General features: G+C 73.1%; 50 protein-coding genes (2 of these 50 running past the window's edge). 10 read left to right on the top strand and 40 right to left on the bottom strand.

What is annotated here, in order from left to right; all coding sequences use genetic code 11:
* The 5 genes in view from AC2H4J_RS16900 to hisD are tightly spaced (at most 5 nt apart) and all read right to left on the bottom strand, a layout consistent with a single transcriptional unit that may run on beyond the window.
* Positions 1–357, bottom strand: the 5' portion of a protein-coding gene (locus AC2H4J_RS16900) for a nucleotidyltransferase family protein (protein WP_487466045.1). The gene continues 231 nt to the left of window position 1, outside the view; the window shows 357 of its 588 coding nt (coding positions 1–357); it begins with the start codon at positions 355–357; its stop codon lies off the left edge, out of view.
* Between the two features lie 2 nt (positions 358–359).
* Complete coding sequence (locus AC2H4J_RS16895; RefSeq protein ID WP_487466044.1) at positions 360–536, bottom strand: hypothetical protein; 177 nt, start codon at positions 534–536, stop codon at positions 360–362.
* A gap of 5 nt (positions 537–541) precedes the next feature.
* Positions 542–1,138 carry an imidazoleglycerol-phosphate dehydratase HisB gene (gene hisB / locus AC2H4J_RS16890; RefSeq protein WP_487466043.1) on the bottom strand — a complete coding sequence of 199 codons (597 nt, stop codon included), beginning with the start codon at positions 1,136–1,138 and terminating at the stop codon, positions 542–544.
* The gene (locus AC2H4J_RS16885) at positions 1,135–2,256 is read right to left on the bottom strand and encodes a histidinol-phosphate transaminase (protein ID WP_487466042.1); all 1,122 of its coding nucleotides are present in this window, start codon (positions 2,254–2,256) and stop codon (positions 1,135–1,137) included. The genes hisB and AC2H4J_RS16885 overlap by 4 nt, the downstream gene beginning before the upstream one ends.
* Positions 2,256–3,557 (bottom strand): histidinol dehydrogenase, encoded by a 1,302-nt coding sequence (gene hisD, locus AC2H4J_RS16880; protein WP_487466041.1) that lies wholly within the window; start codon positions 3,555–3,557, stop codon positions 2,256–2,258. The genes AC2H4J_RS16885 and hisD overlap by 1 nt, the downstream gene beginning before the upstream one ends.
* A 96-nt stretch (positions 3,558–3,653) precedes the next feature.
* On the opposite strand from hisD, the gene AC2H4J_RS16875 reads away from it, so the two are divergent.
* Positions 3,654–4,475: an LON peptidase substrate-binding domain-containing protein gene (locus AC2H4J_RS16875; RefSeq protein ID WP_487466040.1), complete on the top strand. Its 822-nt coding sequence runs from the start codon at positions 3,654–3,656 to the stop codon at positions 4,473–4,475.
* Positions 4,476–4,487: 12 nt separating this feature from the next.
* On the opposite strand, the gene AC2H4J_RS16870 is transcribed toward AC2H4J_RS16875, so the two are convergent.
* The 13 genes from AC2H4J_RS16870 to AC2H4J_RS16810 form a co-directional block, all read right to left on the bottom strand.
* Positions 4,488–5,165: a DUF2567 domain-containing protein gene (locus AC2H4J_RS16870; protein ID WP_487466039.1), complete on the bottom strand. Its 678-nt coding sequence runs from the start codon at positions 5,163–5,165 to the stop codon at positions 4,488–4,490.
* Between the two features lie 62 nt (positions 5,166–5,227).
* Positions 5,228–8,785, bottom strand: coding sequence for a DNA polymerase III subunit alpha (gene dnaE, locus AC2H4J_RS16865; RefSeq protein WP_487466038.1), 3,558 nt, complete (start codon positions 8,783–8,785; stop codon positions 5,228–5,230).
* A 168-nt stretch (positions 8,786–8,953) separates the two neighbouring features.
* Positions 8,954–9,382: a GNAT family N-acetyltransferase gene (locus AC2H4J_RS16860; protein ID WP_487466037.1), complete on the bottom strand. Its 429-nt coding sequence runs from the start codon at positions 9,380–9,382 to the stop codon at positions 8,954–8,956.
* Positions 9,379–10,161: a CPBP family intramembrane glutamic endopeptidase gene (locus AC2H4J_RS16855; protein ID WP_487466036.1), complete on the bottom strand. Its 783-nt coding sequence runs from the start codon at positions 10,159–10,161 to the stop codon at positions 9,379–9,381. Before AC2H4J_RS16855 ends, AC2H4J_RS16860 begins: the two co-directional genes overlap by 4 nt.
* An 11-nt stretch (positions 10,162–10,172) precedes the next feature.
* Positions 10,173–11,108, bottom strand: a complete 936-nt coding sequence (locus AC2H4J_RS16850) for an RluA family pseudouridine synthase (protein ID WP_487466035.1) — start codon at positions 11,106–11,108, stop codon at positions 10,173–10,175.
* A gap of 38 nt (positions 11,109–11,146) precedes the next feature.
* On the bottom strand, positions 11,147–11,698 hold the full coding sequence (lspA, locus tag AC2H4J_RS16845) for a signal peptidase II (RefSeq protein ID WP_487466034.1): 552 nt from the start codon (positions 11,696–11,698) through the stop codon (positions 11,147–11,149).
* A gap of 86 nt (positions 11,699–11,784) precedes the next feature.
* Positions 11,785–13,383, bottom strand: a complete 1,599-nt coding sequence (locus AC2H4J_RS16840; RefSeq protein ID WP_487466033.1) for a glycoside hydrolase family 13 protein — start codon at positions 13,381–13,383, stop codon at positions 11,785–11,787.
* 53 nt (positions 13,384–13,436) lie between these two features.
* Positions 13,437–14,693, bottom strand: coding sequence for an ABC transporter ATP-binding protein (locus AC2H4J_RS16835; protein ID WP_487466032.1), 1,257 nt, complete (start codon positions 14,691–14,693; stop codon positions 13,437–13,439).
* 3 nt (positions 14,694–14,696) lie between these two features.
* Complete coding sequence (locus AC2H4J_RS16830) at positions 14,697–15,530, bottom strand: carbohydrate ABC transporter permease (RefSeq protein ID WP_487466031.1); 834 nt, start codon at positions 15,528–15,530, stop codon at positions 14,697–14,699.
* Positions 15,530–16,492, bottom strand: coding sequence for a carbohydrate ABC transporter permease (locus AC2H4J_RS16825; RefSeq protein ID WP_487466030.1), 963 nt, complete (start codon positions 16,490–16,492; stop codon positions 15,530–15,532). The genes AC2H4J_RS16830 and AC2H4J_RS16825 overlap by 1 nt, the downstream gene beginning before the upstream one ends.
* On the bottom strand, positions 16,489–17,739 hold the full coding sequence (locus AC2H4J_RS16820; RefSeq protein ID WP_487466029.1) for an extracellular solute-binding protein: 1,251 nt from the start codon (positions 17,737–17,739) through the stop codon (positions 16,489–16,491). Before AC2H4J_RS16820 ends, AC2H4J_RS16825 begins: the two co-directional genes overlap by 4 nt.
* A gap of 222 nt (positions 17,740–17,961) precedes the next feature.
* Positions 17,962–19,242, bottom strand: a complete 1,281-nt coding sequence (locus AC2H4J_RS16815) for a DUF4032 domain-containing protein (RefSeq protein ID WP_487466028.1) — start codon at positions 19,240–19,242, stop codon at positions 17,962–17,964.
* 28 nt (positions 19,243–19,270) lie between these two features.
* A complete protein-coding gene (locus AC2H4J_RS16810; protein WP_487466027.1) occupies positions 19,271–20,782 on the bottom strand; it encodes a potassium/proton antiporter in 1,512 nt (503 codons plus the stop codon).
* A gap of 91 nt (positions 20,783–20,873) precedes the next feature.
* Here AC2H4J_RS16810 and ileS point away from each other — a divergent pair, with 91 nt between their 5' ends.
* Positions 20,874–24,035, top strand: coding sequence for an isoleucine--tRNA ligase (gene ileS, locus AC2H4J_RS16805; RefSeq protein WP_487466026.1), 3,162 nt, complete (start codon positions 20,874–20,876; stop codon positions 24,033–24,035).
* Positions 24,036–24,041: 6 nt separating this feature from the next.
* Here ileS and AC2H4J_RS16800 read toward each other — a convergent pair whose 3' ends face one another.
* Entirely contained in the window at positions 24,042–24,584 is a 543-nt protein-coding gene (locus AC2H4J_RS16800) for a hypothetical protein (RefSeq protein ID WP_487466025.1), read from the bottom strand.
* 49 nt (positions 24,585–24,633) lie between these two features.
* On the bottom strand, positions 24,634–25,755 hold the full coding sequence (locus AC2H4J_RS16795; protein ID WP_487466024.1) for an ABC transporter ATP-binding protein: 1,122 nt from the start codon (positions 25,753–25,755) through the stop codon (positions 24,634–24,636).
* A 310-nt stretch (positions 25,756–26,065) separates the two neighbouring features.
* On the opposite strand from AC2H4J_RS16795, the gene AC2H4J_RS16790 reads away from it, so the two are divergent.
* The 3 genes from AC2H4J_RS16790 to AC2H4J_RS16780 all read left to right on the top strand — a co-directional run bounded on the left by AC2H4J_RS16790 (position 26,066) and on the right by AC2H4J_RS16780 (position 29,429).
* Positions 26,066–27,439 carry an ABC transporter substrate-binding protein gene (locus tag AC2H4J_RS16790; protein ID WP_487466023.1) on the top strand — a complete coding sequence of 458 codons (1,374 nt, stop codon included), beginning with the start codon at positions 26,066–26,068 and terminating at the stop codon, positions 27,437–27,439.
* An 83-nt stretch (positions 27,440–27,522) separates the two neighbouring features.
* The gene (locus tag AC2H4J_RS16785; protein ID WP_487466022.1) at positions 27,523–28,512 is read left to right on the top strand and encodes a carbohydrate ABC transporter permease; all 990 of its coding nucleotides are present in this window, start codon (positions 27,523–27,525) and stop codon (positions 28,510–28,512) included.
* Positions 28,509–29,429: a carbohydrate ABC transporter permease gene (locus tag AC2H4J_RS16780; RefSeq protein ID WP_487466021.1), complete on the top strand. Its 921-nt coding sequence runs from the start codon at positions 28,509–28,511 to the stop codon at positions 29,427–29,429. The genes AC2H4J_RS16785 and AC2H4J_RS16780 overlap by 4 nt, the downstream gene beginning before the upstream one ends.
* 63 nt (positions 29,430–29,492) lie before the next feature.
* Here AC2H4J_RS16780 and AC2H4J_RS16775 read toward each other — a convergent pair whose 3' ends face one another.
* The 18 genes from AC2H4J_RS16775 to mraZ all read right to left on the bottom strand — a co-directional run bounded on the left by AC2H4J_RS16775 (position 29,493) and on the right by mraZ (position 49,123).
* Positions 29,493–30,218, bottom strand: a complete 726-nt coding sequence (locus tag AC2H4J_RS16775) for a DivIVA domain-containing protein (RefSeq protein WP_487466020.1) — start codon at positions 30,216–30,218, stop codon at positions 29,493–29,495.
* Positions 30,219–30,313: 95 nt separating this feature from the next.
* Entirely contained in the window at positions 30,314–30,607 is a 294-nt protein-coding gene (locus AC2H4J_RS16770) for a YggT family protein (RefSeq protein ID WP_487466019.1), read from the bottom strand.
* A 52-nt stretch (positions 30,608–30,659) separates the two neighbouring features.
* A complete protein-coding gene (locus AC2H4J_RS16765) occupies positions 30,660–31,352 on the bottom strand; it encodes a cell division protein SepF (protein ID WP_487466018.1) in 693 nt (230 codons plus the stop codon).
* A 95-nt stretch (positions 31,353–31,447) separates the two neighbouring features.
* Entirely contained in the window at positions 31,448–32,155 is a 708-nt protein-coding gene (locus tag AC2H4J_RS16760) for a YggS family pyridoxal phosphate-dependent enzyme (RefSeq protein WP_487466017.1), read from the bottom strand.
* On the bottom strand, positions 32,152–32,886 hold the full coding sequence (gene pgeF / locus AC2H4J_RS16755) for a peptidoglycan editing factor PgeF (RefSeq protein WP_487466016.1): 735 nt from the start codon (positions 32,884–32,886) through the stop codon (positions 32,152–32,154). The genes AC2H4J_RS16760 and pgeF overlap by 4 nt, the downstream gene beginning before the upstream one ends.
* Before the next feature lie 21 nt (positions 32,887–32,907).
* A complete protein-coding gene (ftsZ, locus tag AC2H4J_RS16750) occupies positions 32,908–34,221 on the bottom strand; it encodes a cell division protein FtsZ (RefSeq protein WP_487466015.1) in 1,314 nt (437 codons plus the stop codon).
* A 342-nt stretch (positions 34,222–34,563) separates the two neighbouring features.
* The gene (locus AC2H4J_RS16745; protein ID WP_487466014.1) at positions 34,564–35,364 is read right to left on the bottom strand and encodes a cell division protein FtsQ/DivIB; all 801 of its coding nucleotides are present in this window, start codon (positions 35,362–35,364) and stop codon (positions 34,564–34,566) included.
* Positions 35,361–36,815, bottom strand: a complete 1,455-nt coding sequence (gene murC, locus AC2H4J_RS16740; RefSeq protein ID WP_487466013.1) for a UDP-N-acetylmuramate--L-alanine ligase — start codon at positions 36,813–36,815, stop codon at positions 35,361–35,363. The genes AC2H4J_RS16745 and murC overlap by 4 nt, the downstream gene beginning before the upstream one ends.
* Positions 36,812–37,933 (bottom strand): undecaprenyldiphospho-muramoylpentapeptide beta-N-acetylglucosaminyltransferase, encoded by a 1,122-nt coding sequence (gene murG / locus AC2H4J_RS16735; protein WP_487466012.1) that lies wholly within the window; start codon positions 37,931–37,933, stop codon positions 36,812–36,814. The genes murC and murG overlap by 4 nt, the downstream gene beginning before the upstream one ends.
* Positions 37,930–39,462: a putative lipid II flippase FtsW gene (ftsW, locus tag AC2H4J_RS16730; RefSeq protein WP_487466011.1), complete on the bottom strand. Its 1,533-nt coding sequence runs from the start codon at positions 39,460–39,462 to the stop codon at positions 37,930–37,932. The genes murG and ftsW overlap by 4 nt, the downstream gene beginning before the upstream one ends.
* On the bottom strand, positions 39,459–40,883 hold the full coding sequence (murD, locus tag AC2H4J_RS16725; protein WP_487466010.1) for a UDP-N-acetylmuramoyl-L-alanine--D-glutamate ligase: 1,425 nt from the start codon (positions 40,881–40,883) through the stop codon (positions 39,459–39,461). The genes ftsW and murD overlap by 4 nt, the downstream gene beginning before the upstream one ends.
* A gap of 2 nt (positions 40,884–40,885) precedes the next feature.
* The gene (gene mraY, locus AC2H4J_RS16720) at positions 40,886–41,965 is read right to left on the bottom strand and encodes a phospho-N-acetylmuramoyl-pentapeptide-transferase (RefSeq protein WP_487466009.1); all 1,080 of its coding nucleotides are present in this window, start codon (positions 41,963–41,965) and stop codon (positions 40,886–40,888) included.
* A complete protein-coding gene (locus AC2H4J_RS16715) occupies positions 41,962–43,398 on the bottom strand; it encodes a UDP-N-acetylmuramoyl-tripeptide--D-alanyl-D-alanine ligase (RefSeq protein WP_487466008.1) in 1,437 nt (478 codons plus the stop codon). Before AC2H4J_RS16715 ends, mraY begins: the two co-directional genes overlap by 4 nt.
* The gene (locus tag AC2H4J_RS16710) at positions 43,395–44,927 is read right to left on the bottom strand and encodes a UDP-N-acetylmuramoyl-L-alanyl-D-glutamate--2,6-diaminopimelate ligase (protein WP_487466007.1); all 1,533 of its coding nucleotides are present in this window, start codon (positions 44,925–44,927) and stop codon (positions 43,395–43,397) included. Before AC2H4J_RS16710 ends, AC2H4J_RS16715 begins: the two co-directional genes overlap by 4 nt.
* Positions 44,928–45,031: 104 nt before the next feature.
* Complete coding sequence (locus AC2H4J_RS16705) at positions 45,032–46,825, bottom strand: peptidoglycan D,D-transpeptidase FtsI family protein (RefSeq protein ID WP_487466006.1); 1,794 nt, start codon at positions 46,823–46,825, stop codon at positions 45,032–45,034.
* Positions 46,826–46,829: 4 nt separating this feature from the next.
* Complete coding sequence (gene ftsL / locus AC2H4J_RS16700) at positions 46,830–47,324, bottom strand: cell division protein FtsL (protein ID WP_487466005.1); 495 nt, start codon at positions 47,322–47,324, stop codon at positions 46,830–46,832.
* Positions 47,321–48,313 carry a 16S rRNA (cytosine(1402)-N(4))-methyltransferase RsmH gene (gene rsmH / locus AC2H4J_RS16695; RefSeq protein WP_487466004.1) on the bottom strand — a complete coding sequence of 331 codons (993 nt, stop codon included), beginning with the start codon at positions 48,311–48,313 and terminating at the stop codon, positions 47,321–47,323. Before rsmH ends, ftsL begins: the two co-directional genes overlap by 4 nt.
* Before the next feature lie 375 nt (positions 48,314–48,688).
* Positions 48,689–49,123 (bottom strand): division/cell wall cluster transcriptional repressor MraZ, encoded by a 435-nt coding sequence (mraZ, locus tag AC2H4J_RS16690; RefSeq protein WP_487466003.1) that lies wholly within the window; start codon positions 49,121–49,123, stop codon positions 48,689–48,691.
* Between the two features lie 246 nt (positions 49,124–49,369).
* Here mraZ and AC2H4J_RS16685 point away from each other — a divergent pair, with 246 nt between their 5' ends.
* From AC2H4J_RS16685 to AC2H4J_RS16675, 3 genes are read left to right on the top strand one after another with little or no spacing between them, the layout of a single operon-like run.
* Positions 49,370–50,353, top strand: coding sequence for an AAA family ATPase (locus tag AC2H4J_RS16685; protein WP_487466002.1), 984 nt, complete (start codon positions 49,370–49,372; stop codon positions 50,351–50,353).
* 5 nt (positions 50,354–50,358) lie between these two features.
* Positions 50,359–51,714 carry a DUF58 domain-containing protein gene (locus AC2H4J_RS16680; protein ID WP_487466001.1) on the top strand — a complete coding sequence of 452 codons (1,356 nt, stop codon included), beginning with the start codon at positions 50,359–50,361 and terminating at the stop codon, positions 51,712–51,714.
* Positions 51,711–54,074 carry a transglutaminase TgpA family protein gene (locus AC2H4J_RS16675; protein WP_487466000.1) on the top strand — a complete coding sequence of 788 codons (2,364 nt, stop codon included), beginning with the start codon at positions 51,711–51,713 and terminating at the stop codon, positions 54,072–54,074. Before AC2H4J_RS16680 ends, AC2H4J_RS16675 begins: the two co-directional genes overlap by 4 nt.
* A 92-nt stretch (positions 54,075–54,166) precedes the next feature.
* On the opposite strand, the gene AC2H4J_RS16670 is transcribed toward AC2H4J_RS16675, so the two are convergent.
* Both AC2H4J_RS16670 and dinB read right to left on the bottom strand, forming a co-directional pair.
* Positions 54,167–54,577 carry a DUF3040 domain-containing protein gene (locus tag AC2H4J_RS16670; RefSeq protein ID WP_487465999.1) on the bottom strand — a complete coding sequence of 137 codons (411 nt, stop codon included), beginning with the start codon at positions 54,575–54,577 and terminating at the stop codon, positions 54,167–54,169.
* 125 nt (positions 54,578–54,702) lie between these two features.
* Positions 54,703–55,962 (bottom strand): DNA polymerase IV, encoded by a 1,260-nt coding sequence (gene dinB / locus AC2H4J_RS16665; protein ID WP_487465998.1) that lies wholly within the window; start codon positions 55,960–55,962, stop codon positions 54,703–54,705.
* 186 nt (positions 55,963–56,148) lie between these two features.
* Between dinB and AC2H4J_RS16660 the strand changes: the two genes are divergently transcribed.
* Together AC2H4J_RS16660 and AC2H4J_RS16655 are read left to right on the top strand one after the other, a co-directional pair.
* Positions 56,149–56,424, top strand: a complete 276-nt coding sequence (locus AC2H4J_RS16660) for a hypothetical protein (protein ID WP_487465997.1) — start codon at positions 56,149–56,151, stop codon at positions 56,422–56,424.
* A gap of 299 nt (positions 56,425–56,723) precedes the next feature.
* On the top strand, positions 56,724–57,671 hold the 5' portion of the coding sequence (locus tag AC2H4J_RS16655) for a cupin domain-containing protein (protein ID WP_487465996.1). The gene runs 51 nt beyond the window's last position; the window shows 948 of its 999 coding nt (coding positions 1–948); it begins with the start codon at positions 56,724–56,726; the stop codon falls past the right edge of the window.

Here is a 57,671-nt window from a genome sequence, read left to right as displayed (position 1 = left end):
GCAGTCCCGGAACGGCGCGGCCGGCGTGCCGAACCGGCCGGCGTACCAGAGGTGCACCCGTGCCTCGTTGCGGATCTCGACCGGTATCGGGAGGTCGGCGAACAGCTCCGCTCCGGCGCGGATGACGACGTCCTCCGCCTCCCACGAGGTGTCAGGGTCGAAGTAGAAGAAGTCCGCGTCGCGGATGCCGGTGCCCGACGGTCGCCCGGTGACCGCGTTCCACACGGTCTGGAACAGCACCCCGGCGGTGAGCCACCAGTCGTCGAGACCGAGCGCCGGTCCCCGTTCGAGCACCGCCGCGACCGTCCGGTCGGCCAGGACGATGTCGAGGAACCGTCGCTCGTCCGAGACGGCCACCGTCAGACCAGGCGGAGGATGCCCGCCGCCGTGGCGAGCAGAGCCGAGAGCAGCAGGACGACCGCCATCGCCACCTGCGGGCCGGTGCGCCCCTTCGCGGGGTCGTCGGCACGCCAGACGCTCCACGCACCGCCGAGCAGGAAGCCGCCGAAGACGAGCAGGATCAGACCGAAGTTCACGCCGGTTACAGCGCGCCCTTGGTGGAGGGGACGTCGGTGACCCGCGGGTCGATCGCGACCGCCTGGCGCAGGGCCCGGGCCAGCGCCTTGAACTGGCCCTCGACGATGTGGTGGGCATCGCGGCCGGCGTAGAGCACCCGCACGTGCAGGCTGATGCGGGCGTTGAAGGCGAAGGACTCGAGCACGTGCGCGGTCAGCGACGTCGGGTAGTCCGGCCCGATCAGCGGCGTCATGTTCTCCGGCTCGGAGTGCACGAAGTACGGCCGGCCGGACAGGTCGACCGCCGCCTGGGCCAGCACCTCGTCCATCGGGATCGTCGCGTCGCCGTAGCGGGTGATGCCGCGCTTGTCGCCGAGCGCCTCGGCGAAGGCCTGGCCGAGCGCGATCGCGACGTCCTCGACGGTGTGGTGCGCGTCGATGTGCAGGTCACCGTCGGCCTGCACCGTCAGGTCGATGCCGCTGTGCTTCGACAGCGCCGTGAGCATGTGGTCGTAGAAGCCGACGCCGGTGCTGATGGAGCTGGTCCCGGTGCCGTCGAGGTCGAGTTCGACCACCAGCTTTGTCTCGCTGGTCGCCCGCTCGACGCGTGCAGTGCGGCTCATGCGGGTGATTCTCCCTCAGTGGTGGGCTGAACCCGCGCGACCTCACCCAGGGCGGTGAGGAACGCGTCGGTCTCCTCCGGGGTGCCGGCCGTGACGCGCAGCCAGCCGGGCAGGCCGACGTCGCGCACCAGCACGCCCCGGTCGAGCAGCGCCCGCCACGCCGCGGGCGCGTCGGCGAAGTGCCCGAACAGCACGAAGTTGGCGTCGCTGGGCACGCTTGTCAGCACCATCGCGGGCAGCGCGGCCACGATCCGGTCGCGCTGGGCCTTCACCGCGTCCACGGTCGCGAGCAGCGCGTCGGTGTGCGCCAGCGCGGTGCGGGCGGCCGCCTGCGTGAGCGAGCTCAGGTGGTAGGGCAGCCGCACGAGCTGCAGCGCGTCGACGACGGCGGGGTCGGCGGCGAGGTAGCCCAACCGCAGCCCGGCCATCCCGAACGCCTTGCTCATCGTCCGGCTGACGATCAGCCGCGGGCGGCCGGGCAGCAGGGTGAGCGCCGACGGCGTCCCGGCCCGCGCGAACTCCTCGTAGGCCTCGTCGACGACCAGCACGCCCTGCGTCGCGTCGTAGAGCTCGGTGATCGTCTCCAGCGCCACCGCGGTGCCCGTCGGGTTGTTCGGGCTGGTCACGAAGACGACGTCCGGGCGCAGCTCCCGGACCTGCTGCGCCGCGGCGGCCGCGTCGATCGTGAAGTCCGCGCGGCGGTGCCCGTCGACCCAGGAGGTGCCGGTGCCCGCGGAGATGATCGGGTGCATCGAGTAGGACGGCGTGAAGCCCAGCGCCGTCCGCCCGGCGCCGCCGAAGGCCTGCAGGATTTGCTGGAGCACCTCGTTCGAGCCGTTGGCGGCCCACACCTGCTCCGACGTGATGGTGACGTCGCCACCGCGGCTCAGGTAGGCGGCCAGGTCGGCGCGGAGCGCGACGGCGTCGCGGTCGGGATACCGGTTGAGCTCCAGAGCCGCATGCCCCAGCGCCGCGCCGAGGTCGGCGAGCAGCTCCGCCGGCAGGGGGTACGGGTTCTCGTTTGTGTTCAGCCGGTAGGCGGCCGGCACCTGCGGGGCGCCGTACGGGGTCCGCCCTTGCAGCTCCGGCCGCAGCGGCAGCTGGTCCAGTGCGGCCATCAGGGCTGGCGGATGCGCACGGCGGCGGCGTGCGCGGGGAGGTCCTCCGCGCCGGCGAGCGCGTCGATGTGCCCGGCCACCGCGGCGAGCGCCTGCTGGTCGTACTCCACGACGTGGATGCCGCGCAGGAACGACTGCACGGACAGGCCGCTGGAGAACCGCGCGCAGCCGCCGGTGGGCAGCACGTGGTTCGAGCCGGCGCAGTAGTCGCCCAGCGACACCGGCGACCAGGCGCCGACGAAGATCGCGCCCGCGTTGCGCACCCGCGCCGCGATCTCGCGCGGCTCGCGCGTCTGGATCTCCAGGTGCTCGGCGGCGTACGCGTCGACCACCCGCAGCCCCGCGTCGATGTCGTCGACCAGGACGACGCCGGACTGCGTGCCGTCCAGCGCCGTGGTGATCCGGTCCGAGTGCTTGGTGGCCGCGACCTGGCCGGGCACCAGGTCCAGGACGGCGTCGGCCAGCGCCTCGCTGTCGGTGACCAGGACCGCGCCGGCCAGCGGGTCGTGCTCGGCCTGGCTGATCAGGTCGGCCGCCACGTGGGCGGGGTCGGCGGTCTCGTCGGCCAGGATCGCCACCTCGGTGGGTCCGGCCTCGGAGTCGATGCCGATCCGGCCGCGCAGCAGCCGCTTGGCCGCAGTCACGTAGACGTTGCCCGGCCCGGTCACCATGTCGACGGGCTCGCAGGAGCCGGCGCCGTACCCGAACACGGCCACCGCCTGCGCCCCGCCGACCGCGTAGACCTCGGTGACCCCCAGCAGCGCGCAGGCGGCCAGGACGCCCGGGTCCGGCAGGCCGCCGTGGTCGCGCTGCGGCGGGGAGGCCACCGCGATCGACTCGACGCCGGCGATCTGCGCCGGGACGACGTTCATGACCACGCTCGACAGCAGCGGGGCCAGCCCGCCGGGCACGTAGAGCCCGACCCGGCGCACCGGCAGCCAGCGCTCGGTCACCGTGCCACCGGGCACGACGGACGTGGTGACGTCGGTGCGGCGCTGGTCGGCGTGCACCGTGCGGACGCGGGTGATCGCCTCCTCGAGGGCGGCGCGCAGCGCCGGGTCGCACTCGGCCAGCGCGCGGTCGAGGGCCTCCTGCGGAACGGCGAAGTCCTCGGCGTCGACGCCGTCGAGCCGGGCGGTGATCTCGCGGACCGCCTGGGCGCCGCGGATGCGGACGTCCTCGCACAGCGGGCGCACGGTGGCCATGACCGAGTCGATGTCGGTCGCGGCCCGGGGCAGGAGCCCGGCGAGCTCGCGAGCCGCCGGAAGCGCGGATCCACGCAGGTCGATGCGGGCGAGCACGGGGGCCTCCGAGGGGACAGCGCGGTACTGGCGACGGCAAGTCAAGGGTAGCCAGCGACCGGGCGACCGCCGGACGCCCCCCCGTACGCTCGCGGGATGGGTGAGCTGATCCCGCTGTTCCCGCTCGGGACTCCCCTGTTCCCCGGCGTCGTCCTGCCGCTGCAGATCTTCGAGCCGCGCTACCGGCGTCTGGTGCACGACCTGCTGGCCGTGCCCGAGGCCGGGGACCGGCGGTTCTTCGGCGTGGTCGCCATCCGCCAGGGCTGGGAGGTCGAGGCGGTCTCCCCGGCCGAGGCGCTCTACGACATCGGCTGCACGGCCCGCGTGCAGGCCGTGCGCCCCCAACCGGACGGCGGCTTCCGCGTGGTCACCGTCGGCGGTGAGCGGTTCCGGCTGCTCGACGTGGTCGTCGGTGAGGACCCGCCCTACCTGCAGGGCGAGGTCGAATGGCTCGACGAGGAGGAGATGGCCGAGGAGGCCGCCGGGGACTACGAGGGCATCGCCGAGCCGCCGGGCCTGGTCGTGCCGGTGATGCCCGACCGCGGGACCGACGACGTGGTCGCCGCCGTCGCACGCGACTCGATGCGGCTGCTGTCCCGCACCGTGCGCGACCTGTTCACCCGGTACGTGGCCGAGGTGGCCGACCTCGGTGCCGCCGGCGGCGGGCCGGCGCTCGACGCGGAGACCGCGGTGCTGCTGCACGCCGTGGGCGGCGACCCGACGGCCCTGTCCTATCTCGTCGCCTCGGCCGCGCTCCTGACCACCGAGGACCGGCAGGCGCTGCTCGCGGAGTCGGCGACGCGTCGCCGGCTGGCCGCCGAGTCCCGCGTGCTGCGCCGGGAACTGACGTTGCTGCAGACCCTCGGCGCTGTACCCGTACCGCTGCAGCAGTTCGCCACCCCGATGACGGTGAACTGACGGGCCGTCGCCTCAGTCGACCGGGTCGGGGTGTCCTGGGGGCACCGCGACCAACGGCAGCTCCCCGGGATCCCCGCCGGCGTCGCCGAGGTCCAGGTCAGGACCGGCGATCGCGGGGTCGGGCGTACGGCCGAGATCGTCCCGGTGCGAGGTGACCACCGGAACGAGGTAGGCCACCAGCGCACCGAAGGGCGCGAGGGCCAGCGCGGGGAGTGATCCGAGGGTCAAGGACGTGGTGACGACGCGGCCGACGTCGGACAGCTGCGCCTGGGTGGGGCCGGGCCCGAGGAGCTCGCCGAGCTGCCAGGCAACGGCCGCCATCGCCGTGCTGCCGAGGGCGAGCGCGAGCAGCGTGGCCACCCCGCGGCGCCGGCGCAGGAACCAGGCCGCGGCACCGGCCACCAGGCCGAACCCGGTCACGAGCAGCGCGAAGATCGAGTCGTCGGCGACGAGCAGCTCCTCGGACGGGTTGCCGATCGCCACGGGGCCGTCGGCGGTGATCCGGAAATCCGCCCGCGGTGCCAGCCACCACCACAGCAGCCCGGCGACCGCGCCGGCGACGGCGAGGACGAGCACCAGCCGCACCGCGCTGCGCAGGTCGGCCCGGATCTCGGGCCAGCCGCGCCAGTAGGCATGCGCGTGCGGGACGGCCCACCGGTCGGCGGTCGGGACGACGTCGGGGCTGTTCACCGCACCAGTGAACCTCGCACGCCTGGGAATCGTCAGGCGGCGGCGGGCGGCGGGGTCCTCGTTCAGAGGAGCGCCACGCTGGTCGGTCCGAGCAGCGCCTTGATGTCACCCATCAGCGCGGTGCTCGGGCGCACCCGCAGCCCCTGGTCGAGGCGCAGCACCGTCTCCCGGCTGCCGTTCACCAGCTTGAGCTGCACCTCGGTCGTCCCCGGGTGGCTGCCCAGCACCTCCCGCAGTCGCTCGACCACCGGTGGCGTGCAGCGTGCGGCCGGCATGGACACCAGGACCGGACCGCGCGGGCCCTCGGTGAGCTCGGGGACCGTCACCTCCGAGCCGAACAGCGAGGGCTGGTCGTCCCGCCGGCTGATCCGGCCCTTCACCACGACGATCTGGTCGCGGACGATCTTCTCCGAGACCTCGGCCCAGGTCTTGGGGAAGAACAGCACCTCGATGCCCGACTCGAGGTCCTCGAGCGTCGCGATCGCCCACGGCGCCCCCTGCTTGTTGGTTCGCGGGGAGACCGCGGTGAGGATGCCGGCGATGGTCACGTTCGCGCCGTCCTCGACGCCGCCGGCGTTGATCTCGGCGATGGGGGTGTCGGCGTGCGAGGTGAGCACGTGCTCGACCCCGTGCAGCGGGTGGTCGGAGACGTAGAGGCCGAGCATGTCGCGCTCGTAGACCAGCCGCTCGGACTTCGACCAGTCGGCGGTGGGGATGACGATGTCCAGGGCGCCGCTGAACGGGTCGTCGTCCGCCGGGCCGTCGCCGAAGCTGCCGAACAGATCGAACTGCCCCTCGGCCTCCTTGCGCTTGAGCGCCATGGCCGAGTCGACGGCCTGGGCATGGACCGCGGCGATGCCCTGCCGCGAGTGGCCCAGGGAGTCGAACGCCCCGGCCTTCGCCAGCGACTCGATCACCTTCTTGTTGCAGGCGACCGTGTCGATCTTGCGCATGAAGTCGGCGAAGTCCTTGAAGGGACCCTTCTCGGTGCGGGCCCGCACGATCGAGTCGACGACGTTGTGGCCCACGTTGCGCACCGAGGCCATGCCGAAGCGGATGTCCGTGCCGACGGCCGTGAAGTCCCAGGAGGACTCGTTGACGTCCGGCGGGAGCACCTTGATGCCCATCCGGCGGCACTCGGCGAGGTAGATCGGCCGGCGGTCCTTGTCGTCCTGGACGCTGGTCAGCAGACCGGCCATGTACTCGGCCGGGTAGTTGGCCTTGAGGAACGCGGTCCAGTAGGAGATCAGCCCGTAGGCCGCCGAGTGCGCCTTGTTGAACGCGTAGTCGGCGAACGGCACGAGGATGTCCCAGAGCGTCTTGACCGCCGCGGCCGAGAAGCCGTTCTCCTTCATGCCGGCCTCGAAGCCGACGTACTCGGCGTCGAGGACCGACTTCTTCTTCTTGCCCATCGCGCGGCGCAGCAGGTCGGCCTTGCCGAGGGAGTACCCGGCGACCTTCTGCGCGATCGCCATGACCTGCTCCTGGTAGACGATCAGGCCGTAGGTCTGCCCGAGGATCTCCTCCAGCGGCTCGGCCAGCTCGGGGTGGATCGGCGTGATCTCCTGCTGGCCGTTCTTGCGCAGCGCGTAGTTCGTGTGCGAGTTCGCACCCATGGGGCCGGGGCGGTAGAGGGCGCCGACGGCCGAGATGTCCTCGAAGTTGTCCGGCCGCATCAACCGCAGCAGCGAGCGCATCGGGCCGCCGTCGAACTGGAAGACGCCGAGGGTGTCACCCCGGGACAACAGCTCGTAGGTGGCCTTGTCCGTCAGGTCCTTGCTGATCTCGTCGAGGTCGACCGGTTCCTTGCCGTTGGCGACGATGTTGCGCAGCGCGTCGTCGAGGACGGTGAGGTTGCGCAGACCGAGGAAGTCCATCTTGAGCAGGCCGAGCGTCTCGCAGGTCGGGTAGTCGAACTGCGTGATCACCGCCCCGTCGGACTCGCGCCGCATGATCGGCACGCTGTCGATCAGCGGGTAACGACCGATGATCACGCCGGCCGCGTGCACGCCCCACTGCCGCTTGAGGCCCTCGAGCTTGCGCGCCTGGTCGACGACCTCGGCGGCACCGGGGTCGGACTCGTAGCGGGCGCGGAACTCCGCGGCCTCCTTGTACCGCTCGTGGCTCGGGTCGAAGATGCCCGACAGCGGGATGTCCTTGCCCATCACGCCCGGGGGCATGAGCTTGGTCAGCTCGTCGCCGACGGAGTAGGGCCGGTCGAGCACGCGGGCGGCGTCCTTGATCGCCGCCTTGGCCTTGATCGTCCCGTACGTGACGATCTGACTGACCCGCTCCTCCCCGTACTTCTCCGAGACGTAGCGGATGACCTCGCCGCGGCGGCGGTCGTCGAAGTCGATGTCGACGTCGGGCATCGAGACGCGCTCGGGGTTGAGGAACCGCTCGAAGATCAGGCCGTGGGCCAGCGGGTCGAGGTCGGTGATGCCCATCGCGTAGGCGGCCAGCGACCCGGCCGCCGAGCCGCGGCCGGGCCCGACCCGGATGCCCTGCTCCTTGGCCCAGTTGATGAAGTCGGCGACCACGAGGAAGTACCCCGGGAAGCCCATCTGCGTGATGATCCCGACCTCGTAGTCGGCCTGCTTGCGCACGTGGTCCGGGATGCCGTTCGGCCAGCGCTTGTGCAGCCCGCGCTCGACCTCCTTCACGAACCAGGAGGTCTCGTCCTCCCCCTCCGGCAGCGGGAAGCGCGGCATGAGGTCGGCGCCCTCGGTGAAGGTCACCTCGCACTGCTCGGCGACCAGCAGGGTGTTGTCGCACGCCTCGGGCATGTCGGCGAACAGCGCGCGCATCTCCGCGGAGCTCTTGAGGTAGTAGCCGTCGCCGTTGAACCGGAAGCGATTGGTCTCGTTGAGCCGGGACCCGGTCTGGATGCACAGGAGCGCGTCGTGCGCCTCGGCGTCCTCGCGGTGCGTGTAGTGCAGGTCGTTGGTGCCCAGCAGCGGGATGCCGAGGTCCTTGGCGATCGCCAGCAGCGCGGGCTTCGTCTTCTTCTCGATCGACAGGCCGTGGTCCATGACCTCGGCGTAGAAGTTCTCCTTGCCGAAGATGTCCTGGAAGTCCGCCGCCGCCTGGCGGGCCCGGTCCTCCTTGCCGGCGCGCAGCCACATGTTCACCTCACCGGACGGACACCCGGTCGTGGCGATCAGGCCCTTCCCGTAACGCTCCAGCAGGTCACGGTCGAACCGCGGCTTGCGGTACTGCCCCTCCAGGCTCGCCAGCGACGAGATCCGGAAGAGGTTGTGCATGCCCTCCGTGGTCCGGGCCAGCAGGGTCATGTGGGTGTAGGCGGCCTTGCCGCGGTTGGATCCGCCGTCACCCTCCTCGTCGATCAGGTTGTCGCCGAAGTCGAAGGGTGCGCGGTCGAAGCGGGAGCCGGGCGTGTAGTAGCCCTCCATGCCGATGATCGGCTTCACGCCGGCCTTCGTCGCCTGCTTGTAGAAGTCGTATGCGCCGAAGACGTTGCCGTGGTCGGTCATGGCGAGGGCAGGCATGCCCGCCGCGGCGGCGGCCGCCGTCACCTCGGGAAGCTTCGCCGCGCCGTCCAGCATCGAGTACTCGGTGTGCACATGCAGGTGGACGAACGAATCGGACGGGCTGCTCACGGGCGGTGGTACTCCTCAGTGGTCGTGCGTGCCCGACGGAAGGGAGCTCCCTCGGGCGACCGGCGGGGAAGACACGGTCCGGTGGGTCGATCCTCGCATTGCCGAAGGTGTACTCCGAGGGTCTGACAGGACGTGTCTTCTCACCCGGACTGATCCGTCACACCCGCCTCAGGGCAACCTGCGGCGCATCGTGACGTGGGTGATCCCCGCCTCCTCGTACTCCTCGCCGACGGCGGTGTAGCCGGCCCGCTCGTAGAAGCCGCGGGCGCTCACCTGGGCGTGGAGCTCGATCTCGGTGACGCCCCGCAACACGGCCTGGCGGTGCAGCTCGGCGAGCACGGCGGCGCCGTGGCCACGACCCCGCACCGACGCGTCGGCGGCCATCCGGCCGATGCCGGCGACGTTCCCCCGCACCAGCAGCCGCCCCGTAGCGACCAGGGCACCGGTCCGGTCACGGCTGAGCACGTGCACGGCCGTCGCGTCGGCGTCGTCCTGCTCGATCTCGGGCGGCACGCCCTGCTCGTCGACGAAGACGCGGGTCCGGAGGGCGACGATCTCCGGCCAGTCGGCCGCCGTCGCGACCGCGGCCGGGCTCACGCCGGCCGTCCCGTCGGCAGCGCCCGGGAGGGGACCAGCAGGAACCGCAGGTCGATGGCGGCGTGCAGCACGACCGGCAGGAGCAGCGACCCGGTCTGCAGGTAGAGCGCGGCCATCACGCCGCCGAGGAGACCGGTGGTGAGGACGCCGACCCGGCCCTGGTACGCGTGGGCCAATCCGAACGCCAGGGCCGCGATGACGACGAGCACCCCGGTCGGCAGACCTCCGGCGAGCGCCGCGACCACCGCGAGGAAGAACCCTCGGTAGAGCCACTCCTCGCAGACCCCGGCGGTCACACCGACGGCGGTGAACAACCGCCGCTCCCCCGCCGTCCTCGGGAGCAGGGCCAGCGTGGCGTGCCCCGGCGGCTCGGCGTGCCGGCCCTCGCCCGGGCGGCGGACCGGCTCGGCCGCCTCCAGCAGCGCGCCGCCGCGCAGCGCACGGGTGGAGACGACGACGAACGCCAGCACCAGCAGGACCACCAGTCCGGTGACCGGACCGGGCCACTGCTGCGGCCAGCGCAGCCCCACCTGCCCCGCGTCCACCCCGGGGGTCGCGAGCCACACCACCAGGGCCAGCAGTGCCAGCCCCCACTCGAGGATCAGCAGCCGCACGTAGAACGACCGCCGGGCATCCGGGTCGATGCGCAGCCGGCCCTCGAACCGGCGGTGCAGGACGTGGCCGGCGACCGGCTCACCGACGACCAGGTACGCCGCGACCACGACCGCTGCCAGGGCGGCCGGGCCGAAGTCGAGGAGCGAGCCCGGCAGTCCGTTCACGACGGGCGGGGTCAGGTCTCGGCGCGCAGCACGGCCAGCGCGCCGGCGAGGTCGGACGGGTACTCGCTGGTGAACTCGACGAACCGGCCGTCGGCCGGGTGCGGGAATCCGAGCCGGACGGCATGCAGCCACTGGCGTTCCACACCCAGTCGCGCCGCCAGGGTGGGATCCGCGCCGTAGGTCGAGTCGCCGACGCACGGGTGGCGCAGGGCGGAGAAGTGCACCCGGATCTGGTGCGTGCGGCCGGTCTCGAGCCGGATGTCGACCAGGCTGGCGGCCGGGAACGCCTCGATGACCTCGTAGTGCGTGACCGAGGGGCGGCCGCCGCTGACGACCGCGAACCGCCAGTCGTGCTTGGGGTGCCGGTCGATGGGGGCGTCGATCGTGCCGCGGGAGGGATCGGGGTGCCCCTGCACCAGGGCGTGGTAGCCCTTCTCGACCGTCCGTTCCTTGAACGCCGCCTTCAGCGCCGTGTAGGCGCGCTCGCTCTTCGCGACCACCATCACGCCGGTGGTGGCGGCGTCGAGCCGGTGGACGACGCCCTGCCGCTCGGCCGCCCCGGAGGTGGAGATGCGGTAGCCCGCCGCGGCCAGCCCGCCGATGACGGTCGGCCCGTCCCAGCCCGGGCTCGGGTGGGCCGCGACCCCCACCGGCTTGTCCACGACCACGAGGTCGTCGTCGTCGTGGAGGATCGTCATGCCCTCGACCGGGCGCGGCGCTGATGGCTTCCCCGGCGGCGGGGGCAGCTCCACCTCGAGCCAGCTCCCGGCGGAGAGCCGGTCGCCCTTGCCGCGGGCCCGGCCGTCCACCACGACGCCACCGCCGTCGGCCACCTCGGCTGCCGAGGTGCGCGACAGCCCGAAGAGGCGGGACAGGGCCTGGTCGACCCGCTGGCCCTCCAGCCCGTCGGGCACCGGGAGGGCCCGATGCAGGCCGGGCGAGCTCATCACGACTCCATTGTGACGTGCCTGCGCACGCGGGCGGTTCAGGCCGCGTCGGCCGGTGCCCGGTCCTTCGCCCGCGTGCCGTCGAACTCGATGCCGCGCAGGGCCAGCAGCGCACCGAGGATCCCGCCGCAGACGATGGCGGAGTCAGCCACGTTGAACACCGGGAATGCCCGGCCGTCGGGCGCGAAGACCGAGATGAAGTCGACCACTCCCCCGCGCAGGAACCCGGGGTCGCGGAAGATCCGGTCGATCAGGTTCCCGACGGCCCCGCCCAGGACCAGCCCCAGCACCACGGCCCAGCCGGTCGAGTACAGCCGCCGCGCCGTCCGCACGATGACGACGGCGACCACGATGGCGACCAGGCTGAACAGCAGGGTGGCGCCCTCGGCGAAGGAAAAGGCGGCGCCGACGTTGCGCCACTGGGTGAGGTAGACCAGCCCGCCGAGCACGCGGATGTCCTCGCCGGGGTCGATCGTGGCGACCACGACGAGCTTGGTGGCGACGTCCACGACCAGCACCGCCGCGGCGACGAGGAGCAGGAGACGGGTCCGCGGCCGGCGCCCCGCCACAGGGGTGGTGGCGCTCGGCACCGGTTCGGGCTGCTCGGACAGGACGTGCTCCTCGGTTCGGCCGGCCGGGAACGATCCGCCGGTGCCGTCGACGATAGCTCCCCCGATCAGCCGGGACCGGGGGCCGACAGCCAGGCGGCGGTGTCGGGCGGGAGGACGTCGGTGCACGGCCCGCTGGCCAGCAGCACCCGCCCGTCGAGCGGCAGGGGGGCGCCCGAGAGGTTGACCACGCAGGCGAACACGGGCCCGCGATCGAACGCGAGGACGCCGTCCCCCGACGGCCGCCAGTCCAACGGCGCGCGACGCAGTTCCGGCAGCGAGCGCCGCAGCCGGAGGGCCGATCGGTAGAGCGACAGCGTGGAGCCGGGATCGGCCAGTTGCGCGGCCACCGTCAGCCGCGACCACTGCGCGGGCTGCGGGAGCCACGGCGCGACGCCGTCCGCGGTGAACCCGAACGGCGGCCGGTCGCCGTCCCACGGCAGGGGCACCCGGCAGCCGTCGCGTCCCCGGTCGGTGTGCCCGGAGCGTTCCCAGGTCGGGTCCTGGAGCACGGCGTCGGGCAGGTCCTCCACCTCCGGCAGGCCGAGCTCCTCGCCCTGGTACAGATAGGCCGAGCCGGGCAGCGCCAGGGTGAGCAGCGCGGCGGCGCGCCCGCGACGCAGCCCGAGGCCGGGGTCGGCGGGTCCGGTCGGGACGCCGGCGGTGCCGAGGCCGGATCCGGTCCAGGCGCGTCCGAACCGCGTGACGTGGCGGGTCTCGTCATGACTGGACAGCACCCAGGTCGGCGGCGCCCCGACCGGCGCGAGCGCGGCGATGCTCTCGTCGATCACCTGGCGCAGGCGGGCGGCGTCCCACGGGGCCGTCAGGTAGTCGAAGTTGAAGCTGGTGTGCATCTCGTCGGGCCGGACGTACCGGCTGAGCCGCTCCGGATCGCGGACGACGGCCTCGGTGACGAACAGCCGGCCGCCCTCGTAGGAGTCCCCGAGCGCACGCCAGCGCCGGAGGATGTCGTGGACGCCGTCGACGTCCCAGTGCGGGTTGTCCACCCACGTCCGCGACTCGAACCGCGCTCCCGTCCCGTGTCCGGCGTCCGGCAGTCCCGACACCTTGGCCATCGCCGGCGCGGCGTCGACCCGGATGCCGTCGACGCCCCGGTCGAACCAGAACCGCAGGATCGCGTCGAAATCCTCGGCGACGGCCGGCTCCCCCCAGTCGAGGTCGGGCTGTTCGGGGGCGAACAGGTGCAGGTACCACTGGCCGGGCGAGCCGTCGGGCTCGCGTACCCGCGTCCACGCCCGGCCGCCGAACGCGCTGATCCAGTCGTTGGGAGGCTCCTTCCCGCCGTCCCGACCCTCGCGGAAGAAGTACCGGCGCCGCTCCGGCGAGCCCGGCCCGGCGGCGAGGGCGGCACGGAACCACGGGTGCTCGCAGGAGGTGTGGTTGGCCACCAGGTCGACGATCAGCCGCAGGCCCAGGGCGTGCGCGTCGGCCAGCAGGGCGTCGGCGTCGGCGAGCGTGCCGAACTGCGGGTCGATGTCGCAGTAGTCGCTGACGTCGTACCCGCCGTCGGCCATCGGCGACCGGTACCACGGCGCGATCCAGAGGGCGTCCACGCCCAGGTCGACCAGGTACGGCAGCTTTCCCCGCAGGCCGCCGATGTCACCGACACCGTCGCCGTCGGAGTCGGCGAAGCTGCGCAGGTACACCTCGTAGACGACGGCGCTGCGCCACCACTCGTCGGTGCCGGTGGCGGCCCCGTTCAGGCCGCTCCCACGGAGGCTCCCCGGCTCCGCGTCTCCTCCATCTGCTCGATCCGGTCCTGGCTGGCCAGGCGGGTCAGCTCGGCACCCGCCTCTGCGTCGCGGGTCAGGTTGTCGCCGGTGGCCGGGTCGAAGACGTGGATCTTGCGGGCGTCGAGCCAGAACTCGGCCTCCCGGCCCTCGCGGATCCGGCTGGTCGAGTCGATCGAGACGACCGCCTGGGTGCGCAGCTCCTCGGAGTCCAGTTCCCTCGACAGTTCGCGCAGCTGAGCGGTGATCGCCTCGGGCGCTTCGTACGGGATGTAGGCGTACTGCGAGTCGCCGAGCCACTCGGTGACGTCGACCTGCGCCTTGAACGTCGAACCCAGCGGCTTCTTGTGCTCCTCGACCATGGAGGCGTCGTCGAAGTACTCCGGCCGGATGCCGACCAGCAGGAGGTCGTGCCCGGCGACGGCCTTGGCGCGCTTCTCGTCGAGCTCGATCTGGCCGAACGGCATCTCGAGCCGGTTGCCCCGCAGCGTGGCCGGCAGGAAGTTCATCGGCGGCGAGCCGATGAACCCGGCGACGAACAGGTTGACCGGCTGCTCGTACAGCTCCCGCGGCGAGGCCACCTGCTGGATCTTGCCCTTGCGCAGCACGCAGACCCGGTCGCCGAGGGTCATGGCCTCGGTCTGGTCGTGGGTGACGTAGACGGTCGTGATGGCCAGCCGCCGCTGCAGCCGGGAGATCTCCGTCCGCATCTGCCCGCGCAGCTTGGCGTCGAGGTTGGACAGCGGCTCGTCGAAGAGGAACGCCTCGGCCTGCCGCACGATGGCGCGCCCCATCGCCACCCGCTGCCGCTGGCCGCCGGACAGGTTCGCCGGCTTGCGCTGCAGGTGCTCCTTGAGCTCCAGGACGTCGGATGCCTCGTTGACGCGGCGGGTCACCTCGTCGTCCGGCGTCTTGGACAGCCGCAGCGGGAAGGCGATGTTCTCGAACACCGTCATGTGCGGATAGAGCGCGTAGTTCTGGAAGACCATCGACAGGTTGCGGTCCCGCGGGGCGAGGTCGTTGACCCGCTTGCCCCCGATGATCATGTCGCCGCTGGTGATGTCCTCCAGCCCGACGATCATCCGCAGCAGCGTCGACTTCCCGCAGCCCGAGGGGCCGACCAGGATCATCAGCTCGCCGTCGGCGATGTCCAGGCTGACGTCGTTCACTGCCGGATAGCCGTCGCCGTACTGCTTGACGATGTTCCTCATCTCGATGGAAGCCATGAGTCAGCCCTTCACTGCGCCGTTGGTGAGGCCGGCGACGATGCGCCGCTGGAAGATCAGGACGAGGGCGACGACGGGGATCGTCACGATCACCGCGGCCGCGGCGATGGAGCCGGTCGGGTCGACGAACTGCGAGGCCCCGGAGAACAGGCCCAGGGCCGCCGGAACGGGCCGCGCCGCGCTGGTCGACGTCAGCGAGATGCCGTAGGCGAAGTCGTTCCAGGCGATGAAGAACGCGATGATCGCGGTGGTGAAGACGCCCGGCGCGGCGAGCGGGACGATCACCTTGCGGAACGCCTGCCAGGTCGTCGCGCCGTCCACCTGGGCGGCCTGCTCCATCTCCCACGGGATCTCGCGGAAGAACGCCGACATGGTCCAGATCGAGATCGGCAGCGTCAGCGACAGGTACGGGATGATCAGGCCGAGCCAGGTGTCGTAGAGGCCGATCTGCCGCCACAGGTTGAACAGCGGCGTGACGATCGAGATCACCGGGAAGATGGCCACGACCAGCGCGGTGGACAGGATCAGCTTCTTGCCGGGGAAGTCGAGCCGGGCGATCGCGTACGCGGCGAACATCGCCAGGATGCAGGAGATGAACGTCGCGATGAGGCAGATGCCGAAGGAGTTCCGCAGCGCCGGCAGGAAGAGGTCGCTCGCCGAGCCGGTGAGGATCGTCGAGTAGTTCTCCCCCGTCACGCTGGTCGGGAGGAACTGGCCGTTGGCGATGTCGGCCGCGCCCTTGAAGGACAGCGAGATGATCCAGGCGATCGGGAACAGGCAGTACAGGAGGATCACGACGCCGGCGATCCACCACCAGGTCTTCTCCCGCGTGGACATCAGCGTTCCCCTCTCGCCTGCGCCAGATCGATCTTGAAGCCCTTGATGAAGCCGAAGGCGATCAGCATCACGGCGAGGAAGAGGAGCACCGAGACCGCCGACCCGAGTCCGATCTCCACCCTCGAGATCGTCTGCCGATAGGCGAGGAACGAGACCGACTCGGTGCCGTTGGCCCCCGCCGTCATCACGAAGATGCTGTCGAAGATCCGGAACGCGTCCAGGCTGCGGAACAGCAGGGCCACCATGATCGCGGCCTTCATGTTCGGGATGGTCACCTTCCACATGCGCTGCCACCAGGTCGCACCGTCGACCATCGCCGCTTCCTGCAGGACGTCGGGCACCTGAGCGAGGCCGGCGAGCAGCAAGAGCGAGATGAACGGCGTCGTCTTCCAGATCTCGGCGAGGCAGATGACCAGCAGCGACGTCCACTTGTCGCCGAACCAGTCGGTGTCCGCGCCGATGCCGGGCAGCCACGCGAACCACTTGTTCACGAAGCCGGTGGTGATGCTGAATGCGAACTGCCACGAGAACGCCGAGACGACGGTGATGACCGCGTACGGGATGAGGATCGCGGCCCTCAGCACCGGGCGGAGGGCCGCCAACGCCTTCGACATCACCAGCGCGAGGGCGAATCCCAGGATCAGCTCGACCACGACGGTCACGACCGTGATGAAGACGGTGACGGCCACCGCCTGCCACCACAGCGCGTCGGTGAGGATGACGCCGTAGTTGCCCAGCCCGACGAACGACCGGTTGCCGGGGTCGGTGAGCCGGTAGTTGAACAGCGAGTACCAGACCGCCTGCAGGATCGGGTAGGCGGTGACCAGCAGCATGACCCCGAAGGCCGGTCCGGCCAGCATCCAGCCGAGCCGACGCTCGGCTCGGGACCTGTCGCTGATCCCTCCGGGCGGCGCGGAGACGGGTTCGGTCTTCTTGCCGGGCGGGAGCGTCGTCGTGGTCACAGCAGCTGGTCCCCTCGGAGTACTGCGCTGATCAGGTCATCGGCCTGCTTGCCCGTCGCCGCCGAGACACCCGCCGGCGGGTGGTACTCGCGCTGGAGTCCCCCGGTCACCTCGCTGTAGTAGGGGGTGAGCGGACGCGGCGCCGCCGCCTGCAGGGACTCCCGGATGGTGTCGGCCATCGGGTAGTCCTTCTGCACCTTCGGGTCGTCGTAGACCGCTGCCGACGAGGCCGGGTTGCCGTTGGTGACCATGTACTCGGCCTGGTTCTCGTCGCTGGTGATGCACACCGTGGCCTGGTACGCCTGCTTCGCGTAGTGGCTGAACTTCGAGACGCCCAGGTTGATCCCACCCAGCGGGGGTGCCGACGGCGTGTTGGCGTCGACCCGCGGGTAGAGGGCCCAGCCGTAGTCGTCGGGCACCGACTTCTGGAGCGTGCCCGCCTGGACCTTGGTCTGGGCCTGCGCCCACACGTAGGGCCAGTTGACCATGAAGCCGGCGTCGGAACTCTCGAACTGCGAGGCGCTGGTGTCCTCGCTGGAGGTCGAGAAGGCCGGACCGACGACGCCGGAGGTGGCCACCTCGTGCAGGACCTCGGCGGCCCGCTTGCCGGCCGGCGTGTCGAAGCCGAGCTTGATCTTGCTGGGGTCGGTGGAGTTCTTGGCGATGACGTGGCCGCCGGCGGACTCGATGAGGGCGTTGAACCAGACCGTCAGCGACTCCGCGCGACGGCCCTGGGCGCTGACGAGTTTGTGCTGGTCCTGCGCGGCCTTGACGATCTGGTCCCAGGTGACCGGCTTGGTCATGTCCAGCCCGGCCGCCTCGGCGACGGACTTGCGGTACCAGAGCAGCTGCGTGTTGGCCCAGAACGGGATCGCGACCAGCTTGCCGTTCCAGGTCGCGGACTTCAGCGCCCCGGGGACGACGCCCTCGCTGACCTTGGAAGCGACGTCGCTGGGCACCGGAGCGAGGAAGCCGGCCTGGGCGAGCTCCGGTGCGAACACGACGTCAAGGCTCATCAGGTCGATCGAGTCGTCCGACGCCGCGAGCCGTCGCACCAGCTGCTCGCGCTGGGCGTCGGCGTTCCGGGGCAGCACCGACGTCTCGATCTTGTAGGCGCCGTTCGACGCGGCGCTGCACGAGGCCGCGATCTTCGCCTGGCCCCCACTGTCGGGGTTGATGTACCAGGTCAGCGTCGGCGTCCCGCCGGACCCACCGCCTCCGCAGGCGGCCAGGGTGCCCGTCGCCACGAGGGCCACCGCGGCCCCCGCGATGCTCCGGCGCCGTCGCCTCGGCCGAGCCGGTGGGTCCCCCGTCCGCAACGATCGAACGGCGTCTCGGCCGGCAGGATTCCGCATCGGTCATCGCCTCCGTTGGCGTCCCGGCAATAACGGCACCGGTCTGCCCGGAGAGTGGTGCAGGTCACACTGGCTGTCAATTGCAAGCGGCACGGGCGAGGAATTCGCAACCAATCAGTCGCCGTCTGCGTGCCCGACGATCACCGACGGCGTCGTCACCTCCTTGGGCATGTTCGGCAGGACGTCGGCGAAGTAGGACTCCGCCGCCTCCGCCGTGCCGACGTCCCGCTTGGCCTGCTCGGACAGGAACCAGCGGTGCTCGAGGACCTCGTGGAAGACCTCCGCCGGGGCGAGCCGGCCCGCGAGCTCCGGTGGGATCGCGTCGACGACCGGCTGGTAGACCTCGGCCAGCCAGCGGTGCGCGGCGAAGCTCTCCGACACCGGGGCCCCGCTCTTCTGCTCCAGCCACGCGCGGAAGGCACGGATGTCGTTGAGCAGCCGGCGGGCCTGGCGCTCCTGCACCTCCAGCCCGGTCAGCCGGAACAGCTCGCGGCGGTGCTGGCCGGGCTCGGCGACGCGGGTGTGCACCTTGAGGCGGGCTCCCTGCTCGGAGGTGATCAGCTCGACCTCGCCGACGTCGAAGCCGAGATCGTTGAGCCGCTGCAGCCGCTCGGCCATCCGGAACTGCTGCTCCTCGACCCCGAACACCTGCTCGTGGGTCACCTCCTCCCACAGCGCCTCGTAGCGCGGCGGGAGGCTGTCGGCGGTCTCGAAGGGGTCGATCTCCTCGGGCAGCAGTCCGCCGAACCGCAGGTCCAACAGCTCCGCACCCACGCGCTCGCGGGCCAGGTCGACGTCGTAGGCCCGCTGTCCGGGCGAGAGCGTCGGGTGCCGCTCCACGGTCTCGGCGTCGACGAGGTAGGCGGTCAGCGCTCCGGCGTCGGGCCGGAACAGGGTGTTGGACAGCGAGCAGTCACCCCAGAACACGCCGGCCAGGTGCAGCCGGACGAGGAGCTCGACCAGGGTGTCCAGCAGCTGGCCGGCGGAGTGGTCGCGCCGGGAACTGGAGAACAGCCAGCGATAGGACATCGAGTACTCGAGGTAGCGCGTGACCAGGATCGCCTCCTGGTCGTCGGGCCGGTCCACGCAGATGCCGAGCACCGAGACCGTGGGCAGCCCCTCCTCCTCGAACTCTCCGAGCAGCGCGTACTCCTTGCGGGCCAACCGCTCGTTGATCTCCTTCAGCGCGAACACGTTGCCGTTGTTCGCGACGAACCGGACGACGTGCCGCGAGATGCCCCGCTGCGGCACCTCCAGCAACAGCGACGGGTCCCACTGCTCGAGCGGCCGGCTCCAGGGCAGCGCGAGCAGCCCCGTCGCGTCGGCCGCCGGGGGGCGGAACAGGAACCGCATGGCGCTCCCCCTGGAGGGCTGGACGACGCTGCGGGTCACCATCCCACGACCGTTCCCGGCGTGCTCCGGTTCAGTCCGCCCCGGTTGGTGCGCCGTCCTCGCCGCGCCAGGCCGCCAGCCGCCCGGCCCGGCTGACCGCGCGCAACCGGCGCTCGGCCTCTGCCCGCGACCGGCGGGCGGACACGATGAGCACCTGGTCGCCGCGCATCAGCCGGCTGGTGTCGTCGGGCACGAACGACCTGCCCTCGCGCACGATCAGCACGACGGCCGCGTCCTCGGGCAGCCGGAGCTCGGGCAGGTACACGCCGTGCAGCCGGGAACCGACCGGCACGGTCATCTGGATGAGATCGGCGTCCAGCTCGCCGAGGGGGGCGGACTCGACCTCGACGTCGCGCGAGGTGAGGGGGGTCGCGATCCGCAGCCGTCTCGCCAGCCAGGGCAGCGACTCGCCCTGCACGATGGTGAAGACGACCACCAGGACGAACACCGTGTCGAAGATGAACGGAGCCCGCGGCACGCCCGCGGTCAGCGGGAAGGTCGCCAGCACGATCGGGACGGCGCCGCGCAGCCCGGCCCACGAGATGAACGCCTGGTGCGCCCACGGCATGCGGAACCAGATCAGGCTGGCGTGCACCGACAGCGGCCGGGCCACGAGCAGCAGCGCTCCGCCGATGACCAGTGCCGGCACCAGCGCGCCGGCCAGCCGGTCCGGGCTGGCGAGGAGCCCGAGCAGGACGAACAGGCCGATCTGGGCCAGCGACGCCATGCCCTCGGCGAATCCGACGCTCGCGGCGCGGTGGGGGAACGAGACGTTCCCGAGAACCAGCCCGCAGAGGAACACCGCGACGAACCCCGAGGTGTGCGCGAGCGACGCGAGCGCGAATGCGAGCACGCACAGCGCCAGGGTGGCCAGCGGGTAGAAGCCCGACAGCGGCAGGGCGAACCGGCGCAGCAGGGCCGCGCCCGCGAACCCGACGAGCACCCCGACCGCCGCGCCGCCGATGAGCTCGGCGACGACCTCGCCGAGGATCAGCCACCAGGGCGCCGTCTGCGCGCCCAGCAGGTGATCGGACACCGCCAGCACGAGCAGGATGACGGGCGCATCGTTGAGACCGCTCTCGACCTCGAGGGCGGCGGTCATCCGGCGCGGGAGCGGCAGCCGGCGCAGGGTGGCGAACACCGCGGCCGCGTCGGTGGAGCTCACCACGGCGCCGATCAGTATCGACGTGCCCCACGACAGCCCGAGCAGCCACACACCGGCGGCGGCGGTGACGGAGACGCTCACGACGACCCCGATCGTCGACAGCGCCACCCCGGGCCCGATCGCGCGCCGGGCGTTGGCCCACCGGGTGGTGAGGCCACCCTCGGCGAGGATGACCACCAGCGCCGCCACCCCCAGGTTCTGGGTCAGCTCGGCGTTCTCGAAGTCGACGCCCAGGCCGCCCTCGCCCAGCCCCAGGCCCAGCGCCAGGTAGAGGAGGAGGCTGGGGAGCCCGAGCCGGTCGGCCAGCCGGAGCGCGACGGCGGCGACGAGCACCACGAGGGCGCCCACTGCCAGCGCAACTGTGACGGTCGTGTTCACCGGCCGCCGCTTCCCATGGACGCCAGTCTTCCGTACCGGTCATTCGCGACCGGCGCCGAACGCGTTTGCCGCTTCGGGGAGAATGGCCGACGTGAGTTCTCCCGGCCCGTTCGCCGCCCTTCCCCCGCAGGTCGACCTGCCCGCACTGGAGCACGAGATCCTGCAGCGCTGGGAGGCGGACAAGGTCTTCGCGCGCTCACTGGAGGCGTCGGCCGGCCGGCCGCAGTGGAACTTCTACGAAGGACCTCCCACGGCCAACGGCCGGCCGGGCACCCACCACATCGAGGCGCGGGCGTTCAAGGACGTCTTCCCCCGGTTCAAGACGATGCAGGGATGGCACGTGCCCCGCCGCGCCGGCTGGGACTGCCACGGCCTGCCGGTCGAGATCGCCGTCGAGCAGGAGCTGGGCTTCGCCGGCAAGCCCGACATCGAGCGGTACGGCATCGCGGAGTTCAACGCCCGGTGCCGCGAGTCGGTCGAGCGGCACGTCGGCGACTTCTCCGAGCTCACCCGCCGCATGGGCTACTGGGTCGACATGTCCACCGCGTACTGGACGATGAACCCCAGCTACATCGAGAGCGTCTGGTGGTCGCTCAAGCAGATCTTCGACAAGGGCCTGCTGGTCGAGGACCACCGGGTCGCGCCGTACTGCCCGCGGTGCGGCACCGGACTGAGCGACCACGAGGTCGCCCAGGGCTACGAGACCCTGACCGACCCGTCGGTCTACGTCCGGCTGCCGGTCCTGGACGGCGAGTGGGCCGGCAAGGCCGACCTGCTGGTCTGGACGACGACGCCGTGGACCCTGCCGTCCAACACCGCCGTCGCGGTGCACCCCGACGTCACCTACGTCGTGGCCCGCACCGACGCCGGCACGTTCGTCGTCGCCGAGCCGCTGCTGGCGGCCGTCCTCGGCGACGAGGCGGAGGTGCTGGCGCGCACGACCGGCCGCGACTGGGAGTTCGTGCACTACCGGCGTCCGTTCGAGCTGGTCTCCTTCGCCGACGCCGACCTCCCCGAGCAGGGGTCGCACTTCGTCGTCCTCGCCGACTACGTGACCACCGAGGACGGCACCGGGCTGGTGCACCAGTCCCCCGCGTTCGGCGCCGACGACCTCGCCGTCTGCCGGCGCTACGGCCTGCCCGTCGTCAACCCGATCGACCCGACCGGGCACTTCCTGCCCGACGTCCCGCTGGTCGGCGGCCACTTCTTCAAGGCCGCCGACGCCGCGCTGGTCGAGGACCTGAAGAAACGCGGCGTCCTGTTCCGGGAGCTGCGGTACGAGCACAGCTACCCGCACTGCTGGCGGTGCCACACGCCGCTCATGTACTACGCGCAGCCGTCCTGGTACATCCGCACGTCGCAGATCAAGGACCAGCTGCTCGCGGAGAACGAGAAGACGAACTGGTACCCGGAGAACATCAAGCACGGCCGCTACGGCGACTGGCTGACCAACAACGTCGACTGGGCCCTGTCGCGCGACCGCTATTGGGGCACGCCGCTGCCGATCTGGCGCAACGACGCCGACCCGACCCGGATGGTCGCCGTCGGATCGCTCGCCGAGCTGTCCGAGCTGACCGGCGAGGACCTCGCGGACCTCGACCCGCACCGGCCCTTCATCGACGACGTCACCTTCAGGCTGCCGGGTGAGGAGGGCACCTACCACCGCGTCCGCCAGGTCATCGACGCCTGGTACGACTCGGGCTCCATGCCGTTCGCGCAGTGGGGCGCGCCGCACCGGAACAACGAGGAGTTCGAGGCCGCCTACCCGGCGCAGTTCATCTGCGAGGCGATCGACCAGACCCGCGGCTGGTTCTACACCCTGATGGCGGTCGGCACGCTGGTGTTCGAGCAGAGCTCGTACGAGAACGTGCTGTGCCTGGGCCACATCCTCGCCGAGGACGGCCGCAAGATGAGCAAGCACCTGGGCAACATCCTCGAGCCGATCCCGCTGATGGACCGGCACGGGGCCGACGCCGTCCGATGGTTCATGCTCGCCGGCGGCTCGCCGTGGTCGGCCCGCCGGGTGGGCCACGAGACGCTGTCGGAGGTCGTCCGGAAGGTCCTGCTGACCTACTGGAACACCGCGAGCTTCTTCACCCTGTACGCCGAGGCCAACGCCTGGGACCCGCGGACGACCCCCGCGCCCCCGCGGTCCGACCGTCCGCTCCTGGACCGCTGGGCCCTCGCCGAGCTCGCGTCGGTGACCGGCGCGGTGACCGACGCGCTCGAGGACTTCGACACCCAGACCGCCGGACGGCTGCTCGCCCAGTTCGTCGACGACCTGTCCAACTGGTACGTGCGCCGGTCGCGGCGTCGTTTCTGGGACGGCGACGCCGCCGCGCTGGGCACGCTGCACGAGGTGCTCGACGGGCTCACCCGGCTGATGGCTCCGTTCACGCCGTTCGTCACCGACGAGGTCTGGACGCGGGCAGTGGCCCCCGGCCTCCCCGACCCCGCCGGGTCGGTGCACCTGACCTCGTGGCCGGCGGTCGACGAGGACGCCCGCGACGACGCGCTGGTCGCGCAGATGGACCTCGTCCGCCGGCTCGTGGAGCTCGGCCGGTCGGCCCGGACGTCGGCGAAGATCCGCACCCGCCAGCCGCTGGCCAGGGCCCTGGTCGCCGCGCCGGGCTGGGCGGGCCTCCCCCGCGACCTGGTGGCGGAGGTGGCCGACGAGCTGAACGTGCTCGACCTGGCCGAGCTCTCCGGCGCGGTCGGCGCCGAACTCGTCGACATCAGCCTGAAGATCGACTTCCGTGCGGTCGGACGGCGGATGGGCAAGCAGGTGCAGGCCGTGGCGAAGGCCGTCGCCGCGGCGGATCCGGCAGCCCTGACCGCCGCCTACCGCGCGGGCGAGGCGACCGTCGAGGTCGACGGCGAACCGGTGCGCCTGGAGGACGGCGACCTGATCGTCACCGAGACCCCGCGCGAGGGCTGGACCGTGGCCAGCGGGCCGGGTCTCACCGTGGCCCTCGACCTCACGCTCACGCCGGAGCTGGAGCGGGCCGGGCTGGTCCGCGAGGTCGTCCGCCTGGTGCAGGAGGCCCGGAAGAACAGCGGCCTCGAGGTCAGCGACCGGATCGAGCTGTGGTGGACCGGCGACGGCGTGCTGGCGCAGGCGCTGGCCGAGCATGCCGACCAGTGGGCCGGCGAGGTGCTCGCGACGTCCGTGCACCCGGGGACGGCCGGCGACGGTCCGGGCGTCGAGGGCCCGGCCGGGTCCCGCTTCTGGCTCGCCCGCGCCCGGTCCTGAGCCTCCTCAGGCGCCGGAGTGCTTCGCGGCGCGGGCGCGGGCGCGCTCGGCGAGGGTGCGGTCGGGTGAGCACACCGCGCACGGGGTGAACCCGTCGGTGCGCGCCTCGTCGAGCGGGAGCGGGATCGTCTCGCGACCGGCGAGCCAGCGGCACGCGGCGAGGTGGTAGCGCGGGTGCTCGTCGACGACCAGCACCTCGTCCTTGAGGTCGACGACGACCAGCAGGTCGGTCACCTCGACCTCCTCGACGCCCGGGTCGGCCTGCTCCTCCGCCGGAGGGGCCTGTGCCGTCGTGGCCTGGGCCGGCTCGGGAGCCGACGGCGGGTCCACGGCCGGGGCTTCGGCCGGCTCGGGAGGAGCCGCCGTGGTCTCCGGCCCGGCCGCCGTCGGCCCCTTCGAGCCGATCGTCCGGCGGACGGCGACGAGCAGGCCCGCCGCGACCACGCAGGCGACGACGCACGCCCAGTACAGGGCGGTCACGCCGGTGGCCACGCCGGCGACGAACAGGGCCAGCCCCAGCAGCACGAGCAGTGCGGCAGCCGCGATCACCGAAGCACCCTAGGCGCCGCGGACACGGGCCGCGCGCCGGCGACGCGGCTCAGGCCGGCACATCCGAGACCCGGGCTCCGGACTGGGGCGAGAACACGTGCGCCTCGCCCGGGCGGATCGACACGTGCACGACCTCGCCCTTCTCCGGTGGCCGCCGCGGGTCGGCGCGCAGGATGAGCAGCTTGCCGCCGACGGCGTCGGCGTCCGCCGCGCCCTCGGCGTGCAGCCGGCCGTACGCGTAGGCGTCCGAGCCGAGCTCCTCAACCACCTGCACCTCGACCGGGAAGCCCTTCCCGGGGGTCACGAACTCCACGGCCTCGGGGCGGAACCCGAGGGTCGCCGTCCGCGCACCCTCCTGGGCGAGGGTGCCCAGCGCCGCCCGGGGCAGCGGCACGGCGTGACCGGCGAGCACGGCCCCGCCCTCGCTCAGGGGTACGGAGACGAGGTTCATCGCGGGCGAGCCGATGAACCCGGCGACGAACTCGTTGGCCGGCTTCGCGTAGAGGTTGCGCGGGGTGTCGACCTGCTGGAGGACGCCCTCCTTGAGCACCGCCACCCGATCGCCCATCGTCATGGCCTCGACCTGGTCGTGCGTCACGTAGACCGTCGTCGTCCCGAGCCGGCGCTGCAGCGCGGCGATCTCCGTGCGGGTCTGCACGCGCAGCTTCGCGTCCAGGTTCGACAGCGGCTCGTCCATCAGGAACACCGACGGCTGGCGCACGATCGCCCGGCCCATCGCGACCCGCTGCCGCTGGCCGCCGGAGAGCGCCTTCGGCTTGCGCTCGAGGTAGTCCTCGAGGTCCAGCAGCCGGGCCGCCTCGCGCACCCGGACCGCGCGGTCCTCCTTCGAGACTCCGGCGATCTTGAGTGCGAACCCCATGTTCTCCGCGACGGTCATGTGCGGGTACAGCGCGTAGTTCTGGAAGACCATGGCGATGTCGCGGTCCTTGGGCGGCATGTTGGTGACGTCCCGGTCGCCGATCCGGATCGAGCCCTCGGTGACGTCCTCCAGGCCGGCGAGCATCCGCAGGGACGTCGACTTGCCGCACCCGGACGGGCCGACGAGGACGAGGAATTCGCCGTCGGCGATCTCGAGGTCGAGCGAGTCGACCGACGGGCGGGTCGCGCCCGGGTAGACGAGCGTGGCCCGGTCATAGGTGATGGCGGCCAATGGGATCCCCTTCTGCGCCGTTGCAGGGCGCGCCCACTCTGACACGGCAGTACTCGGCGGAACCAGCGCCCGACCGGGACGACGGCCCTCCGCAGACCACACCGTGACCCGTCCGTGACCTGCTGGTCACCTGGACCGGCGAACCAACGGGCCTCGGGGGACTCGTTTCATAACGGTTACGGATCTGATGCCGTCCCGTGGCTCAGCGCGACGTTATGGTCCGGCGGACGTGATCACGGGCTGGGGATGCGGACCTGCGCACCCCGCCCCGCCGTGCGGCGACGAGGCCGCGGGAGTCTGGAGGATGCACATGACCATCGCTGCGAGAGGCCGCCGCGCGGCGGCCCTGGCCGGAGGCCTGAGCGTCGCGCTGCTGGTCGCCGGCTGTGGCGCGAACGAGACCGGCGGAGGGTCCAGCGGCGGCACGTCCGCCTCCGACCTGAAGATCGACTGTGCGCCCTACAAGGAGTTCGGCGACCTGAAGGGCAAGACGGTCAGCGTCTACACCTCGATCGTCGACCCCGAGGACCAGCCGCAGATCGACTCCTACAAGCCGTTCGAGAAGTGCACGGGCGTCACGGTCAAGTACGAGGGCTCCAAGGAGTTCGAGGCACAGATCGTCGTCCGCGTGAAGAGCGGCAACGCCCCCGACATCGCCTTCGTCCCGCAGCCGGGTCTGCTGGCCAACCTGGTCGCCACCGGCGCCGTCAGCCCGGCCCCCAAGCAGGTGGCCGAGAACGTCGACAAGTACTGGGACGAGAGCTGGAAGGCCTACGGCACCGTCGACGGCACCTTCTACGCCGCTCCGCTCGGCGCGAACGCCAAGTCGTTCGTCTGGTACTCGCCGTCGGCCTTCAAGAAGGCCGGGTACGAGGTGCCGAAGACCTGGGACGACATGATCTCGCTGTCGGACAAGATCGCGGCCAGCGGCGCCAAGCCGTGGTGCGCGGGCATCGGCTCCGGTGACGCCACCGGCTGGCCGGCGACCGACTGGCTGGAGGACGTCGTCCTCCGCACCGCCGGGCCCGACGTCTACGACCAGTGGGTCAAGCACGAGATCCCGTTCAACGACCCCCGGATCGCCACGGCGCTGGACAAGGTCGGCGAGATCCTGAAGAACCCGAAGTACGTCAACGCCGGCCTGGGTGACGTGTCGTCCATCGCCACCACCGCGTTCGGTGACGCGGGGCTGCCGATCCTCGACGGCAGCTGCTGGATGCACCGCCAGGCGTCCTTCTACCAGGCCAACTGGCCCAAGGGCACCAAGGTGGCCGAGGACGGCGACGTCTTCGCGTTCCCGCTGCCGGCGATGAAGGGTGCCGAGGCGCCCCCGGTGCTCGGCGGCGGCGAGTTCACCACCGCGTTCAACGACAACCCGGCCACGCAGGCCTTCCAGACCTACCTGTCGTCCGCCGACTGGGCGAACGTCAAGGCCAAGGTCTCCGGCCCCGGCTGGGTGAGCGCCAACACCGGGCTCGACGTGAAGAACCTGGAGTCGCCGATCGACCAGCTCGCGGCGAAGCTCTTCCAGGACCCCGGCGCGGTGTTCCGCTTCGACGGCTCCGACCTGATGCCCGGTGAGATCGGCGCCGGCGCCGAGTGGACCGAGCTGACCAACTGGATCACCGGCAAGTCGACCCAGCAGGTCCTCGACGACGTCGAGAAGGCCTGGCCGGCCTCCTGACCGGCAGGTCCTGACGCCGGGGTACCGCAGCGACGTCGCTGCGGTACCCCGGCATCCCGCTTTTCCGACGAGAGGCCGCAGCCGTGCAGTGGTTCCTGGACGCCACCACCACCGGGCACAAGTTCGCCCTGATGGTCGTGGCCATCCTCCTGTTCGCCGTCGTCATGGGCGCGATCCTGTTCGCCGTCGACCGGCCGAAACGGGTACCCAACTGGGTGGTCGCAGCCGGCTTCCTCGGGCCGACCGTCGTGCTGCTCGCGGTCGGCCTGGTCTACCCGGCACTGGAGACGGTGAAGGGCTCGTTCTTCGACCGGGACGGCTCGTCGTTCGTCGGCTTCGACAACTACGCCACGGTCTTCACCAACGACAACTTCCAGACCGTGCTGCGCAACACCGTCCTGTGGGTGGTGCTCGTGCCGCTGGTGACGACCGCGCTCGGACTGGTCTACGCCTACCTCGTCGACCGGACGCGCTTCGAGGCGCTCGCCAAGGCGCTGGTGTTCCTGCCCATGGCGATCTCCATGGTGGGCGCCGGGGTCATCTGGAAGTTCGTCTACGAGTACCGCCCGGACCAGCCGGGCGTGAAGCAGATCGGCCTGCTCAACCAGCTGCTGGTCCTGGTCGGCATCGATCCGCAGCAGTTCCTGCTCCACGGGCCGGCCAACAACCTCTACCTGATCGTCGTGATGATCTGGATCCAGGCCGGCTTCGCCATGACGGTGCTGTCGGCGGCCATCAAGGCCATCCCCGACGACATCCTCGAGGCCGCACGGCTCGACGGGGTCAGCGGCGTCCAGATGTTCCGCTACGTCACCGTGCCGAGCATCCGGCCCGCCCTCGTGGTCGTGCTGACGACCGTGGCCATCGTGACCCTCAAGGTCTTCGACGTCGTCCGCACGATGACCGGCGGCCAGTTCGGCACCAGCGTGGTGGCCAACGAGTTCTACACGCAGTCGTTCCGGCAGTTCAACTTCGGGCTCGGTGCCGCCCTCGCCGTCCTGCTGTTCGTCCTCGTCATCCCGATCGTCGCCTACAACGTCCGTCAGCTGCGCCTGGCCGAGGAGATCCGATGACCACGACGACGCCGGTCATGTCGCCGGCTCCGCCCACCGAGCGCAGGCTCACCCGTGCCGAGCGGCGGGCCGTCGCGGCCAGGACGAAGCTCAGCTCCCCTGCGGCGTCGGTGATCGCGATCGTCATCGCGGTGCTGTGGACGGTGCCGACCTTGGGCCTGCTGATCACGTCGTTCCGGCCCGAGCTCGACATCCGCAGCTCCGGCTGGTGGACGGTGTTCACCGACCCGCACTTCACCGTCTACAACTACAACGAGGTGCTCTACGGCGGCACGGACTTCGCGTCGCTGTTCGTCAACTCCCTCGTCATCACGCTGCCGGCGGTGATCATCCCGATCACCCTGGCGCTGCTGGCCGCCTACGCGTTCGCCTGGATCAAGTTCCGCGGCCGCAACATCCTGTTCGTGGCGGTCTTCGCGCTGCAGGTGGTGCCGATCCAGGTCACGCTCATCCCGCTGCTGACGCTGTACGTGGACGCCGGACTCAACGGCTCGTTCTGGACGATCTGGCTGTCGCACTCGATCTTCGCGCTGCCGCTGGCCGTCTTCCTGCTGCACAACTTCATGAAGGAGATCCCGGCCTCGCTGGTCGAGGCGGCCCGGATGGACGGCGCCGGTCACGTGAAGATCTTCTTCCAGGTGCTGCTGCCGCTGCTGACCCCCGCCATCGCCGCGTTCGGCGTCTTCCAGTTCCTCTGGGTCTGGAACGACCTGCTGGTCGCGCTCACCTTCGCCGGCGGCGCCCCGGACGTCGCCCCACTCACCGTGCGGCTCGCCGAGATGGTCGGCACCCGGGGACAGGACTGGTTCCTGCTGGCCGCAGGGGCGTTCGTGGCGATCATCCTGCCGCTGGCGGTCTTCCTCGGGCTGCAGCGCTACTTCGTCCGCGGGCTGCTCGCCGGCAGCGTCAAGGGGTAAGGACCCCCCTGCCCCCCGCCACTCGCACGCTCGCGGCGGGTCCCTGCAGGGGGGCCGAACGGCTCAGGCGGGGGCGTGCTGGTTCTGCCGGGCGTTCTGCGCCGGCTCGGCCGACCCGCGGCTGTCGAGGTCGCGCAGGTGCGACTCGAGGTAGGACCGCAGCCGCGTGCGGTACTCGCGCTCGAACGTGCGCAGCTCCTCGATCTTGCGCTCCAGGCTGCTGCGCTTCTCCTCGAGGCTGCCCATCGCCTCGACGTGCCGGCGCTCGGCGTCCTGGTCGAGGGCCGCGGCCTTGGCCCGGGCCTCGCGCTCCATCGTCTCCGAGCGGGTGCGCGCGTCGCCGAGCATCGCGTCGGCCCGGTGCTTGGCCTCGGCGACCATCTGCTCGCTCTTGGTGCGGGCCTCGTTCATCAGCCGGTCGCTGTTGGTCTTGGCGCCGGTGAGCATCTGCTCGGCCTGCGTCTTGGCCTCGTTGACGTACCGGTCGGCCGTCTCGGTGGCCAGGGCCAGCATCCGGGAGGCGCGGGCGCTGTCGTCCTCGCGCGGCTGCTGCACCGGCGGCGGCGGGGCCGCCACGGGCGCGGGCGTCGGCGCCGGGGCCGGCGCCTCCTCCATGCGCGGCGCGCTGCGGGCACCGGAGCGCAGCTCGTTGTTCTCCTCGATCAGCCGGGCGAGCTCGGCCTCCACGACGTCGAGGAACGCATCGACCTCGTCCTCGTCGTAGCCCCGCTTCCCGATGGGCGGCTTCTTGAAGACGACGTTGTGCACGTCGGCAGGCGTGAGTGGCATCGGGTCACCTCGGGTGTACGGACAACAGGATCAGGGACGGTCTCAGCCGGGCAGCATCTGAACACGGCCGTACTGCGAGGCTGGTCCCGGTGGACTCAGCCATATGCGAGTGTCAGCGCGACGTTCCGGAGAATCACCACGGCGATCAGCAGCACCATAAACCCGAGGTCCAGTCGGATGGACCCCAGGTTCAGCGGGGGGATCACCTTCCGCACCGCCTTGAGCGGCGGATCGGTGGTCGAGTAGACGATCTCCAGCCCGGCGGCGACGACGCCGGAGGGCCGCCAGCTGCGCGCCAGCACCATCACCCAGTCGACGACGAACCGCGCGAAGAGCAGGACCAGGAACACGAGCAGCACCGACGCGACGATCTGCCAGAAGAGAGCCACGGTCCTCGTTCGGTCGGGGCACCTGGGTCATGTGGAGGGTGCCGTGAGCAGGTCAGGACTGGTTGAAGAAGCCGCCTTCGCGGATCCGCGCCTTGTCCTCGGCCGTCACGTCGACGTTCTGCGGACTGAGCAGGAACACCTTCGCCGTGACGCGCTCGATACTACCGCGCAGTCCGAACGACAGTCCCGCCGCGAAGTCGACGAGGCGCTTGGCGTCCGCGTCGTCCATCTCCGTGAGGTTCATGATCACGGGCATGCCGTCGCGGAACCGCTCGCCGATGGTGCGCGCCTCGTTGTACGTGCGCGGGTGCAGCGTCGTGATCCGGTAGGGCTGGGGGGACGGCGCGGGCGCCGGCTCGACCACGGCAGCCACGGGCTCGCGGACGGCGAGCTTCGCCGCGGTGGCGCCGACCGGGCCGCTGCCCATGGCGCTGATGCGCGAACCGCCCGAGCCGGCGCCCACCGACGTGCCGGCCGGGGCGAGGCCGATCGGCCGGGCGGCCCGGTCCCGGCGCGCCGGCAGCGGCTCGGGCTCGCGCACGGCAGGCAGGTCGTCGGCGTCGACGTCGTCGTCGGCGTACCCGTCGGCGTAGTCGGTGTCGTACCGGTCGTCGGCGTACCGGCCGTACCGGCGGTCGTAGTCGGCGTGGTCGGACTGCCGGGAGTCGTACCGCCCGTATCCCCGCGGGTCGTCGTCCTCGACGAGTCCCAGGTAGATACCCATCCTCCGCATGGCTCCAGCCATCGGACCTCCCCCTCTACTGGCGTCCTCAGCGTCCTGCATGAGCCACCGGCGTCAAGACCTGCCGTGGTCCACGGGGCCCGTGTTGCCGATGTGACTCATGTGGTCTCCCCGGAGGCTAGGGCGCGATCTCCGAACAACGCGGTTCCGACACGCACGACGGTCGCACCGGCTGCGACGGCTTCCTCGAGATCTCCGCTCATGCCCGCGGACAGCTCGACGGCGTCCGGATGGTCGGCGCGCAGGCGGGCCGCCAGCGCCGCGAGGCGTTCGAACGCCGGCCCCGGCTCCTCCCCGCGCGGGGCGACCGCCATCAGACCGCGCAGGCGCAGCCCGGGCGACGAGGCGACGAGGTCCGCCAGCGAGGGCAGGTCGTCCGGCGCGGCGCCGCCGCGGGCGGCGATCTCCCCGGCGGCTCCGCCCAGGTCCACCTGCACGAGGACGTCGACCGGCGCGTCGCCGTCCTGCCCCGCCCGGTCCAGCGTGCGGGCGAGCGAGGCGCGGTCGACGGTGTGCACCACGGCGCCCAGCCGCGCCACCGCGGCGGCCTTGTTGCGCTGCAGCTGACCGATGAAGTGCCAGCGCACGGGAAGGTCGGGCAGCTCCCCCGCCTTGCTCAGCAGCTCCTGGGCCCGGTTCTCACCGAAGTCGCGCTGCCCGAGGGCAGCCAGGGCCCGGACGTCGTCCGCCGGCCACGTCTTGCTGACCGCGAGCAGCGCCACCTCCGACGGCTCGCGCCCGGCGGCCCGTGCCGCCGCGTCGATGCGCGCCCGCACCGCCTCCAGGTTCGCGGCGAGGTCGCTCACAGTGGGAGCCAGACGAGCCCGGCCTGCCGGCCGGTGACGCCGTCGCGGCGATGGGAGAACAGCGTCGGGTCCTCGGCTGTGCACCGAGGGTCGAGCACCACCTGTGGAATGCCGGCCCTGTGCAGCCCCTCGGCGACCCCGGCGCGCAGATCCAGGCCCGGGGTGCCCTTCCGGGTGGCGACGGCGGCAGCGGGCGCCACGCGGGCCACCGCGCGCTGCATCTCCTCGGGCACCTCGTAGCAGGCGCCGCACACGGCGGGGCCGAGGAGCGCGGTGACGTGCCGCGCCCGCGCGCCGAGGCTCGCCATGGCCGACAGGGCGGCGGGGACGACGCCCTGCCGCACCCCCTCCCGGCCGGCGTGCACGGCGGCGACGACCCCGGTCTCGTGGTCGGCCAGCAGGACCGGCACGCAGTCGGCCACCAGGACGCACAGGACCAGCCCGGGCGTGGCGGTGACGACGGCGTCGGTGGCGGGGACCGCCCCGTTCTGCGGCCCGTCGACGACGGCCACGTTCGTGCCGTGCACCTGGTTCATCCAGACCAGCCGGTCCTCGGGGACGCCGAGCTCCCGGGCGACGCGGGCGCGGTTGGCGGCGACGTCGGCCGGGTCGTCGCCCACGTGGTCGCCGAGGTTGAACGACTCGTACGGGGAACGGGACCGGCCGCCCCGCCGGTCCGTGACGACCCTGCGGGGTCGGACGGACGGCGGAGCGGCCGGGGAGGAACTCATGGGGACATCGTCCCCGTCGGGTCAGCCCTTGAGGAACTCGGGGATGTCCAGCTCTTCCTCGAAGTCCTCGTTCGACAGCGGACGGCGTCCCGCCACCGGTCCGGGGATCGGCGGCAGCGGCGGCACGGTGATGCCACCCCCGCTGGGCGCCTGGGCGGTGCGGGCGGCCGAGGCCGGCGTGCCGACCGCGGTCTGCGGCGCGGGCTGCGGCACCGACGGCGAGCTGGCGGTCTGCGGGACCACCCGCCGCTCCCCCGCCGCCTGGTGGACCGGCTGCTGGTGGACCGGCGCGCCGGCCCCCGGCCGCCGGTAGGGCGGGAGCCCTCCGGCGGCGGCCGCGGGCGAACCCGTGACCATCGCGGCGCCGGTGTCCTTGCGCGAGGCGGGCCGGCCGCTGTCGAAGCCGGCCGCGATCACCGTCACCCGGACCTCGTCACCCAGGGCGTCGTCGATGACGGCGCCGAAGATGATGTTGGCGTCCGCGTGCGCGGCGTCGGAGACCAGCGAGGCGGCCTCGTTGATCTCGAACAGGCCCAGGTCCGACCCGCCGGAGATCGACAGGAGCACGCCATGGGCGCCCTCCATCGAGGCCTCCAGCAGCGGACTCGCGATCGCCTGCTCGGCAGCCAGCAGCGCACGGTTGTCCCCGCGTGCACTGCCGATGCCCATCAGCGCCGAGCCTGCGCCGGACATGACCGACTTGACGTCGGCGAAGTCCAGGTTGATCAGGCCGGGCGTGGTGATCAGGTCGGTGATGCCCTGGACACCGGACAGCAGCACCTGGTCGGCGGTCCGGAAGGCATCCATGACGCTGACGTTGCGATCACCCAGCTGCAGCAGCCGGTCGTTCGGGATCACGATCAGCGTGTCGCACTCGTTGCGCAGTTCCTCGATGCCCGACTCGGCCTGCACCGCGCGCCGCTTGCCCTCGAAGGCGAACGGGCGCGTGACCACGCCGATGGTCAGGGCGCCGAGCTTGCGGGCGATGGACGCGACGACCGGCGCACCACCGGTGCCCGTGCCACCGCCCTCACCCGCCGTCACGAAGACCATGTCGGCCCCCTTGAGGACCTCCTCGATCTCCTCGCGGTGGTCCTCGGCGGCCTGCCTGCCGACGTCGGGCTGCGCGCCCGCGCCGAGGCCGCGCGTGAGCTCGCGACCCACGTCGAGCTTCACGTCGGCGTCGCTCATCAGCAACGCCTGCGCGTCGGTGTTGATCGCGATGAACTCGACCCCCTTGAGGCCGACTTCGATCATGCGATTGACCGCGTTCACCCCGCCGCCGCCGATGCCGACGACCTTGATGACCGCTAGATAGTTGTGCGGAGGTGTCATGCGGCGCTCCCCAACTGGACCCTCATCCTCAAGTTCAGCCTTACAGTTATGTCAACTCGGTCGACGAGGACGAAGTTAGGTGGGGCCAAGAGGCCGACACAAACACCCTCCACGGGTCGGCGTGTCGGTAGTGCGCGATCCCACCGAACACTCGGGACCCGTTGGTCACATCCGCACCACTGGCTGTGACGACCCGCCCCGGAAACGTCTCATGCCGAGGTCCAGACCGGCGTGTGCTTGGAATACGGGAACTCGCGAAACTGATGTTGCGTGTCGGGCGTGTCGCGCCGTCGGCGTGTCCCCGATCCGGCGTCCGAGAGGGTCCGGAGGGCGCCGAGGGGCTCACCGGAGGACGACGGCCTGCGGTGCGCTGACGTCGATCGTCGTCGCCGGGTCGAGCCCGCCGTCGGCGAGCTGGCCGAGCACCGCCTCCAGGGCGTCGCCCTTGCGACCGGACTTCTCCGGGCCACCCCAGCGGACGGCGGTGCCGTCGGTCAGCGTCAGGGTGATGTCGTCGGGCGTCACGGCCGTCACGGAGACCACCTGCCCGCGCAGCTTCGCCGACAGCGCCTCGATCGCGGTGAGGCCGGCCATCGTCGCGGGATCGCCGGGCCCGGGAGCCACCACGTCCAACGGCACCACCCCGGCGGGCGGCGACCCGCTCACCGTGTCGAAGAGGACGCCGTGGGCATCGACCAGGGTGCGCTGCCCGGGCTCCCCCACGACCGCGACCGGCACCCGCTCCACCACGGTGACGACGACGGTGTGCGGCCAGCCGCGGGTCACCTCGACCGAGGCAACCTGGGGCAGCCGGCCGATCCGGGCCCGGGCGGCGTCGACGTCGACCCGCAGCAGCGGGGTGCCCGGCTGGATGCCGGCGGTCTGTCGCACCAGGTCGGCGGGCAGCGTGCGGACGCCGTCGACCTGTACCGAGCTGACGCCCAGCACCGGGCTGACGAGCAGCAGCCAGACGACCGCCACCAGCGCGGCGACCGCGACCGCGAGCTGCACCGGGCGACGGTTCCGGCGGGGTGGCCGGGGGCGCCGGCGGACCAGGGGCGTCACCGCCGGGGTCGGACGCCGCTCGGGCGCCCGCCGCGACCGGCCGGTGCGGTCCCGGGTCGTCGTCCCGGTGCGGTTCACCGCGCCGTTTCCTCGGCGTCGCCCCTCGCCCCGTCCTTTCCGCGCAGCGCCTCGAGCACCTCCGGTCCGACCATGGACACATCGCCGGCACCCATCGTCAGCACCAGGTCGCCGGGCCGGGCCCGCGCCGCGAGCGCCGGGGCCGCCGCCGACCAGGAGGGCTCGAACAGCACCCGGTCGGGCGGCAGCGGGACGACGTCGGCGACCAGGGCGCCGGTCACGCCGGGGACCGGGTCCTCGCGGGCCCCGTAGACGTCCATGACCACGACGTCGTCGGCCAGTCCCAGGGCCGCACCGAACCCCGCGGCGAACTCCTGGGTGCGGCTGTACAGGTGCGGCTGGAACGCCACCACCAGCCGGCCGCTGCCGACGACGGCTCGTGCGGCCTTCAGCTGGGCGGTCACCTCGGTCGGGTGGTGGGCGTAGTCGTCGTACACGCGGACGCCGCCGACGACGCCCTTGAGCTCGAAGCGGCGGTGCACGCCACCGAACCGGCCGAGGCCGTCGATCAGGCCCGCGGCGGGCAGCCCCAGCTCGAGCCCGGCCAGCAGGGCAGCCGCGCTGTTGAGTGCCATGTGCTCGCCCGGCACCTGGATCCGCACGCGGCCCAGCTCCTGCCCGTCGAGGACGGCGGTGTAGCTCGTGGCGTCGGGAGCCACGTCGAGGTCGGTCACCCGCAGGTCGGCGTCCGCCGCGCGGCCGTACGTGCGCAGCCGGGCCGGCGTCGGCACGGCGCCCAGCCGTGCGGCCCCTGGGTCGTCGGCACAGACGATCACGAAGCCCCGCTCGTCGATCGTGCCGAGGAACCGGTCGAACGCGGCCTCGACGGCGGCCAGGTCGCCGTAGTTGTCGAGGTGGTCGGCCTCGACGTTGGTGACGATGGCGCCGAAGGGGGCGAGCAGCAGGAAGGAGCGGTCGCTCTCGTCGGCCTCGGCGACGAAGATGTCGCCCTCGCCGGAGTGCGCGTTGCTGCCGGACTCGTTGAGGTCGCCGCCGATGGCGAAGGACGGATCCACCCCGCAGGCCTGGACGGCGACCGTGAGCATCGACGTCGTCGACGTCTTGCCGTGCGTGCCGGCCACGGCGATGCTGCGCCGGCCCGCCATGACCGCGGCGAGCGCGACGGCCCGCGGCAGCACGCGCAGACCGCGGTCTCGGGCGGTGGCCAGCTCCGGGTTGTCCGGCCGGATCGCCGTCGAGACCACGACGGTGTCGGCGTCGCCGAGGTGGGCCGGGTCGTGCCCGACCTCGACCCGGGCGCCGAGGGCGCGCAGCGCGAGCAGGGTCGGGGTGTCCCGCCGGTCGCTGCCCGACACGGGCACGCCGCGGGCCAGCAGGATCCGGGCGATGCCGCTCATCCCGGCGCCACCGATGCCCACGAAGTGCACGGCGCCGAGCTCCGTGAGCGACGGCACCGGATCGGTCCAGGCCGCCACGTCCGCAGCACTCACTTCCCCGCCACCCCTCGCCCCGCCACCTCGAGCACGATGTCGGCCAGCCGCTCGTCGGCGTCGGGGATCCCGGCGGCGGCGGCATGCGCGGCGTAGCCGGCCAGTGCCGCGGGATCGGTGAGCAGCGGCACCAGGTGCGACTGGATCCAGGTGGCGTCCAGGTCGGCGTCCTCCACCAGCAGCCCGCCGCCGGCCTCGACGACCGGCAGGGCGTTGCGCCGCTGCTCGCCGTTGCCGATCGGCAGCGGGACGAACGCCGCCGGCAGCCCGACGGCGGACACCTCCGCGACGGTCACCGCGCCCGACCGGCACAGGGCGAGGTCGGCGGCGGCGTAGGCGAGGTCCATGCGCTCCAGATAGTCCACGACCACGTACGGCGCACTACCCGCGGGCCGCTCGGCGACCTGCACGTCGGTGTTCTTGGGACCGCGCGCGTGCAGGACCTGCACCCCGGCGGCGGTGAGCGCGTCGGCCGCCGCGACGGCGGCCCGGTTCAGCGACGCCGCCCCCTGCGAACCGCCGAACACCAGCAGCGTGGGCCGGTCGGGGTCCAGGCCGAACGCGGCCCGCGCCTCCCCGCGGCGGGCCGTCCGATCGAGGGAGCTGATCGTCGTCCGCAGGGGCATGCCCACCTGCTCGGCGTGCCGCAGCGGGGTGTTCGGCGCGGTGACCGCCACCCGCGCGGCCAGCCGCGCTCCGATCCGATTGGCCAGGCCGGGCAGGGCGTTCTGCTCCTGCACGACGACGGGCACCCGGGCCCGCCGGGCGGCGAGGTAGGCGGGCAGCGCGACGTAGCCGCCGAACCCGACGACCACGTCGGCGGACAGCTCCTCCAGCAGCGCCCGGGTCTCCGCGACCGCCCGCCACACACGGCCGGGCACCCGTAACAGGTCGGGCGTCGGCTTGCGCGGCAGCGGCACCGGCGGGATCAGCCGGAGGTCGTACCCGCGGGCAGGCACCAGCCGGGTCTCCATGCCGCGGGAGGTGCCCAGGCACGTGATGCGCAGGTCCGCTCCCCCGTCCACCCGGCGGCGCAGCGCGTCGGCCAGGGCGAGCATGGGCTCGATGTGCCCGCCGGTCCCGCCGCCGGCGAGCACGATGCTCAGCGGTCGCGTCACCGCTGTCCCCCGGCACGGCGCTGTCCCTCGCCGAGACCCTGTCCCTCGCCGCGACGCTGCCCCTCGCCGCGACGCGATGGCGCCGTCCGCGGTCGCGGCCTCGCCGGCTCGGGAACGGGGCGCGGAGGCATCCGGCGGGGATGTTCGTCGTCCGGACGACGGGTGGGGGCCGGGCGCGAGCGCACGACGGTGCGGCCGTTGCCGACCACCGGCCGGGCGGACGGACGATCCTCCGGACGCCGGCGCGGGCGCACGCGGTCGACCGCCGACCCGGGCACGGGCAGGAGCAGCCGGGCCAGCCGGCCGCGGGCGCGGCCGCGCTCGGCCTCGATCGCGGCGGGCTCCGACCGGGCGAACCGGCCCAGCAGCCCCACGATGAACAGGGTCAGGACCAGCGACGTCCCGCCGGCCGAGATGAGCGGCAGCTGCACGCCGGTCACCGGCAGCAGCCCCACCACGTAGCCCATGTTCATCGCCGCCTGGCCGACGATCCAGACGGTGATCGAGACGCTGGCGAGCTGGATGAAGCGGTCGGCCGAGCGGCGGGCGATCCGGAAGCCGGCGTAGGCGAGCACGCCGTACAGCGTGACGACGACGAGGCAGCCGAGGAAACCGAGCTCCTCCCCGATGATCGCGAAGATGTAGTCCGACTCGGCGTGCGGCAGCAGGTTCCACTTCATCGCGCTGTTGCCCAGCCCGACGCCCCACAGACCGCCGGTGGCCAGCGCGTACATGCCGCGCACCGCCTGGAAGCCGCCGTTGGTCGGGTCGGCGAAGGGATCGAGGAAAGAGGTGATCCGGGCCATCCGGTACGGGGCCGCCTTGATCAGGATCGCGATCAGCACCGCCGCCGCGGCCGCGAACCAGCCGAAGTACTTCATCGGCATCCCGGCGCCCCAGAGCAGGCCGACCAGCACCAGGCCCAGGCTGACGACGGCGCCGAAGTCGGGTTCGACGATCAGCAGCAGCGAGAGGACGCCGAACACCGGCAGCACGGGCACGAGCAGGCTCTTGGTGGTCAGGTAGCGCTCCCGCAGCGCCAGCATGTGCGCGCCCCACAGCGCGAAGACCAGCTTGGCGACCTCCGAGGGCTGCAGGTGGGCGAACCCGAGGTCGAACCACTGGCGGGCGCCGTTGATCCGCTTGCCGATGCCCGGCACCAGCACGAGGAGCAGCAGGAACGCCACGCCGACCAGCGCGATCGGCGCCCACCGGCGGATGAACCCGGTGGGCAGCCGGAGCGCGACCAGCATGGCCCCGACGCCGAGCGCGGCCCAGATCAGCTGCTGGACGCCGGGCGCCCAGACCGGCTCGTGGGCCAGCGCCGCCTCGATCGACGAGGCGGAGAAGACCATGACCAGGCCGATGGTGAGCAGCAGCCCGGCCGCGCCGAACACGAGGTGGGAGCTCGTCATCGGCCCGTCCAGCCAGGCGGGACCACGGAAGCGGGGCGCGCGCTCGTGCCGGGTGGGCGGCGAGGGCACGCGGCGATCGGCGCCGGCGGTGCGCGGCCGGGTCGTCGTGCTCACCGGTCGCCCAGGGCCCGCACTGCGTCGGCGAAGGCCTGCCCGCGGTGGCCGTAGTCCCGGAAGACGTCCATCGAGGCGGCGGCGGGCGCCAGGAGCACCGTGTCGCCGGGCCGGGCGAGGTCGGCCGCGGCAGCGACGACACGCGTCATCGTCGCCTCGCCCGTCACACCAGTCCCGTCCACCCCGTCATCGTCGCCGCTGGGCACCGTGACCACGGGGACCATGGGGGCGTGTCGCGCCAGGGAGGCGGCGATCCGGTCGCGGTCACGGCCGAGCAGGACCACGCCGGAGAGGCGCCCGGCGACCGCGGCCACCAGCGGATCGACGTCCGCGCCCTTGAGCAGTCCCCCCGCGATCCAGACCACCCGCGGGTACGCGGCCAGCGAGGCGCCGGCCGCGTGCGGGTTGGTGGCCTTGCTGTCGTCGACGTAGTCGACCCCGGCCACGGTGCCGACCAGCACGTTGCGGTGGGCCCCGCCGCGGAATCCGGCCAGCCCCCGGCCGACCGCCTCCGCCGGGATGCCGATCGCCCGGGCCAGCGCCGCCGCGGCGAGAGCGTTGACCCGGTTGTGCGGCCCGGGCACCTGGAGGTCGGCCAGGTCGAGCAGCAGCTCACCGGCGGGGTCGGCGGCGAACGCGCGGTCGACCAGCGCTCCCGACCGGACGCCGAGCTGACCGGGGGCCGGCTCCCCCAGGGTGACCGTCACGGGGTGCGGATGGCCGGTGACGAGCGCGGCGGCCACCGGGTCGCCGGCGTCGGCCACCGCCACCGGTGCGAGCCGGAGGATGCGGGCCTTCGCGTCGCGGTACGCAGCGAAGGAGCCGTGCCAGTCGGTGTGGTCGTCGGCGACGTTCAGGACGGCGGCCGCGGCGGGCGCCAGCGACGACGACCAGTGCAGCTGGAAGCTGGACAGTTCGACGGCGATCGCGTCGTAGGCCGGCGTGCCGTCGGGTGCCACCTCCGTGACCACCTCGATCAGCGGGCGGCCGACGTTGCCCGCCGCCACCGCCCGCCGTCCGGCCGCCAGCAGGATCGCCTCGAGCATGGTGACCGTCGTCGTCTTGCCGTTGGTGCCGGTGACCGCCAGCCAGGGCGCCGGCTCGCCGCCGGGCGCCGCGGCCCGCAACCGCCAGGCGAGCTCGGGCTCGCCCACGACCTCGATCCCCCGGGCGGCGGCATCGGCCAGCAGCGGGGCGTCCGGCCGCCAGCCCGGCGAGGTGACCACCAGGTCCGTGCCGTCGGGCACCGTCGCCAGCGGTCCGCGCCAGCTGGCCCCGGCGGCGACGAGCTCGGCCGCCGCGTCGCGCTCGGCGGCGTCGGTCAGCAGCACGCGGGCGCCGGTGCGCAGGAGCACCCGGGCCGCCGCGGCCCCGGACACCCCGAGCCCGGCGACCAGCACGGTCCGCCCCGACAGCTGCACGGTCAGAGCCCGACGAAGTCGAGCCAGTCGGCGTAGAACAGCCCGATGCCGAAGGCGACGGCCATGGCGGTGACCAGCCAGAACCGCACGATGACGGTGTTCTCGGTCCAGCCCGCGAGCTCGAAGTGGTGGTGCAGGGGCGCCATGCGGAACACGCGACGCCGGGTGGCGCGAAAGAACGCCACCTGGATGACCACCGACAGCGTGACCGCGACGAACAGCCCGCCGAGGACGACGAGCAGCAGCTCGGTGCGGGTCACGATCGCCAGCCCCGACAGCAGCCCGCCCAGCGCCAGCGAGCCGGTGTCGCCCATGAAGATCCGTGCCGGACTGGTGTTCCACCACAGGAACCCCAGGCATGCGCCCAGGCCCGCCGCCGCGACCAGCGTGACGTCGAGCGGGTCCCGCACGGCGTAGCAGCCGTCGATGAGCTCGTTGGCGCAGTCGTGGGTGAACTGCCAGAAGGAGATGAACACGTAGGACGCGAAGACCATCGCCGAGGAGCCCGCGGCCAGGCCGTCGAGTCCGTCGGTGAGGTTGACCGCGTTGGAGAACCCGGCGATGAAGAGGTACGCCAGGATCACGAACGCGACCGAGCCGAGGGCGAAGGGCGCGATGTCGCGGACGTAGCTGACGAAGGTCGAGGCCGGCGTGACGCCGTCGGAGTTGGGGAAGTTGATCGCCAGCACCGCGAACGCCACCCCGACGACCAGCTGGCCGACGAGCTTGGCGGTCTTGTTGAGCCCGAGGCTGCGGCGGTGCCGGATCTTCAGGTAGTCGTCGAGGAAGCCCACGGTGCCCATGCCGACCATCAGGAACAGCAGCATGATCCCGGTGGCGGTGAAGCCCCACCCGGACCGGCCGGTCAGGAACAGGTGGGGGCCGATGTACCCGACCACCGTGGCGCCGACGATCACGGTTCCACCCATGGTGGGCGTGCCCTGCTTGGACAGGTGGCTCTCGGGGCCGTCGTCCCGGATCTCCTGCCCCATCCCCTGCCGGCGGAAGGCCCGGATGGCGACGGGGGTGAGCAGGATCGAGATGATGAAGCCGAAGCCGGCCGCGATCAGGACGGACTTCACGCCCTGTCCCCCGCGGCGTGGCCCTCTGCGACGTGGTCCCGCTCCGCGAGGAGGTCGGCGGCGAGCTGCTCCAGACCGTAGGAGCGGCTGGCCTTGACGAGGACGACGTCCCCCGGCCGCAGCACCTCCGAGAGCAGGTCGCGGGCGGTGGCCCGGTCCGGCACGTGCACCGACTCCTCTCCTGCGCCTCGTCCTGCAGCCAGCCCGGCTGCCGCCGCGCCGTCGGCTATGCCTACCGCATCGGGCCCGACCGCCACGATCAGGTCGACCCCGGCGGCGGCCGCGTCGCGGCCGAGCCGCTCGTGCTCGTCGGTGGCGTCGGGTCCCAGCTCGGCCATGGCGCCGAGGACGGCGATCCGCCGCGTGCCCGAGAGCCCGGCGAGCGCCGCCAGGGCGGCGCGCATCGACTCGGGGTTGGCGTTGTACGCGTCGTTGACGACGGTCACCCCGTCGTCGCGCCGGGAGACCTCCATGCGCCACCGGCTGCGCGGTCCGGCGGCCGTCAGCGCGGCCGCGACCTGCGCGGGCGCCATGCCGGCCGCCAGCGCGGCACCCGCGGCCGACAGCGCGTTGGCGACCTGGTGCTCACCCACCACCTGCAGCGCCACCGGGTGCTGCTCGCCGCCCGCGACGAGGGTGAAGCGGGCGCGTGCGGTCTCGTCCAGGGTGACGTCGACCGCCCGGACGTCGGCGTCCTCGCCGCGACCCGTGGTCACGACGCGGGCGACGGTGCGCGGCGCCATGCCGATGACCCGGGGGTCGTCGGCGTTGAGGACGGCCGTGCCCTCGTCGCTCAGCGCCTCGACGAGCTCGCCCTTGGCCTCGGCGATCCCCTCGGCGCTGCCGAACTCGCCCAGGTGGGCGCTCCCGACGTTGAGCACCACGCCGATCCGCGGGCGGGCGACGCGGCACAGCCGGGCGATGTGCCCGCGGCCCCGGGCGCCCATCTCCAGCACCAGGAAACGCGTCTGCTCGTCGGCGTCGAGCACGGTCAGCGGCAGGCCGATGTCGTTGTTGTAGGACCCGGGCGGGCTGACCGTGGGTCCCGCCGCGCCCAGCACCTGGCCGAGCAGGTCCTTGGTGGAGGTCTTCCCCGACGAGCCGGTGATCGCCAGCGTCAGCAGGCCGCCCGTCACGAGCCGGGTGTGCACGCCGGCCGCCAGCCGGCCGAGCGCCTCCACCGGGTCGGCGACCACGATGCAGGCCAGGGCGTCGTGGGGACGGGTGGTGAGGGCCGCGACGGCCCCGGCCGCCGCGGCAGCGGGCAGGAAGTCCGCGCCGTCCACCCGCTCGCCGGCCACGGCCACGAACAGGTCGCCGTCGGCCACCGCCCGGGAGTCGAGGGTGACCGTGCCCGTGACGGTCGCGTCCGGTGAGCGGGTCAGCTCGCCACCGGTCAGCTCGGCGATCTCGGCCAGGGTGAGCGCGATCATGCCGGCGCCCCCGTCCCGGCTCCGCTGCCGACGAGGACGTCGCGCAGCACGCTGCGGTCGTCGAAGGGGTGCACGGTGCCGGCGATCTCCTGACCGGTCTCGTGGCCCTTGCCGGCGATCAGCAGGGTGTCCCCCGGCCCGGCCAGCTCCACGGCGGTGGCGATCGCGGTGCGCCGGTCGCCGATCTCGTGCACCTGCGCCCGGTCGGCCTCGGGGACCTCGCGGACGCCGGCGAGCATGGCCGCGCGGATGGCGCCGGGGTCCTCGGAGCGCGGGTTGTCGTCGGTCACGACCAGGACATCGCTCAGCCGGGCCGCAGAGGTACCCATCGCCGCCCGTTTCCCGGGATCGCGGTCGCCGCCGCAGCCCAGGACGGTGATCAGCCGCCCGGAGGTTTCGCCGCGCAGGGCGCCGAGCGCGGTCGCCACCGCGTCCGGCGTGTGGGCGTAGTCCACGACCGCGACGAACGGCTGGCCGGCGTCGACCGGCTCCATCCGCCCGGGGACGACCGTGTCGGCGATCCCCGCCAGCGCAGTCTCCACCGACACCCCGACCGCGTCGAGGAGAGCCACCGCGAGCACGGCGTTGGCCACGTTGAAGGCCCCGGGCAGCCGCACGCGTGCCGGCCAGGTGCCGCCGTCCGGACCGTGCAGGGTGAAGGTGGAGCCGCCACCGCGGGCCGGCTCGACCTCCGACGCCGTCCAGTCGCCGGGCCCGGTGAGGGCGACGGTGGCCGCGTCGGGGCGCAGCCCGGCGAGCCGGCGGCCGGCGTCGTCGTCGACCGTCACGACCTCGCGGGCGGCCCGGCCGTCGAACAGCCGGGCCTTGGCCCGGAAGTAGTCCTCGATGTCGGCGTGGAAGTCGAGGTGGTCGCGGCCGAGGTTGGTGAAGCCGGCCACGGCGAAGCGCACGCCCCCGACCCGGCCCATCACCAGCGCGTGGCTGGACACCTCCATGACCACCGCCGACACCCCGGCCTCGGCCATCGAGGCCAGCAGGGCGTGCAGGGCGGGCGCCTCCGGGGTCGTGCGGACGCTCGGGATCTCGGTGACCGTGGGCCGGCCGGCGTCGTCCCGGCCGCGGGTGCGGGTCTGCACCGTGCCGATCAGGCCGGTTCCCAGCCCGGCAGCGGCGAGACCCGCCTCGACCAGGTAGGCCGTCGTCGTCTTGCCGTTGGTCCCGGTGATCCCGAGCACCGTCAGCCGGCTGCTCGGCTCGCCGTACACGCGGTCGGCGACGGCGCCGAGCACGGCGCGCGGCTCGTCGACCACGCACACCGGCAGGCCGGTCGCGAGCGCGGCGTCCCGGCCGGTGGGGTCGGTCAGGACGGCGACCGCGCCACGGGAGACCGCGTCCTGCACGTACTGGACGCCGTGCGTGCGGGCTCCTGGCAGGGCCGCGTACAGATCGCCGGGCGCGACCTCACCGGAGGCCAGCGTGACCCCGCCGACCGCGGTGCCGTCCGCCGGGCCCCCGACGGGTGCGCCGAGGAGGTCGGCGAGCTCGGCGAGCAGCAGCGGGCGGGTCACGGGGCTCCAATCTACCGGCGAGGGGTGCCGCGTCCGCGCACCTCGGCGGGTCGGCGCTGCCGCGGGCGCCGCCGCCGCCGCGGAAAGGCGCCCGGCGGCACGGCTCAGGGAGCCTCGAGGACGAAGTCGGGGCGCGCGGTGCCGGACGGGACGACGCCCCCTGCGGTGAGGGCGTACCGCATGATGTCGGCGAACACGGGGGCGGCGACCTGGCCTCCCTCGGCGTCGCTGCTGGGGCGCTCCAGGTCGACGGCGACGACGTACTTCGGGTCGTCGGCCGGGGCGAACCCGACGAACGTGGTCACGTACCCGCCGCCCGCGTAGCAGTTGCACGCGGGGTTGGCCCGCTGCGCGGTGCCGGTCTTGCCCGCCACCCGGAAGCCCTCGATCTGGCCGAGCGGCGCGGTGCCGCCGGGACCGACGACCGCCTCGAGCATGTACGCCATCTTCTTGGCCGTGTCCGGACTGATCACCCGGGTGCTCTTCGGCTCCGCCGCCTCGACGACCCGCCCGTTCGGGCCGGTGACCGAGTCGACCAGTCGCGGCTCGATCCGGGTCCCGCCGTTGGCGATGGTCTGGTAGATCGACGCCATCTGCAGCGTCGTCACCGACACACCCTGGCCGATCGGCACGTTCGCCGCACGGCTCGCCGTCCAGTCCTTGGACTTCTGCAGGATGCCGGCGCTCTCGCCGGGCAGCTCGATGCCCGTCTTGGCACCCAGCCCGAAGGCGCGCAGGTAGTGCTCGAGCTTCTCGTTCCCGACCTCGCGGGCCAGCATGATGGCGCCGACGTTGCTGGACTTGGCCAGGATCCCGGTGACCGTCCAGTTCTTCGGCTCGTGGTCGTGGGCGTCGGTGACCACCTTGTCGCCGGCCTCGATGTGGCCGTTGACGCTGAGCACGGTGTCCGGCTCGGCCTTGCCCTCCTCGAGAGCGGCCGACAGGGTGACCGCCTTCATCACCGACCCGGGCTCGAAGACGTCGGAGACGACCGGGTTGCCCAGCAGGTTCGGGTCGGTCTTCGAGTAGTTGCCCGGGTCGTAACCGGGGCAGGAGCCCATGGCGGCGACGTGGCCGGTGTGCACGTCGAGGACCACGGCCGAGCCCCGGGTGGTGGCGCCGTCCGCGCACGCGGCCGCCAGCCGCTGGTCGAGGACGTACTGCAGGTCCTGGTCGAGGGTGAGCTTCACCGTGTCGCCGTCGGTGGCCGGCGTCGACTCGTCGATGCCCGACGGGATCGGGTTGCCCCCGCTGCCGACCTCCACCCGCCGGTGACCGTCGGTGCCCGCCAGCTGGTCCTGGAACGTGTGCTCGATCCCCGCGAGACCGGCGCCGTCGCGGCCGACGAAGCCCACGACCTGGCCGCCGACGACCCCGGCCGGGTACAGCCGGACCGGATCGTCTTCGTAGAAGATGCCCGAGAGCTCCAGGGCGTCGATGGCGTCGGTCGTCTCCGGCGAGACCTGACCCGCGAGGACGACGTACCGGCCGCTCTGCGACAGCTTGGCCGCCAGGTCCGCCTCCGGGACGCCGAGCAGGGGCGCGAGCTCCCGAGCGGTGCGGGCCGGGTGGCTGACCACCGTCGGGTCGGCCACGACGCGGGAGGCGGCGACGGTGTAGGCGAACGGCTTGCCGTGCTCGTCCACGACCGCGCCCCGCAGCGCTGCGATCGGATAGGTGCGCAGCCGGTCCTGCTCGGCCGCGTTGGCGTACGCGGCGCCGTCGACCCCCTGGACGACCGCCAGCCTGCCGACCACCGCGATGAGCAGGGCGCACATGATCACCAGGCCCCAGCGGTTGCGCAGCCCTCGCTGGCCGGGCGACAGACCCGTGCCGCTGCGCCGGCTCCCGGGGGCCCGGCGTGGGGTGAACGCGCCGGGGCGGACGGAGGTCGGCACCGCCTCAGTTCCCGCCCTGCGGCGCTCCGGCCGCCGGCGCGGGCTGCGGGGTGCCGCGCAGTACGGCGGAACCGTCGGGGGCTATGACGAGGTGCGCGGCCACACCCGCCGGCACCATGCCCGCGGCGGCCGCGGCGCGGGCGACCGCCTCGGGCGTGCTGCCGGAGACCACCTGCTGCTGGAGCCGCTGGAGCTCCTCGGCCCGGTCGGCGTTGGCGGTGCGCAGCTGGGTGGCCTTCAGCGAGTCGACGGCGATCGCGGTGTTGAGCACCAGCAGGCCCAGGGTGGTGCCGACCAGGAGGGCGACGACCAGCAGGACGAAGGGCGCGCGCCGGTGCCGCAGCAGCGACGCCGGCCGACGGCGGGGCCGCGTCCCGGCGGTACCGGTGACCAGGCGGAGCTCCGGCCGCGGGGTCGTCCTGGCGCCGGACCGGTGGGTGGCCCGCGGGGCGCCCGTCGTCCGCAAGGTTCCGACGCGGGCGGTGGCTCGAGTGGTCATGCTGCCCTCCGGATGCGTTCGGCGGCGCGGACCCGCGCGGACGCCGCCCGCGGGTTCGCTTCGTTCTCTGCGTCGGTGGCGGCCTCGCCGCCGCGGGTGAGCAGCCGGAGGACGGGCCCGAGCTCGGGCACCGGCACGGGGAACTCCGGCGGCGTCCGGTCCAGGGCACCGGCGGCCAGGGTCTGCTTGACGATCCGGTCCTCGAGGGAGTGGAACGTGATGACGACGACACGACCGCCGACCGCGAGCGCCTCGACGGCCGCGGGCAGGGCGCGCTCGAGGGCGCCCAGCTCGTCGTTGACCTCGATCCGCAGCGCCTGGAAGGTCCGCTTCGCCGGGTGGCCCCCGGTCCGCCGGGTGGCTGCGGGGATCGACGCACGGACCAGCTCGGCCAGCCGGCCGGTGGTGGTGAACGGTTCCCGGGTGCGCTCGCGCTCGATGGCCGCCGCGATCCGGGAGGCGAACCGCTCCTCGCCGTACACCCGGAGCACGCGGGCCAGTTCCTTGGGCGGGTAGGTGTTCACGATCTCGGCGGCGGTGCGGGGGGCGCCCGGGTCCATCCGCATGTCCAGCGGGGCGTCGACGGAGTAGCTGAAGCCGCGGTCGGGGCGGTCGAGCTGCAGAGAGGAGACGCCGAGGTCGAACAGCACACCCTGCACCTCGGCGATGCCGAGCCGGCTGAGCACGTCGGGCAGTTCGTCGAAGACGGCGGGCACCAGGGTGACCCGGTCGGCGTGTCCGGCGGCCTCGATGCGCCGGGCTGCCTCGGCCCGCGCCTCGGGGTCGCGGTCCAGCCCGATCAGCCGCAGGCCCGGGTGGGCCTCGAGCATCGCCAGGGAGTGACCGGCCAGCCCCAGGGTGGCGTCGACCAGGACGGCGCCGTCGGCGGCGCAGGCGGGGGCGAGGAGTTCGGTGACCCGCTCGAGGAGGACGGGCACGTGCACGGGCGGGCGCGCGGGATCCGGCGCCGCAGCATCCGTGCTGCTCATCGTCACTGCCTCTCGAACGGACCGGGGTTGCTTCCCGGAATGGTGCCGCGGGGGGCGGCCCGGCGGGTGGACCCGCGGGTGTGGGTGGGCGGGGTGCTCGGTTCTGGGGGCGGTGGGGCGGTGGGGCGGAGTGGGGCGGGTGGAGCGGAGTGGTGGCCCGCCCCTCGCGGGGCCCCGCCTGGCGTCGGGGAAGAGCGTCAGGTGGTGCCCCGCGGGGGGCGGCGGCGGCCTGTCGTCCGGTGGTCGGGGGCTGCGCAGCGAATTCGGTACCGAGCCGCGGGGAAGGCGGCTGGGGCCCGGACCGGTCGAGCCGCGGGGAAGGCGGCTCGTTCGGTGGCTGCGCCGACCCGGCTCGGGCGGCGGCGTGCCCTGGGATCACGACAGCGTCGGCATCCCCTCGCTCTCCATGTCGGCGTAGATGGCCTCCTGCTCGGCCACGTAGGCCTCCCAGTTGGCGGCATCCCAGATCTCGAAGCGGGTGTCGACGCCGACGATCACGACGTCCCGGTCCAGACCCGCGTACTCGCGCAGGTTCGCGGGGATGGTGATCCGGCCGGTCTTGTCCGGCTCGAGCTCGACCATCGATCCGAAGCTCATGCGGGCGGCCATGCGGGCACGCGCCGTGTCGGAGGGGGCCATCGCGGCCATCGCGGCGCTCTGCTCGGCGACGCGGCCCATCGTCAGGCCGTAGATGCAGCGGTCCTGGCCCTTCTTGATCACCATGCCGCCGGACACCTGGTCGCGGAACCGGACGGGGAGGGCGAGCCGGCCCTTCTCGTCGAGCCGCAACGCGTAGCTGCCGACGAACACCGGATCACCCCCTGCATCGGTCCTCCTGCGGGCCTCTCAGTGACCCGGGCGGTCCCTGACTCCCCACCGGGCGACACAGTAACCCACTAGCCCCCACTCGACACCACTCGCCGCCGTGTCGTGACCTGCTGCCCCCACGCGGCCTCCCGGCGCGTCCTGGCGCAGGTCAGGCGGCCGCGCGCACCGGATGAACCGGAGATGCGCCGGAGCCGTTCTGAAAGGTGTGCAGGCACGTACGGTGGAGACGTGACGGAGGCGACACGAACCGCCGACGGAGCGGCCGGTCCGTCGGTCGACGTCGCAGCGGTCGGTGAGCAGATCGCGTCGAACATCGGCCGCGTGATCCAGGGCAAGGACGACGTCGTGCGACTGGCGCTCGTCGTGCTGCTCGCCGAGGGCCACCTGCTGATCGAGGACGTGCCGGGCGTCGGGAAGACGACTCTGGCCAAGGCGCTGGCCGCGTCCATCGACGCCAGCGTGCGGCGGATCCAGTTCACCCCGGACCTGCTGCCCAGCGACGTGACCGGTGTGGCGATCTACGACCAGGAGACGCGCGAGTTCGAGTTCAAGCCGGGAGCGGTGTTCGCCAACATCGTGGTGGCCGACGAGATCAACCGCGCCTCCCCCAAGACCCAGTCCGCGCTGCTGGAGGCCATGGAGGAACGCCAGGTCACCGTCGACGGCATCAGCTACGAGCTGGCCCGGCCGTTCCTGGTGATGGCGACCCAGAACCCGCTGGAGATGGAGGGCACCTATCCCCTCCCCGAGGCGCAGCGCGACCGCTTCACCGCGCGGGTGTCGATGGGCTACCCCGGCCGGGACGCCGAGCTCGCGATGCTGGACGACCGCGCCACCTCCGACCCGCTCACCGACCTCGCCCCGGTGGCCGACGCCGCGACGGTGCGCGACCTCGTCGACGCCGTCGGCGGCCTGTACGTCTCCGAGGCGATCCGCCGCTACGTGGTGGGACTGGTCGAGGCCTCCCGCCGATCGGCCCGCCTGCGGCTGGGCGCCTCCCCGCGGGCCGGGCTCCAGCTGCTGCGCGCGGCTCGAGCCTCGGCCGCGCTGTCCGGCCGCGACCACGTGCTGCCCGACGACGTCCAGGCCCTGGCCGCGCCAGTGCTGGCGCACCGCCTGCTGCTGACCGCCGACGCCACCCTCGGCCGGCGGAGTCCCGAGCAGGTCGTCGCCGAGCTGCTGGCCGGCGTACCGGTCCCCCGCGGGCGCTGACGCCGGTGTCCCCGGGACTCGTGCTGTCGTCCCTCACCACCCGGGGGCGGTGCCTGGTGGGGGGCGGTGGGGCGCTGCTCGTCCTCGGGGTCCTGCTCGGCGAGCGGGCGCTCGTGCAGCTCGCGCTGTTCGTGCTGGCGCTGCCGGTGATCTCCGCGGTCACCGTGCTGCGCGAGCGGTTCCGGCTGACCACCCAACGCACCGTGACCCCCGCCCGGCTCCCGCGCGGGGAGTCCGCCGACGTCCTGCTCGAGGTCACCAACGCCGACAAGCGGCCCGGCGGGTTGTGGGTCCTCGGCGAGCAGGTGCCCGCCGACCTCGGGCACTCGCCGCGGTTCGTCGTCGACCGCCTCCCCGGCGGCGGCACGGCACGGTTCGGGTACCGCGTGCACGGGCAGCGGCGGGGCCGGCACCAGCTGGGTCCGCTCCGGCTGCGGCTGGTCGATCCGTTCGGCCTGGTCGAGCGCAGCGCCGTCGGCACCGACAGCGCGACCCTGCTCGTCGTCCCGCGGGTGCACCTGCTGGGCGCGCAGGGGCCGGCCGGGGGCCATGGCGGCGGGGGCGAGGGGTCACGCCGGACGATCGCCGTCCACGGCGAGGACGACGTGAGCACCCGTGAGTACCGGCACGGCGACGACCTGCGCAAGGTGCACTGGCGGGCCACCGCGCGCACCGGCGAGCTGATGGTCCGCCTGGAGGAACGGCCCTGGCGGGCGCAGGCCACCCTGCTGCTCGACACCCGGTCGCGGGCCCACCTGCTCGCCCCCCGGAACGCGGCTGCCCCGCGCGTGGGTCCCGCCGGCGACGGCGACCCGCCGCCGGACAGCCTGGAGTGGCTGATCGAGGCGGCCGCCAGCATCGGGACGACGCTCGCCGACCGGGGCGCCGTGCTGCGGGCGGTCACCGACGCCGGTGAGCTGACACCGACATCGGGCCGCGGGCGGCTGAGCCCCGGCGACCTGCTCGACCGGCTGGCCGCGGTGGAACCGTCCCGCGTGTCCGAACTGCATGCCGGGGCGGAGAACGTGACCCGGGTGGCGGGTGAGGGCCCGGTGATCTGCCTGCTCGGAGCGGTCGGGCCCGACGACGTGGTCGAGCTCATCCGCGGCCGCTCCGGGCCCAGCAGCAACGCGGCGGTCCTCCTCGACATCGAGAGCTGGGTCCAGGCGGGTCTCCCCCGCTCGCGGCGCGGCTCCACGAGCACCGCGCGGGGGGTGCTGGCCGCCCAGCGGGAGGACGCGGCGGCGCTGCTTCGGGCCGCCGGGTGGCGAGTGGCCGTCGCGCGGGCCGATCGCGCGGTCGCCGACGTGTGGGCCGCCCTGGGCGACGCCACCGCCTTATCGGTGGAGGTGCCGGCATGAACGGCGCGGACGTCCGGTCGGCGGCTGCGGCCGCGCTGGCGACCGTCCTCGGCGCCTGCGCCCTGACGCCGGTCTACTCCTCCCTCGCCTGGGTGCTGCCCGTGGTGTCGGTGGTGCTCGTCGTCCTCGCCGGCGGCCTGCTCATGCGTGTCGGGGGTCCGGCGCTGTGGGCCCGTCTCGCGGACGGCCGGCCCGTGCCCGGACGGCTCGCGGCCGTCGGCCTCGTGCTCGTGCCGCTCGGCCAGCTGGTGCTGGTCCTCACCCTGCTCACCGCGCGTTACGCGCCGGGGAGGGCGCGGCTCGGGATCATCCCGACCAAGCGAAGCCTCGCCGCGCTGATGTCGGTCCTCGAGGAGGGCGGCACGGAGCTGCGCGAGCAGGCCACCCCCACGCTGGCGCTCACCGGGCTCCTCGCCCTGACCACGGTCTTCGTCGGCGTGATCGCGGTCGTCGTCGACCTCGTGATGGTGGCGGGGCGTCAGGCGATCCTCGCCGGAGCCGCCCTGCTCGTCCTGTACTGCGTGCCGGTCGCCACCATCACCGGCGGCATCGGGCTGGTGGCGCTCGTGGCGCCGGCGGTGGGGCTGGCGGTCCTGCTCTGGGCCGACCAGCGGCGTCGGGTGGGCTCGGCGAGCCGGCCGCCCGAACAGGGGATCAGCGCCCGCCTGGGCACGGGGACCGTCGCGGCGCTGCGGATCGGTGCCGCCGCCCTCGTCACGGGCCTGATCGTGGGTGCCGTCGTCCCGACGCTGTCCGAGGGGTCCCTCGCCTCCGGATTCGGCGACGGAACGACCGGCAGCGGAGACGGCCCGGGCGGCACGACCGGCACCTCGCTGGATCCGTTCGTGGAGCTCGCGGGCCAGCTGACGTTGCCCAAGCCGATCGACCTGCTGCGCATGCAGACCTCGGTGGACGACCCCGGCTACCTGCGCGCGGTCACGCTGGACGTGTACGACGCGGCCACCGGCTGGCACCTGAGCGGGCTCGACGGGAAGGAGCCGATCGCCGGCAACGATCGGCTGGCACCCCTGCCGCCGCGGGAGCAGGGCCGTTCGGTGACCGCGCGGATCCAGGCCATCCGGCACGACGACCGGTTCCTTCCGGTGCCGGCCTCTCCCCTGGCGGTGCGGATGCAGGGCAACCGGGCCGGTGACTGGCGGTTCGACCCGGCGACCGGCACGGTCTACGGCCGCCGGGTGACCAGCGCGGGACGGTCGTACACCGTGGTGGCCACCGAGCCGCGGCCCCCCGCCGCGCTGCTGACCGCGTCCACGCCCCTGCCGGCGACCAACCCCGTCCAGGAGCAGTACACGGCGCTGCCCCAGCTCGACCCGCGGATCCTCACCACCGTCGCCCAGGTGACCGCGGGCGCGACGACCCCCTACGAGCGTGTCCGCAGCATCCACGCGTATCTGACCGACAAGGACAACGGCTTCCGGTACAGCCTGGCCACGTCGCCGGGGACCAGCGGTGACCGGATGGTCGACTTCCTCACCGAGAAGCGCGGCTACTGCGAGCAGTACGCCGGCACCATGGCGGTGATGGTGCGCGCGGCGGGCATCCCGGCGCGGGTCGCCCTGGGATACACGCCGGGGCGGGAGCAGAAGGACGGCAGCCGGCTCATCACCAGCGACGACGCGCACGCCTGGGTGGAGGTCTACTTCCAGAACCTCGGCTGGGTGCCCTTCGACCCGACGCCGATCTCGGCCGCGCGCGCGGTTCCGCTGCCGTGGGCGCCACGCGCGGACGCGCCGGCCACGCACGACTCGAGCGTGAGCGCTCCTGCCGCCGCGGCACCGACGACCGCGCCCGCCGCCCCCCTGCGGGACCGCGGCGGCGACGGAGCGCCGGCCCTCGCCGAGGGGCAGACCGCGGGCGGGACGCCGTGGCTGCTGCCGACGGGCGCCGCGGTGGTCCTGGTGCTGCTGATCGCCGGGACGCCCGCCGGCATGCGCGCCCTCCGGCGACGGCGGCGGGTGGCGGCCGGCACCGCCGTCGCGCTGTGGGACGAGCTCACCGCCACGGCCCTCGACGTCGGCGTCCGCCTCCAGCCGTCCTGGACACCGCGCCGCGTCGCGCGCGAGCTGAGCGGCGCCGTCGGGGGTGATGCAGCCGCTGCCGAGGCCATCGCCCGGCTGGCGGGGGCGGAGGAGGTCGCCTGCTACGGGCCGGCGGGGGACGGTGCGCCCGATCCCGGGCTGGTGCCGGCGTTGGAGAACGCACGGCGGGGACTGCTGCGCGCCACGCCCCGGGAGGTCCGGCTGCGCGCCCGGCTGTGGCCCGCCTCGCTACGGGCCGACATCCGGTCCGACGAGGGGGGCGCGCTGTCCCGGCTGCGCCGCCGCCCCCGGACGGCCTGACCCCGAAGAGCCTGACCCCCGAACGACGAGCAGCCGCCGTCCGCAAGGGACGACGGCTGCGAGGGACGACGGCTGCCGGGGAGGTCGGCGGGCTACTGGTCGTAGCGGCGGCGGAAGCGCTCCTCGAGGCGGTTCTTCAGCGGCTGGCGACCGACCCGGCCGCCACGGCCGCCGCGGCCGGGCGCGGCCGAACCGCGGCCACCGGCGGGCGAGCCACCGGACTCGACCGCACCGGTGGCGGCCTTGTAGTTGAGGACGCCGAGCGCGAGGCCGGCGAACGACAGCAGGGCACCGAGCCCGCCGATGAGGTAGTTCTGGGCGACCGCGCCGCCGACCATCACGGCCATTCCGACGACGACCAGGGCGACACCGAGTTGCAACTTGCGGCGCGCCTTCAGCCGGCGGTCACCGGTGCGGACCGACGAGGCGAACTTGGGATCGTCGTCGACGAGGGCGCGCTCGATCTGCTCCAGCAGACGCTGCTCGTGCTCGGAGAGCGGCACGTCGACCTCCAGGTGGGCGGAGCCTTGGCCGTCGGTGGCTTCCGCCGACGGTACAGCCGATGTTACGAGCCCTTCGCAAGCGGCGAAAGGCGAGCCCGCGGCGATCCGTGGGGAAGTCTCGGGGATCACTCCTCCGGGTGCCCTCCCGGTGGCCGCGTGGGTCCGCGCCGGGATGGATCCGCGCTGGTCAGGCCGGATCTCCGCCCGGCGTTCCGGTGCAGGAGCGTCGCCGGCCGCACCGCGCCGGCCCCGAACCGCCGGGCCGCGCGGTCGGCGGCGAGCTCGGCGTCCCGCCGACCGTGCTCGCGGGCGCCGAGCTCCAGCTGCTGCGACGCGGAACCCGCGTCGACCAGCCGCTCGGCCCGCACCCCCACCAGCCGGATGCGGGCCCGATCGAGCCCCAGCGCGTCGAACAGTGCGCGGGCGGTGTCGTAGAGCTCCTGTCCCACGTCCGTCGGGACCTCGAGGGTGCGGCTGCGGGTGATCGTGGCGAAGTCGGCGAACCGGATCTTGATGCTCACCGTCCGGGCCAGCCAGCCGCCGGCGCGCAGCCGGCCCGCCGTCCGCTCCGACAGCAGGAGCAGCTCGCGGTGGATGACCGCGGGGTCGTCGACGTCGGTGCCGAAGGTCTCCTCGTGCCCGGTGGATTTCTCCGGCTCGTTCGGGACCACCCGGCGCGGATCCCTCCCCCACGCCAGGTCGTGCAGGTGGCCACCGCCGGCCGCACCGAGCGCTCGCTGCAGAGTTTTTGCCGGCACGTGCGCCAGGTCGCCGACGGTGCGCAACCCCAGCCGCAGCAGTTGCTCCTCGGTCTTGGGGCCCACCCCCCACAGCGCCCCCACCGGCAGGGGGTGCAGGAAGTCCATCACCTCGGCCGGGCGCACGACGCGCAGCCCGTCGGGCTTGGCGGAGGTGGAGGCGAGCTTGGCGACGAACTTGGTGCCGGCGACGCCCACCGAGCAGGTGATGCCCTGCTCGTCGTACACCCGGGCGCGGAGGTACTCCCCGATCTCGGCCGCGTCGCCCAGCCGCCGTCCGGCGCCGGAGACGTCGAGGAACGCCTCGTCCAGGCTCAGTGGCTCGACCAGCGGGGTGATCGACCGGAACAGCGCCATCACCGACCGGGAGACCTCGGCGTAGAGCGCCATGTCACCGGGGAGCACGGTCGCGGTCGGGCACAGCCGCAGCGCCCGGGCGGTCGGCATCGCCGCGTGCACGCCGTAGCGGCGCGCCTCGTACGTGGCCGAGGTGACCACCCCCCGGTTGCCGACGCCGCCCACGATCACCGGCGTGCCCGCCAGTTCCGGGTGGCGGCGCACCTCGACGCTGGCGAAGAACGCGTCCATGTCGACGTGCAGGACGGTGCACCCCGTCGACCTGCCCACGAACACCTCCTCCGCAGCGCATCTGCGTATCGAACACCTGTTCGATATCCTGCCGGAAGAGTAGCTCCTGCGAAAGCCGCTGATCACGGCTGGTGGCCGACGGCGTGTCAGACCAGGATGAGCGAGGTAAGGCAGCGACGGGGAGCCGCCGGCCGGCGGCTCCGGATCGACCCGATCGGAGAACCCATGGCGCTCGACGACGACATGACCAGCACGGAGGGCCCGGCCGACGGCGGGGCCGCAGGCACGCCCGGTACGCACGACGGCGGCGCCGATGGCGGCGCGGACGGCGGAGCTGACGGGGGCGCCGGCGACGCGGGTGCCGACGGCGGCGCGGACCGCGGCGCTGACGGTGGCGCCGGCGACGCGGGTGCCGACGGCGGCGCGGACAGCGGTGCCGACGGCGGCGCGGACGGCGGCGCGGACGGCGGTGCCGACGGCGGCGCGGACGGCTCGGCCTGACCGAGAACCCGACCTCGCAGGGCCGGGCGGAGCATCAGCTCCGCCCGGCCCTGCGGCGGTGCACCAACCTCGACCCGGAGGTCTTCGTCGACCGGTACTGGGCACGGCAGCCCCTGCTGGCGCGCGCTCGGGACACCGGCAACACCTTCACCGACCTGCTCGACCTGCCCGCGGTCGACGAACTGCTGTCCCGCCGCGGCCTGCGCACGCCGTTCCTGCGGATCGCGAAGGACGGCGCGGTCGTCGACCCGAAGCGGTTCACGACCTCCGGCGGCGCCGGCGCGGAGATCGCCGACCAGGTGTCCTCCGACGCCGTCCTGCGACTGTTCGCCGACGGCAGCACCGTCGTCCTGCAGGGTCTGCACCGCCTCTGGCCGCCGCTGATCGAGTTCGCCGATTCCCTCGCCGCCGACCTGGGGCACCCGACGCAGGTGAACGCGTACATCACCCCGCCGTCCTCGCGCGGCTTCAGCCCCCACTACGACGTCCACGACGTCTTCGTGCTGCAGGTCGCCGGGGAGAAGCACTGGCGCATCCACGCCCCGGTGCTGCCCGACCCGCTGCGGACCCAGCCCTGGCAGGACCGTGCGGACGACGTCGCGGCGGCCGCCGAGGGCGAGCCGGTGATCGACGCGGTGCTCGGCCCCGGCGACGTCCTCTATCTCCCCCGCGGATTCATCCACTCCGCGGAGGCCCTCGGCGCCATCAGCGCGCACCTGACCGTCGGCGTGCATTCGGTGACCCGCTGGTCGGCCGCCGAGTCCGCGCTGGACCTCGTCCGCGCCATCGCCGCCGACGACCCGCAGTTGCGCACCTCCCTCCCCCTCGGCATCGACCTGGCCGACCCGGACGGCGTGCGGGACGACGTCGCCGCCGCGATCGCCGGGCTGCAGGAGTGGCTCGGCCGGCTCGACCCCGACCAGGTCGCCGACCGGCTGCGGGCGCGGGCCTGGGCGCAGGTGCGACCCGAGCCGGTCGCGCCGCTGGCCCAGTCCGCCGCCGCGGCCGCCCTCACCGATGACGCCGTCCTCCAGCTGCGGCGCCGGCTGCGCTGCGCCCTCCGGGACGGCACCGACGGCGACCTCACCCTCCTCGCCGGACGGCGCTCGCTCACCTTTCCCGTCACGGAGCACGCCGCCCTCTCCGCCCTGCTGGCCGCCGGCGAGCTCAAGGTCGGCGACCTGCCCGGACTCGAGCCGGTCGGCCGGCTGGCGCTCGCCCGCAGGCTGGTCACCGAGTCGATCGCG

Source organism: Blastococcus sp. OS1-29 (assembly GCF_057628075.1).
Note: the sequence above shows the minus strand (reverse complement) of the source record. Positions and strands in the feature narration are given on the sequence as shown.

Bases quoted from the DNA above. Each gene is read 5' to 3' on its own strand.
- AC2H4J_RS16830 (WP_487466031.1), bottom strand. From the start codon at position 15,530: ATGTCCACGCGGGAGAAGACCTGGTGGTGGATCGCCGGCGTCGTGATC.
- ftsL (WP_487466005.1), bottom strand. From the start codon at position 47,324: ATGACCACTCGAGCCACCGCCCGCGTCGGAACCTTGCGGACGACGGGC.
- AC2H4J_RS16715 (WP_487466008.1), bottom strand. From the start codon at position 43,398: ATGATCGCGCTCACCCTGGCCGAGATCGCCGAGCTGACCGGTGGCGAG.
- AC2H4J_RS16675 (WP_487466000.1), top strand. From the start codon at position 51,711: ATGAACGGCGCGGACGTCCGGTCGGCGGCTGCGGCCGCGCTGGCGACC.
- AC2H4J_RS16775 (WP_487466020.1), bottom strand. From the start codon at position 30,218: ATGCCACTCACGCCTGCCGACGTGCACAACGTCGTCTTCAAGAAGCCG.
- AC2H4J_RS16835 (WP_487466032.1), bottom strand. From the start codon at position 14,693: ATGGCTTCCATCGAGATGAGGAACATCGTCAAGCAGTACGGCGACGGC.
- AC2H4J_RS16875 (WP_487466040.1), top strand. From the start codon at position 3,654: ATGGGTGAGCTGATCCCGCTGTTCCCGCTCGGGACTCCCCTGTTCCCC.
- AC2H4J_RS16780 (WP_487466021.1), top strand. From the start codon at position 28,509: ATGACCACGACGACGCCGGTCATGTCGCCGGCTCCGCCCACCGAGCGC.
- hisB (WP_487466043.1), bottom strand. From the start codon at position 1,138: ATGAGCCGCACTGCACGCGTCGAGCGGGCGACCAGCGAGACAAAGCTG.
- AC2H4J_RS16850 (WP_487466035.1), bottom strand. From the start codon at position 11,108: ATGAGCTCGCCCGGCCTGCATCGGGCCCTCCCGGTGCCCGACGGGCTG.
- AC2H4J_RS16765 (WP_487466018.1), bottom strand. From the start codon at position 31,352: ATGGCTGGAGCCATGCGGAGGATGGGTATCTACCTGGGACTCGTCGAG.
- ftsZ (WP_487466015.1), bottom strand. From the start codon at position 34,221: ATGACACCTCCGCACAACTATCTAGCGGTCATCAAGGTCGTCGGCATC.
- AC2H4J_RS16885 (WP_487466042.1), bottom strand. From the start codon at position 2,256: ATGGCCGCACTGGACCAGCTGCCGCTGCGGCCGGAGCTGCAAGGGCGG.
- AC2H4J_RS16815 (WP_487466028.1), bottom strand. From the start codon at position 19,242: ATGGTGACCCGCAGCGTCGTCCAGCCCTCCAGGGGGAGCGCCATGCGG.
- pgeF (WP_487466016.1), bottom strand. From the start codon at position 32,886: ATGAGTTCCTCCCCGGCCGCTCCGCCGTCCGTCCGACCCCGCAGGGTC.
- rsmH (WP_487466004.1), bottom strand. From the start codon at position 48,313: ATGAGCAGCACGGATGCTGCGGCGCCGGATCCCGCGCGCCCGCCCGTG.
- AC2H4J_RS16660 (WP_487465997.1), top strand. From the start codon at position 56,149: ATGGCGCTCGACGACGACATGACCAGCACGGAGGGCCCGGCCGACGGC.
- AC2H4J_RS16790 (WP_487466023.1), top strand. From the start codon at position 26,066: ATGACCATCGCTGCGAGAGGCCGCCGCGCGGCGGCCCTGGCCGGAGGC.